This is a genomic window from Burkholderia sp. ABCPW 14, assembly GCF_001523835.1.
Taxonomy (GTDB): Bacteria; Pseudomonadota; Gammaproteobacteria; order Burkholderiales; family Burkholderiaceae; genus Burkholderia; species Burkholderia mayonis.
On sequence record NZ_LOVS01000067.1, the window covers coordinates 1 to 50,068 of the forward strand.

At 65.2% G+C, this 50,068-nt stretch carries 42 protein-coding genes and 9 pseudogenes; 27 read left to right on the forward strand and 24 right to left on the reverse strand.

Going from position 1 to position 50,068, the window contains the following annotated elements:
• The 7 genes and pseudogenes from WS62_RS38005 to WS62_RS33100 all read left to right on the forward strand — a co-directional run.
• Positions 1–320 (forward strand): hypothetical protein (locus WS62_RS38005; RefSeq protein WP_231748244.1); only part of this gene is annotated, 320 nt, incomplete at its 5' end.
• A gap of 517 nt (positions 321–837) precedes the next feature.
• Complete coding sequence (betI, locus tag WS62_RS09500) at positions 838–1,425, forward strand: transcriptional regulator BetI (RefSeq protein ID WP_066570555.1); 588 nt, start codon at positions 838–840, stop codon at positions 1,423–1,425.
• Between the two features lie 36 nt (positions 1,426–1,461).
• Positions 1,462–2,931, forward strand: a complete 1,470-nt coding sequence (gene betB, locus WS62_RS09505; RefSeq protein ID WP_066570556.1) for a betaine-aldehyde dehydrogenase — start codon at positions 1,462–1,464, stop codon at positions 2,929–2,931.
• Between the two features lie 21 nt (positions 2,932–2,952).
• Entirely contained in the window at positions 2,953–4,650 is a 1,698-nt protein-coding gene (gene betA / locus WS62_RS09510; protein WP_066570557.1) for a choline dehydrogenase, read from the forward strand.
• Between the two features lie 337 nt (positions 4,651–4,987).
• Positions 4,988–5,548 (forward strand): hypothetical protein, encoded by a 561-nt coding sequence (locus tag WS62_RS36145; protein WP_156440921.1) that lies wholly within the window; start codon positions 4,988–4,990, stop codon positions 5,546–5,548.
• Positions 5,549–5,854: 306 nt separating this feature from the next.
• On the forward strand, positions 5,855–9,232 hold the full coding sequence (locus WS62_RS09515) for a 3-keto-5-aminohexanoate cleavage protein (RefSeq protein ID WP_066570558.1): 3,378 nt from the start codon (positions 5,855–5,857) through the stop codon (positions 9,230–9,232).
• A gap of 386 nt (positions 9,233–9,618) precedes the next feature.
• Positions 9,619–9,810 (forward strand): annotated as a pseudogene (locus WS62_RS33100) (MFS transporter); the annotation flags it as partial.
• Positions 9,811–9,942: 132 nt separating this feature from the next.
• Here WS62_RS33100 and WS62_RS36150 read toward each other — a convergent pair.
• Together WS62_RS36150 and WS62_RS38010 are read right to left on the reverse strand one after the other, a co-directional pair.
• A complete protein-coding gene (locus WS62_RS36150; protein ID WP_156440922.1) occupies positions 9,943–11,856 on the reverse strand; it encodes a hypothetical protein in 1,914 nt (637 codons plus the stop codon).
• Between the two features lie 59 nt (positions 11,857–11,915).
• Positions 11,916–12,029, reverse strand: a pseudogene (locus WS62_RS38010) (integrase core domain-containing protein); the annotation flags it as partial.
• Positions 12,030–12,150: 121 nt separating this feature from the next.
• Between WS62_RS38010 and WS62_RS09530 the strand changes: the two are divergent.
• Positions 12,151–13,236, forward strand: a pseudogene (locus WS62_RS09530) (IS5 family transposase).
• Between the two features lie 135 nt (positions 13,237–13,371).
• Here the strand turns inward: WS62_RS09530 and WS62_RS09535 are convergent.
• Positions 13,372–13,665, reverse strand: a pseudogene (locus WS62_RS09535) (transposase); the annotation flags it as partial.
• On the opposite strand from WS62_RS09535, the pseudogene WS62_RS09540 reads away from it, so the two are divergent.
• A pseudogene (locus tag WS62_RS09540) lies at positions 13,650–14,464 on the forward strand (MFS transporter); the annotation flags it as partial. The pseudogenes WS62_RS09535 and WS62_RS09540 overlap by 16 nt on opposite strands.
• Before the next feature lie 455 nt (positions 14,465–14,919).
• Here WS62_RS09540 and WS62_RS09545 read toward each other — a convergent pair.
• Positions 14,920–15,408: an OsmC family protein gene (locus WS62_RS09545; RefSeq protein ID WP_066570566.1), complete on the reverse strand. Its 489-nt coding sequence runs from the start codon at positions 15,406–15,408 to the stop codon at positions 14,920–14,922.
• 36 nt (positions 15,409–15,444) lie between these two features.
• Complete coding sequence (locus WS62_RS09550) at positions 15,445–16,377, reverse strand: 2-hydroxyacid dehydrogenase (RefSeq protein WP_066570568.1); 933 nt, start codon at positions 16,375–16,377, stop codon at positions 15,445–15,447.
• Between the two features lie 52 nt (positions 16,378–16,429).
• On the opposite strand from WS62_RS09550, the gene WS62_RS33115 reads away from it, so the two are divergent.
• A complete protein-coding gene (locus tag WS62_RS33115) occupies positions 16,430–16,813 on the forward strand; it encodes a cupin domain-containing protein (protein WP_082720832.1) in 384 nt (127 codons plus the stop codon).
• 28 nt (positions 16,814–16,841) lie between these two features.
• Here WS62_RS33115 and WS62_RS09560 read toward each other — a convergent pair whose 3' ends face one another.
• Positions 16,842–17,102, reverse strand: coding sequence for a hypothetical protein (locus WS62_RS09560; RefSeq protein ID WP_066485692.1), 261 nt, complete (start codon positions 17,100–17,102; stop codon positions 16,842–16,844).
• Between the two features lie 275 nt (positions 17,103–17,377).
• Between WS62_RS09560 and WS62_RS09565 the strand changes: the two genes are divergently transcribed.
• Entirely contained in the window at positions 17,378–17,833 is a 456-nt protein-coding gene (locus WS62_RS09565; RefSeq protein ID WP_066570570.1) for a DUF3761 domain-containing protein, read from the forward strand.
• 238 nt (positions 17,834–18,071) lie between these two features.
• Here WS62_RS09565 and WS62_RS09570 read toward each other — a convergent pair whose 3' ends face one another.
• On the reverse strand, positions 18,072–18,287 hold the full coding sequence (locus tag WS62_RS09570) for a hypothetical protein (protein WP_082720833.1): 216 nt from the start codon (positions 18,285–18,287) through the stop codon (positions 18,072–18,074).
• A gap of 198 nt (positions 18,288–18,485) precedes the next feature.
• Complete coding sequence (locus WS62_RS09575; protein WP_010109315.1) at positions 18,486–18,689, reverse strand: cold-shock protein; 204 nt, start codon at positions 18,687–18,689, stop codon at positions 18,486–18,488.
• Positions 18,690–19,164: 475 nt separating this feature from the next.
• On the opposite strand from WS62_RS09575, the gene WS62_RS36155 reads away from it, so the two are divergent.
• Positions 19,165–19,314, forward strand: a complete 150-nt coding sequence (locus WS62_RS36155; RefSeq protein WP_156440923.1) for a hypothetical protein — start codon at positions 19,165–19,167, stop codon at positions 19,312–19,314.
• Positions 19,315–19,357: 43 nt separating this feature from the next.
• Positions 19,358–19,570, forward strand: a complete 213-nt coding sequence (gene rpsU / locus WS62_RS09580; RefSeq protein WP_010109316.1) for a 30S ribosomal protein S21 — start codon at positions 19,358–19,360, stop codon at positions 19,568–19,570.
• Between the two features lie 337 nt (positions 19,571–19,907).
• Here rpsU and WS62_RS36160 read toward each other — a convergent pair whose 3' ends face one another.
• A complete protein-coding gene (locus WS62_RS36160) occupies positions 19,908–20,276 on the reverse strand; it encodes a hypothetical protein (RefSeq protein ID WP_156440924.1) in 369 nt (122 codons plus the stop codon).
• Positions 20,277–20,549: 273 nt separating this feature from the next.
• Here WS62_RS36160 and WS62_RS09585 point away from each other — a divergent pair, with 273 nt between their 5' ends.
• A complete protein-coding gene (locus WS62_RS09585) occupies positions 20,550–20,732 on the forward strand; it encodes a hypothetical protein (RefSeq protein WP_066570572.1) in 183 nt (60 codons plus the stop codon).
• 114 nt (positions 20,733–20,846) lie between these two features.
• Positions 20,847–21,083: a hypothetical protein gene (locus WS62_RS09590; protein ID WP_066570574.1), complete on the forward strand. Its 237-nt coding sequence runs from the start codon at positions 20,847–20,849 to the stop codon at positions 21,081–21,083.
• 68 nt (positions 21,084–21,151) lie between these two features.
• On the opposite strand, the gene WS62_RS09595 is transcribed toward WS62_RS09590, so the two are convergent.
• The 6 genes from WS62_RS09595 to WS62_RS09620 form a co-directional block, all read right to left on the reverse strand.
• Positions 21,152–21,610: a dihydroneopterin aldolase gene (locus tag WS62_RS09595; RefSeq protein ID WP_066570583.1), complete on the reverse strand. Its 459-nt coding sequence runs from the start codon at positions 21,608–21,610 to the stop codon at positions 21,152–21,154.
• Positions 21,610–22,245, reverse strand: a complete 636-nt coding sequence (locus WS62_RS09600; RefSeq protein WP_066570584.1) for a sarcosine oxidase subunit gamma — start codon at positions 22,243–22,245, stop codon at positions 21,610–21,612. The genes WS62_RS09595 and WS62_RS09600 overlap by 1 nt, the downstream gene beginning before the upstream one ends.
• The gene (locus tag WS62_RS09605) at positions 22,235–25,243 is read right to left on the reverse strand and encodes a sarcosine oxidase subunit alpha family protein (protein WP_066570586.1); all 3,009 of its coding nucleotides are present in this window, start codon (positions 25,241–25,243) and stop codon (positions 22,235–22,237) included. The genes WS62_RS09600 and WS62_RS09605 overlap by 11 nt, the downstream gene beginning before the upstream one ends.
• The gene (locus tag WS62_RS09610) at positions 25,240–25,548 is read right to left on the reverse strand and encodes a sarcosine oxidase subunit delta (RefSeq protein ID WP_066570588.1); all 309 of its coding nucleotides are present in this window, start codon (positions 25,546–25,548) and stop codon (positions 25,240–25,242) included. The genes WS62_RS09605 and WS62_RS09610 overlap by 4 nt, the downstream gene beginning before the upstream one ends.
• 128 nt (positions 25,549–25,676) lie before the next feature.
• On the reverse strand, positions 25,677–26,921 hold the full coding sequence (locus tag WS62_RS09615) for a sarcosine oxidase subunit beta family protein (RefSeq protein WP_066570590.1): 1,245 nt from the start codon (positions 26,919–26,921) through the stop codon (positions 25,677–25,679).
• 16 nt (positions 26,922–26,937) lie between these two features.
• Positions 26,938–28,323: an L-serine ammonia-lyase gene (locus WS62_RS09620; RefSeq protein ID WP_066570592.1), complete on the reverse strand. Its 1,386-nt coding sequence runs from the start codon at positions 28,321–28,323 to the stop codon at positions 26,938–26,940.
• 286 nt (positions 28,324–28,609) lie between these two features.
• On the opposite strand from WS62_RS09620, the gene WS62_RS09625 reads away from it, so the two are divergent.
• Positions 28,610–29,797, forward strand: a complete 1,188-nt coding sequence (locus tag WS62_RS09625) for a GlxA family transcriptional regulator (protein ID WP_066570594.1) — start codon at positions 28,610–28,612, stop codon at positions 29,795–29,797.
• Positions 29,798–30,088: 291 nt separating this feature from the next.
• On the opposite strand, the gene WS62_RS09630 is transcribed toward WS62_RS09625, so the two are convergent.
• The gene (locus WS62_RS09630; protein ID WP_066570595.1) at positions 30,089–30,793 is read right to left on the reverse strand and encodes a YceH family protein; all 705 of its coding nucleotides are present in this window, start codon (positions 30,791–30,793) and stop codon (positions 30,089–30,091) included.
• Between the two features lie 373 nt (positions 30,794–31,166).
• Here WS62_RS09630 and WS62_RS09635 point away from each other — a divergent pair, with 373 nt between their 5' ends.
• Together WS62_RS09635 and WS62_RS09640 are read left to right on the forward strand one after the other, a co-directional pair.
• Positions 31,167–32,339 carry a hypothetical protein gene (locus WS62_RS09635; protein ID WP_082720830.1) on the forward strand — a complete coding sequence of 391 codons (1,173 nt, stop codon included), beginning with the start codon at positions 31,167–31,169 and terminating at the stop codon, positions 32,337–32,339.
• A gap of 534 nt (positions 32,340–32,873) precedes the next feature.
• Complete coding sequence (locus tag WS62_RS09640) at positions 32,874–33,071, forward strand: hypothetical protein (RefSeq protein ID WP_156440925.1); 198 nt, start codon at positions 32,874–32,876, stop codon at positions 33,069–33,071.
• Positions 33,072–33,109: 38 nt separating this feature from the next.
• Here the strand turns inward: WS62_RS09640 and WS62_RS09645 are convergent, their stop codons facing one another.
• From WS62_RS09645 to WS62_RS09655, 3 genes are all read right to left on the reverse strand, one after another.
• Positions 33,110–33,829 carry a glutathione S-transferase gene (locus tag WS62_RS09645; RefSeq protein ID WP_066570627.1) on the reverse strand — a complete coding sequence of 240 codons (720 nt, stop codon included), beginning with the start codon at positions 33,827–33,829 and terminating at the stop codon, positions 33,110–33,112.
• 227 nt (positions 33,830–34,056) lie between these two features.
• A complete protein-coding gene (locus tag WS62_RS09650) occupies positions 34,057–34,527 on the reverse strand; it encodes a cupin domain-containing protein (protein WP_066570599.1) in 471 nt (156 codons plus the stop codon).
• 194 nt (positions 34,528–34,721) lie between these two features.
• Positions 34,722–35,336: an HAD-IA family hydrolase gene (locus WS62_RS09655; RefSeq protein ID WP_066570601.1), complete on the reverse strand. Its 615-nt coding sequence runs from the start codon at positions 35,334–35,336 to the stop codon at positions 34,722–34,724.
• 189 nt (positions 35,337–35,525) lie between these two features.
• Between WS62_RS09655 and WS62_RS09660 the strand changes: the two genes are divergently transcribed.
• The 8 genes and pseudogenes from WS62_RS09660 to WS62_RS09695 all read left to right on the forward strand — a co-directional run bounded on the left by WS62_RS09660 (position 35,526) and on the right by WS62_RS09695 (position 43,897).
• Positions 35,526–36,230 carry a FadR/GntR family transcriptional regulator gene (locus WS62_RS09660; RefSeq protein ID WP_066570628.1) on the forward strand — a complete coding sequence of 235 codons (705 nt, stop codon included), beginning with the start codon at positions 35,526–35,528 and terminating at the stop codon, positions 36,228–36,230.
• A gap of 40 nt (positions 36,231–36,270) precedes the next feature.
• Positions 36,271–37,191, forward strand: a complete 921-nt coding sequence (gene ltnD, locus WS62_RS09665; protein WP_331460070.1) for an L-threonate dehydrogenase — start codon at positions 36,271–36,273, stop codon at positions 37,189–37,191.
• A gap of 22 nt (positions 37,192–37,213) precedes the next feature.
• A complete protein-coding gene (otnK, locus tag WS62_RS09670; RefSeq protein WP_066570608.1) occupies positions 37,214–38,557 on the forward strand; it encodes a 3-oxo-tetronate kinase in 1,344 nt (447 codons plus the stop codon).
• Positions 38,554–39,195 (forward strand): 3-oxo-tetronate 4-phosphate decarboxylase, encoded by a 642-nt coding sequence (gene otnC / locus WS62_RS09675; protein ID WP_066570610.1) that lies wholly within the window; start codon positions 38,554–38,556, stop codon positions 39,193–39,195. Before otnK ends, otnC begins: the two co-directional genes overlap by 4 nt.
• 102 nt (positions 39,196–39,297) lie before the next feature.
• Positions 39,298–40,620 (forward strand): annotated as a pseudogene (locus WS62_RS09680) (MFS transporter).
• 80 nt (positions 40,621–40,700) lie between these two features.
• Positions 40,701–41,477, forward strand: a complete 777-nt coding sequence (gene otnI / locus WS62_RS09685) for a 2-oxo-tetronate isomerase (RefSeq protein WP_066570612.1) — start codon at positions 40,701–40,703, stop codon at positions 41,475–41,477.
• A 27-nt stretch (positions 41,478–41,504) separates the two neighbouring features.
• Positions 41,505–42,476: a D-erythronate dehydrogenase gene (gene denD / locus WS62_RS09690; protein WP_066570629.1), complete on the forward strand. Its 972-nt coding sequence runs from the start codon at positions 41,505–41,507 to the stop codon at positions 42,474–42,476.
• A 728-nt stretch (positions 42,477–43,204) separates the two neighbouring features.
• A complete protein-coding gene (locus WS62_RS09695) occupies positions 43,205–43,897 on the forward strand; it encodes an aspartyl/asparaginyl beta-hydroxylase domain-containing protein (protein WP_066570614.1) in 693 nt (230 codons plus the stop codon).
• 75 nt (positions 43,898–43,972) lie between these two features.
• Here the strand turns inward: WS62_RS09695 and WS62_RS38020 are convergent.
• The 5 genes and pseudogenes from WS62_RS38020 to WS62_RS09715 all read right to left on the reverse strand — a co-directional run.
• A pseudogene (locus WS62_RS38020) lies at positions 43,973–44,306 on the reverse strand (lipid A hydroxylase LpxO); the annotation flags it as partial.
• Positions 44,307–44,547: 241 nt separating this feature from the next.
• Positions 44,548–45,498 carry a choline ABC transporter substrate-binding protein gene (locus WS62_RS09700; RefSeq protein WP_066570616.1) on the reverse strand — a complete coding sequence of 317 codons (951 nt, stop codon included), beginning with the start codon at positions 45,496–45,498 and terminating at the stop codon, positions 44,548–44,550.
• Positions 45,499–45,598: 100 nt separating this feature from the next.
• Positions 45,599–46,597, reverse strand: a complete 999-nt coding sequence (locus WS62_RS09705; protein WP_066570618.1) for a GlxA family transcriptional regulator — start codon at positions 46,595–46,597, stop codon at positions 45,599–45,601.
• 104 nt (positions 46,598–46,701) lie between these two features.
• Complete coding sequence (gene choW, locus WS62_RS09710) at positions 46,702–47,604, reverse strand: choline ABC transporter permease subunit (protein WP_066570620.1); 903 nt, start codon at positions 47,602–47,604, stop codon at positions 46,702–46,704.
• Positions 47,597–48,973: pseudogene (locus WS62_RS09715) on the reverse strand (quaternary amine ABC transporter ATP-binding protein); the annotation flags it as partial. The gene choW and the pseudogene WS62_RS09715, both read right to left, overlap by 8 nt.
• 613 nt (positions 48,974–49,586) lie before the next feature.
• Between WS62_RS09715 and WS62_RS09725 the strand changes: the two are divergent.
• Positions 49,587–50,068, forward strand: a pseudogene (locus WS62_RS09725) (helix-turn-helix domain-containing protein); the annotation flags it as partial.

The following is a 50,068-nucleotide window of genomic DNA, read 5'->3' on the forward strand; positions in this document are numbered from 1 at the left end:
ATCCCACAGGCAATACGCTCCCCCAGGCCCGTCGCGGTCACCCCGCTTCTCTCGGCCCGTGGTCTCCAGCGCCTCTGTCTCGCATGACGCCTCTTGAGGAAATTACCGCTTTCCGTCGTCTTGCCGCATTCATAAAACTATCGTGCGGTGACTTGCGTTTTTGCGGTGTTAATACTAATACGCTGAATACAACCTCCTCAACTACTTTTAATGCTTTTCCTCAAAAAAACTCATCAGTGCGTCCTTGCACACATTTAACAAATCACTCTAAAAACCGCCCTCCGATTAATCCCTTCATCGCAGTGAAATATTTTTTGTGATATAGAACGCATCGTGCGGATATCGATTGAGACGCCTATCCTACAACCTGCCCCAGCCCAATGCAGACCAGCAAAGCCGGGCATTGCATCCACCAATCCAAATACATCACAAAACGAAAACCCCCAATCCAGATCTATCCCGACACCTCAAGCACATCATTCATTCACTATCGCCATACCCAATTTAGGGCAGTCGTGCACCAAAACAGTCCCCCATACCGCCGCCATTACCAACGGCCCATAACACGAATTCACAATACGATAATCACCGATTAAAACGTTTTAAACATTCTTAACTTACTTCCAATTAACTTTCACGACCGCGCAGCTTAACCGCACGTCCGCGCACTGTGCGCAGGCCAGCCACCGACGCCGAACGGCATGGCGGACCAACCACCCCGCCCACATCGCCGCCACCCGACAATCGATCCCTATATATTTTTTATTGATTGATCGATCAATAAAAAACCGCTATCCTTCGGACTTCGCTACCCGCCGCGCACACGAAGGCCCCGCGATGCCCAAACTCGGAATGCGCGAGATCCGCCGCGCCCAATTGATCGACGCGACGCTCCGCACCATCGACGAGGCCGGCCTGCCCGGCACGACGCTCGCGTCCGTCGCGCAACGCGCGAACATTTCGACGGGCATCGTCAGCCATTACTTCGGCGACAAGGACGGCCTGCTCGAAGCGACGATGCGCCACGTGCTGCTCGATCTGTGGACCGCGACCGCGCGCCACCGCGCCGCCGCGCCCGACGAACCCCGTGCACGCCTGCGCGCCGTCGTCGCCGCCAATTTCGACGACACGCAGATCAGCGCGCCCGTGATGAAGACGTGGCTCGCGTTCTGGTCGCAGAGCATGCACGAGCCGACGTTGAGACGCCTGCAGCACATCAACACGCGCCGGCTCTATTCAAATCTGTGTGCGGAGTTTGCAAAAACGTTGCCGCGCGCACGAGCCCGCGAGGCCGCAAGCGGCCTCGCCGCGCTGATCGACGGCCTGTGGCTGCGCGGCGCACTCGCGGGCGAACCGCTCGACACGAAGGCGGCCCTGAAGCTCGCCAACGATTACATCGACCTGCTGCTCGCGCCGCACGCCTGACGCGCAACGCGCCTTCGCCCACCCAAGGAGATCCTTATGTCCGTATACGGTCTGCAACGCCTTTACATCGCCGGCGCCTACGCCGACGCCACGAGCGGCAAAACGTTCGACACGTTCGATCCGGCGACGGGCGAACAGCTCGCGAGCGTCCAGCAAGCGAGCGCCGACGACGTCGAGCGCGCGGTCGCGTCCGCGCACGAAGGTCAGCGCGAATGGGCCGCGATGACCGCGATGCAGCGCTCGCGCATCCTGCGCCGCGCGGTCGAGCTATTGCGCGAGCGCAACGACGAACTCGCCGAGCTCGAAATGCGCGACACAGGCAAGCCGATCGCGGAGACGCGTGCCGTCGACATCGTCACGGGCGCCGACGTGATCGAGTACTACGCGGGCCTCGCGACCGCAATCGAAGGCCTGCAAGTGCCGCTGCGTCCGGACTCGTTCGTCTACACGCGCCGCGAGCCGCTCGGCGTGTGCGCGGGCATCGGCGCATGGAACTATCCGATCCAGATCGCGTGCTGGAAGAGCGCACCCGCGCTCGCCGCCGGCAACGCAATGATCTTCAAGCCGAGCGAAGTCACGCCGCTGTCCGCGCTCAAGCTCGCCGAGACCTATACCGAAGCGGGCGTGCCCGCCGGCGTATTCAACGTCGTGCAGGGCGACGGCTCGGTCGGCGCGCTCCTGAGCGCGCATCCGGGAATCGCGAAGGTGTCGTTCACGGGCGGCGTCGAGACCGGCAAGAAGGTGATGTCGCTCGCGGGCGCGTCATCGCTGAAGGCGGTGACGATGGAGTTGGGCGGCAAGTCGCCCCTCATCGTGTTCGACGACGCCGACCTCGACCGTGCCGCCGACATCGCCGTCACCGCGAACTTCTTCAGCGCCGGCCAGGTGTGCACGAACGGCACGCGCGTGTTCGTCCAGCAAGCGGTGAAGGATGCATTCGTTCAGCGCGTGCTCGAACGCGTCGCGCGGATTCGCATCGGCAAACCTTCGGATTCCGACACGAATTTCGGCCCGCTCGCAAGCGCCGCGCAGCTCGACAAGGTGCTCGGCTACATCGAGAGCGGCAAAACCGAGGGCGCGAAGCTGCTCGCGGGCGGCGAACGCCTCTCGCACGATCACTTCGCGAACGGCCAGTATGTTGCGCCGACCGTGTTCGGCGATTGCCGCGACGACATGAAGATCGTCCGCGAAGAAATCTTCGGCCCGGTGATGAGCATCCTGTCGTTCGAAACGGAAGACGAAGCGATCGCACGCGCGAACGCAACCGAATACGGCCTCGCCGCGGGCGTCGTCACCGAGAACCTGTCGCGCGCGCACCGTGCGATCCATCGTCTCGAAGCCGGCATCTGCTGGATCAACACGTGGGGCGAATCGCCTGCCGAAATGCCGGTTGGCGGCTATAAGCAATCCGGTGTCGGACGCGAGAACGGCATCACGACGCTCGAGCACTACACTCGAATCAAATCGGTGCAGGTCGAACTCGGCCGCTATCAACCGGTGTTCTAAGCATCCAGGAGAACCGCAACGATGACGACACGCGAATTCGATTACATCATCTGCGGCGCAGGCTCCGCGGGCAACGTGCTCGCGACGCGTCTCACCGAGGATCCGGGCGTCACCGTGCTGCTCCTCGAGGCGGGCGGCCCCGACTACCGGTTCGACTTCCGCACGCAGATGCCGGCGGCGCTCGCGTACCCGCTGCAGGGCCGGCGCTATAACTGGGCATACGAAACCGATCCCGAGCCGCACATGAACCATCGCCGAATGGAGTGCGGGCGCGGCAAGGGCCTCGGCGGCTCGTCGCTGATCAACGGGATGTGCTACATCCGCGGCAACGCGCTCGACTACGACAACTGGTCGACCCACAAGGGCCTCGACGACTGGACGTATCTCGACTGCCTGCCGTACTTCAGGAAAGCCGAAACGCGCGACGTCGGCGCGAACGACTATCACGGCGGCGACGGCCCAGTGTCGGTGACGACGAGCAAGCCCGGCGTGAATCCGCTCTTCGAAGCGATGGTCGAGGCCGGCGTGCAGGCGGGCTATCCGCGCACCGACGACCTCAACGGCTATCAGCAGGAAGGCTTCGGGCCGATGGACCGCACGGTTACGCCGCGCGGCCGCCGTGCGTCGACCGCGCGCGGCTATCTCGACCAGGCGCGCACGCGGCCGAATCTCGAGATCGTCACGCATGCGCTCGCCGATCGCATCCTGTTCTCCGGCAAACGCGCGACGGGCGTCACGTTCCTGCACGGCAGCGAGCGCGTCACCGCACACGCGCGCCGCGAAGTGCTCGTATGCAGCGGCGCGATCGCGTCGCCGCAACTGCTTCAACGCTCGGGCGTCGGCCCCGGCGAATGGCTGCGCGAACTCGACATTCCGGTCGTGCTCGATCTGCCCGGCGTCGGCAGCAATCTGCAGGATCACCTGGAGATGTACATCCAGTACGAATGCAAGGAGCCCGTATCATTGTATCCGGCGCTCAAGTGGTGGAACCAGCCGAAGATCGGCCTCGAATGGATGATCAACGGCACGGGCCTCGGCGCGAGCAATCATTTCGAGGCGGGCGGATTCATCCGCACGCGCGATGACGATCTCTGGCCGAACATTCAGTACCACTTCCTGCCCGTCGCGATCAATTACAACGGCTCGAACGCGATCGAGATGCACGGCTTCCAGGCGCACGTCGGCTCGATGCGCTCGCCGAGCCGCGGCCGCGTAAAGCTGCGCTCGCGCGATCCGAATGCGCATCCGAGCATTCTGTTCAACTACATGTCGGCAGCGCTCGACTGGCGCGAGTTCCGCGATGCGATCCGCGCGACGCGCGAGATCATGCGTCAGCCGGCGCTCGACCGCTATCGCGTCCGCGAGTTGAACCCTGGCGTCGACCTGAAGAGCGACGACGATCTCGACACGTTCGTGCGCGCACGCGCGGAAACGGCGTTCCATCCGTCGTGCTCGTGCAAGATGGGCTTCGACGACATGGCCGTCGTCGACAACGAAGGGCGCGTGCACGGGCTCGAGGGGCTGCGGGTCGTCGACGCGTCGATCATGCCGATCATCACGACTGGCAACCTGAACGCGCCGACGATCATGATCGCCGAGAAGATCGCCGACAAGATCCGCAAGCGCCAGCCGCTCGAACGCTCGAACGCGCGATACTACGTCGCGAACGGCGCGCCCGCGCGCGGCAACAAGCCCGCCAGGACGCCCGCCACCGTATAAACGTCGGCAGAAGCCGCGCCGGCGGTCGTCGATGCTTGAGAGCATCCGACAAGACCGTCGGCGCGCCGCGCGCAGCCGGCCACTCGTTCTGCCCGGCCGATGCAAGCGCGCTCGACGCGCGCGAATGACCTCGCAACCGGAACCGCACGCGTTCCGTGCAATCCCTCCCTCTTCTGCAGAGATTCGGCGTCGGCAACGACAACAAGAACAACGGCACGCCACTCCGCGAACACTACGTGCACCTCGTCGCACAATTTCAGTCATCGCGAGCGAAATACGCCAAAGGCTTCCGTGACACGGCGCCCTCAACCGCGGGCCGCCACTCGCGGCAAGTCGATTGCGCGCCACCTGCTCTGCAGACCGTTTGTTTTCGGCTCAACTCTTCAAGACCGCCGAACGACGCGGGATTGCTCGTATTGCTGGCAAGACCGATGACGCGTGCCTTCGTGCAGCGCAGCGCCGGACGATCGTCGTGAGCCCCACCGTAATCACCGAGCATCTCCCCAAACCCCACTCGAACCGCGATTGCAGGCGCCCTCTCGCGTACCACGCTCGAACCCACCCGTTTCTCGCTTGCCCCAATTATCGAGCGCAGCATTTACGCAGCAGTGCATTCGACGCAACATTGAAGTACTGGAAAAGCAACCTGACGGAACATCAATTTCAAAAAACAAGCACCATTCGAATCCAACCCGATAAAACAAATGAATCAGCAAGCATCGAATCAATTAAATATTCCAATCAGATCATTCTTAACCTGATTTTTCTCAAATGTTCTCAAAAAGATCGCACCCCGCTTTATCACGATATCGAAATCAAGATAAGGAATAAGTCCACTAAGCGCATGCTGCCCCTCATGGCAGGCCCCTTCCCCAACTGCACCAACTGCGCCAACTGAATTCGACCCCGCTGAAACAAACGCCCAGAATAAATTAACAATCATTGAAATTACACCTATTTTAATTTCGCCACATTCAACGCAGAATTATTTTTATAAATCTCCGTAATTTTATTGTAAGATGTTTGCAAGGCATCTTGCAGCCGGCCCAATGAGATGCCTCCCGCATTTAGGCGGACGAGCCGTTTTTCGATCCGGTCCCGACGGACTGCAGCCTCCCTCGGCCCGGCGACTCAACGGCACCATGAAATGTTGTATCCGATCTCAGTTATTTAGGATCACTTTCTAACGTAATTCAGGACGATCATGGTCAAGACCTTCTACATCACCGCAGCCCCCGTCGGCGCTGTCCCGAAGTTCCTCGATCCGTTGGAGCCGAAGTTCATCCCGGACGCCCTGCTCGGGCTGCTGCCCGCCGACACGCGCGAAGCGACGACCAACGCGCTCGTGGCGAACGGATGGGAGGCCATACCCGCAGGCGGCATCGTGCGCGAACACGGCTTCGACGCACCGATCGACCTGGCCGAATATGACGGCGCGCGCGAAGCGGCGTCCGTTCAGGATGCGCTGCGTCAGAACGGCTGGACGCCGAACGGCGCCGTATGGCACCGCACGTCGATTTCGCCCTCCCTCGCTCAACCGCCGCTGATCACGCGCACCACGCTCGAGCGCCTGTCGTCGACCGAGTTGGTCCGGCAGATCGTCCTGCAGCTCACGACATTCGGCTGGACCGCGACCGACGACGGGCATCTCACCTGGACCCACAATCGAATCCACACTTATCTGTCGCCGGATTTCGTCGAGCGAATTCGCGCCGACAACGCGGCCGTGCTCGATTCGCTGTTCGAAAATGGCTGGCGGATATGCGGCGCCGGCTATTGGCAACCTGGCAAGGCGCGTTCGCCTTATCTGCCGATCACGGCGGACGGCATCGTCGAGGCTTCGCGCGAAGCCCTCCGCGAAGGCGCGGCGGCGGTCCACTTGCACACGCGCGCGACCGACGACCAGGCGACACTCGCCATTCCCGGGCTGAACGCTCCGATCAGCATCGGCTCGCAGCGCAACCACATCGTGCTCGAAGACTACGACCACATCATGCCCGCGCTGCTCGACCTGGAGCCGTCCGCGATCCTGAATCTGTCGACGAGCGCGCGCGGCGACCGGCGCGCGTCGCAAAGCCCGCTGCGGCGTGCGCACCTGAAGCGCTACGGCCATGCGCAGCTCGCGCCCGACGTCGCGTCGTTCAGCCCCGGCCCCGTCGTATTCCAGGCGGGCGGCGGCTACGACAACCCGAACGCGTTCCTCGCCGATCAGCTCACCCATTTCGCGGACGTCGGCGTGCGGCCCGAGATCGAGGTGTTCAACCACACGATCGTCGAGAATTCGATCACGCTCTATCAATCGCCGCTCGTCAAAGCCGGTGTGCCAGTGCTGTTCATGCTCGTCGCCGCGGTCGATCAGCACCATCGCGACCCCGTCAGCGGCGACACGAGCGACGACTCGCTGATCGACGTGCCCACGCGCAAGGCGATTGCGAAGCTGCTGCAAGCGGGCACCGACGATGCGCACGAGAAGGCCGTCGAACTCGCCTCCACGCAACTGCGCCCGACCGTCGACAAGTTGCGCGACAACTTCCCGTCGTGCAAGATTTCGCTGCTGCTGCCGGGCCCGTTCCAGGCGATGCTCGTCGACGTGGCGATCGCGCTCGACCTCGACGGCATCCGCGTCGGCCTCGAAGACGCGCTGAACGTATTCGACACGCGCGTGCCGGGCGGCGTGCGCAAGGCGTGCGGAACGGGCGATCAGGTCCGTTGGCTACGGCTCGAGCTCGAGCGCCGCGGCATCGGCATCGTCGATGCCGAAACGCTGCGCGACGAGCTAGGCATGTCGCGTCCCGACGTCGCGCTGTTCCGGCAAGCGGAGGCGGCGCTCGCGCACTATCCGGCCGACGAGCGTCTCGTATCGGCGGACACGATCCTAGATGCGCTGCGGCCGATCGTCGACACGTATCGCAAGATCGAAGACCGGCTCGCGACCCACCTCGCGCGCTCGGCGTCGCTGCCGACCGATCCCGCCGCGCTCGCGGAGCACGTGTTCACGGCCGCGCGCAGCTTCGGCGTTACGATTCGTTCGTTCGTCGAAGAACTCGATCGCTATGAAGACCACGAATATCTGGTCGCCCGCTACATCCAGATCCCGCAGGCGTTGAATTTCGCGCGCGAGCTGCTCGTGCCGCGCGGCCATTCGATCGATGCGTACGACCGCGCGATCGAAGACTATGCGCGCCCCGGCAAGACCGTGACGCGCGACAACGCGAGCTACAGCGTGCGCATCGACCAGTTCAAGCCGCTGCCGCTGCGCTGCCTCGAATATCTGGTCGGGATTCCTTGCCGATACAACAGCGACTACAGCAACGTCGTCAATCTCGGCCTGCGCCAGAGCCCGCGCTACAGCGCGACGATGGCGCTGCTCTATCACGCGCTGCGCGAGCTCACGCTCGAACTGCGCGACCGCTCGAACGCATCGCACAAGGCGTGCGGCCCCGTCTGGACCATGCTCGAGACGTCGGCCGCAGCGAACGAGCCGCCCGTGCGTCGCGACATCACGCCGGACGATCTGCCGGCCGCGATCGACAGCGCCGACTGGGTCGTGCTGCCCAGCACGCCGACCACGAACTATCCGCTCGGCCTCAAGCTGTCGAACGGAATGGCACAGCTATTCCACGGCTTCGTCGCACAGATCGCCGCCGATCCCACGCTGCGCCCGCCCAAGCAGGCGCCTCGCGACACGCCGCTGCGCCTGCTCGCGATCACGCATTCGGGACGCCGCGACGACGGTGAAACGGTGATCGAAGCCAGCATGCTGCACAACCGCTTCGCGCTGAATGCGGATCCGGCCGGCAGCTACTTCAGCCAGGAATCGCAGTTGATCTACGAGCGCCTGATGCTGCCACGCCTCGTCGACAAGCCGGCCAAGCTCGCCTACACGGACCGGCAGCTCGTGCGCCGCGACGCGGCCGGATTCCCGCTGTATCAGGACGGCTCGCGCGCGCGGCGCATCAAGCCCGAGCAGATCGAACGGCTGCCGTTCCTCAAGTGCTTCGCGCACAGCTCCGGGATCGCGACCGCGCAGCAACTCGACGTGCAGACGTGTCGCGACGGCGAGCGTCTCGGCCTCACGAGCGACGAACTCCGGACGTTCTTCGATCGCGCGCTCTTCGTGTCGTTCGGCTCCGCTGCGGACATCCATCTGGATTGGCTCGGCACGTCGGTCGTCGACGTGACCGCCTTCAACGACGTGCGCAGCCTCGCCGGCACCACGAGCCGTCATTACGTGATTCAGCCCGGCGAACATGCGGACGTGCTGCAGCATTGCCTCGTGCACACGCAGCCCGCCGACTATCGCTACGATCACGCGACGCCGATCTGGCAGGAAGGCCCGCAGGGCAAAATCGTCGCACGGCTGACGGGCGTGTTCCTGCTCGACGACCACGCGCGACTCGACGACGGCCACTCGATTCGCCGTTACCTGGCCGCGAGCCCGTTGTGGCTTCGTCAGTGGATCGCGCGATTCCACGACGCGCCCGCCGACACCGGCGCGCATGCGATCTTGGGCGAACTGCAGTCGTCGATGATCGACTACCGGGCGAGCGCGAATCAGATGACGCGGCGAGCGCTCGCGTAAGCCGGGACGGCGCGCCGGCGGCGTCGTGCGCCGGCGCGCCGGTTCCCGCTGGCGCGAGGCGATGTCCGATCCCTTCGTCGCGGGACGAACGCAATTGCCAGCGAGGCGCGACGACGTTCGAATGACGAAGCGCGACGGCGACGATCCGCCTCGCGCGTCGAACGGGTGCGCGACGGGCGTCGCGCCTCATCTGCAACGCCCGCCACCCGCGGGCTCCTCGCTACCACGCCGCATCGGCAGGAGCGCGCGGGCGCCCTGCCTATGGCGCGCCCGTTCCAGCCGCATGTCGCTTTCCTTCTATGGCGGCGAATAATGATCAAGTCTACTGAAGGAGCCGCGCATCCCGCGCCGCGCCGGGCCGGGCCGCCTTCCGACCAGAGACGGCCATGCCAGCCCCCCGCGCCGCCCCTTCGAGCGCCGCGCGCGCCAGCGCCGCCGCCCGCCTCGAACGATTGCCGTTTTCCGGCTATCACAAGCTCATCTTCGTGATCATCGCGATTGCGTTCTTCTTCGATTCGGTCGACCTCGGCACGATGACCTTCGTGCTCGGCTCGATCAAGAAGGAATTCAGCCTGTCGATCGACGTCACGAATTTCACACCACATCCCTATCAAAATTTTACATTCAATGGCATAACGTTTTCCGCACCATCGTGATGCCAAATAAATGCTAATTTAGTCGAATTGATTTGCGCACCGATTGCCTCCTGATTAATCAAGGCCAAAGATGAACTTATAATCATTTTTGTTCACTTCGGGTGGCATACGATACCAATCGATTTCTGCGGGAATTTCCCAATGCCCATCGACTGACTTGCGTTCAAGCCGGTTGTATGTAACCTTCTTGGTCTTCGCATCAATTTCGAGACGTTGGCTCGCAAAGCCTTCACCGTACATGATGCTGATGTCCATTGGATGCCCATAAAATGCCTCGAATGCTGGTGCAAGCACACGCTCGTCAGAAGTATAGGCATTCACCCAAACGTCATTGCTTTTTTGCACGACGAGCGGAGTCGCCGATGTGCTCGACGGCAAATCAATTGACAGACTAACCTTGCATTCGCTGCATGCGCGGACCTGATTCACATCGTCGCGAACGAACAGCGTGCCCGGCACGCCAACGAACTCGACCTCTCCATTGATGTTCGGTGATTGGTCGAGTCGACCAAAATTAGCGGCAAGCGGATCGCCCGTGGTTGAGGCAAGCGGATCGAACACCATAATGTAATGCGTGTCCATGCGCTGCATGAGCCATTTCGATACGTCTGTTGACTTCTGCGAGGATGCATCAATAATGTAGGGATATTTGTCAAGCAATTCCGGAGTGATCTCGGCCGGCACGCGCACATCAGACTGTGGAGCGAACCGTCTCATTGAATAATGAAGCATTTCACGCAGGATCGTGAGGTGCCAGTCGCCTTTTCGCGTCGACCAATTATCCGCAAGATCATCGACGATTAATAGCGTTCTCGGCATAGATGCCTCCGTGCTAGACCGTAAACGTTGGATAAATTCTTTGGCCAGTCTCGCTTTCGTGTCGTCCCAATGCTCGGTTGGAATCAGCATTGATCCTTCGAACGGTTCGTTCCAGCCATAGATGAAAACCAGAGAAGGATCGGTGGCCTTCGACAGCCAGCCCATTTCCTCGACATACCGCTTGTCGAGACGCACGACACGTTGCAACCCGTCTCGCTTCTGGACGCCGAGATTGTCGAATCCGAAGTTCCACGTCACCGAGTCATGTCCGTATTGGCTTTGTGGAGTATCGAGCACGAACTGGAACGGAACAAAGGAATCGCGATGATGCTGGAACAGATGTTGCTCAAAAATTGAATTTGCGGAGGTCCAATAAAAAGTTGTGTGCACCCCCGCCATTTTAGATGTGGATGCCTCAAGCCGATTCGCAAATCCATCCCATGCCTCTGGGTTGGGATTTGAATCATCAAACCCGTAGCCAAAAACAAAAATTACTTGCCGCCCCTTCTTGTCATGCGCCAGCAAGTCGCTAGGAACATGATCAAAGAAAGACCTAAGATCTCCTGACATGAGATCTGCAGTGGTTATATCAGGCTTAATTGAATTAGCATTTGAGAGAATCGGCAATGCTGGTCGCTGCGCGATGTCTCGCGCCTTAGCGCAGATCTCCCAATCATAGAAGGGCGCAATCTTGAGGCCACTACGGCGTAGCGCGCGAATCGCCTCTTGACCGGGATATGTTGGCTCCCCGGCGGCTTGAATATTATATTCCCATGCGATTGCATCGATGCCAAGCGAGCGGATGTATTGGAATTGCTTGTAGTAAAAATCCTCAGATGATCGATCGGACTCGTTGATATCAATCTTTGACCAATCGATATGATCGACAAAATTTGATTCGTTCCATACATCTGATTTGAACCAATCGAAAAAATGTACAAATACGGGTAAAAATGATAGCTCAGGGCCGGGAGGAAGGATTGTCAGCGCCGGCAGACTCGGTTGGGGTATAGATGGTGCTGTGGTGACGGTAGTGACATATGCGGGTGGAGATGAGTCAGAACTATCGCCGCCACCGCAGCCGCTACATGACATCACAAACATTCCGATGAATGATGTAATTAGACCCTTTGCCATGAGTTCGCCCAATTTATTTTTATTCCAGCGCGAAATGATGTGGATTTGTCCCCATGCATCCGGACTCCACCTCACACTTGAGTTGATGATTCGGTCCTGCGCCGGAACTCGCGTGGCGAGCGATATTTCAGCGCGCTATGAGGATGCTGCTCGTTGTAATGCTCGAAGGCGATGGCGAAATTGCGGAGGTATCCGGAATTCCGTGTGTGAGGCGGGTTAAGAGGTTGCTGAAGTACCGCCTGCCCAGTCCTCGGTCGAGGCCCCCGAGGTATTGATATAAGGACCTCATCCAGATTCCTGGAGATCATGCGCGGTGCCGACACGTTCACCGAAAGCCTGTTCACGGTTCGCAAGCTGGACGATTTCGTTCCGGCCTCGCACCCGTTGCGTGCAATCCGCACGATGGCCAACGAAGCACTGGCGAAGATAGATCGACTGTTCGCCGGGATGTACGAGGCTGAGATCAAAGGCGGCCGAGCATCGCGCCGGAGAAACTGCCGCGAGCGCAGCTAATCCAGGTGCTCTACAGCATCCGCTCGGAGCGCCAGTTCATGGAGCAGGTGCAGCACAACCCACTGTTTCTCTGGTTCATCGGCTTGGCGACGCACGACGCGGTATGGGTACCCACGGTGTTCACGAAGAATCGCGAGCGGCTGATCAAGCACGACGCGGCGGTCGCATTCTTCAACGAGGTGCCGGCCGTTGCCCAGCAGAAGGACCTGCTCTCGGGCGAGCATTTCAGCGTAGACGGCACGCTCGTCCAGGCGTGGGCGGGGCCCCACAAGAGCTTTGTGCGCAAGGATGGTGGCGATGATGACGGCCGCAGCGGGGGGCGACTTCAAAGGCCAGAAGCGCAGCAACGAAACGCGCAAGTCCAAGATCGATCCCGATGCGCGGCTGTACCGCAAGGGCAATACCGCGAACGAGCTGCGCTACCTGGGCCATGCGTTGAGCGACAACCGCCACGGACTGGTAGTCAATGCGCGGGTCAGTCGTGCCGACGGCTATGCCGAGCGGGACGCGGCCGAAATGATGATCAGCGATGCGCGCCAGGCAGCAGACGACGAGCAAGCCGCAATCACCCGCTACGACGCCCAGGAGTTCATCGAGGCCTGTGAGCGAATGAAAGTCGTGCCGCATGTCGCGCAAAACAAGTCGAACCGGCGCTCGGCGGTGGCCGATGCGATTGCGGGCAGCATCGGCTACGCGATCTCGCAGCAAAAGCGCAAGCTGATCGAACAAAGCTCCGGCTGGATCAAGACGGTCGGACGCATGCGCCAAGTGATAGTGCTAGGACTGAAGAGAGTCGACCAGATGTTCGTCTTGAACATTGCCGCCTATGACCTCGTGCGCATACGCTCGCTGGGAGCAGTCCGTCCAACGCCGGCGTAACCGGCGGCAATCGACCGGGAAGCGGGCCTGAAGCGGTGAAAAACCGCTCGAAAGGCGAAAAAATCCCGCATGTCGATAAGCTTGCCGCCCGGGCGCCGCATTGACGGGGTGGCTTGATCGCGGACGGGCGGTACTTCAGCAACCTGTTAAGACGCAGAGTCCGATGTTGAATTGCTCCGGGTAAAACAGCGCGAACTGGGTCATCGCGCTCTTCCAATCGTGCCGTGAGCCGGTCCATTTGGCAACGACGTTGCGCAGCGCCAGCCAGGTCAGCTTGAGCGCAGCCTCATCCGACGGGAAGTGGCCGCCCGCCTTGATGATCTTGCGCAGTTGCATGTGCCGCAACTCGATGGCGTTGGTCGTATATGCAATTTTTCGGATATCCGGCGCGAAGGCGAAGAACGGAATGACCTGCTCCCAGGCCCGTCGAGCATCACGGCCGGCTCGCCGAGGCCGAGCGCGTGCTCGCGCACGTCGAGACGAAAGTGATGCAGTCCGCGCGCGTCTCGAGCCTGCCGGCACCATCGCGACTCGCGGAGCCTGTCGCCGTGCACGGCCGAGGTGCATTCCGTGAAATCTGGAGCGCCGCTTACCGTCGCCGCACGACGATGGTGTCGCTGCTGTGGTTCTTCGCGCTGCTCGGATTCTACGGCCTCACGTCGTGGCTCGGCGCACTGCTGCAGCAGGCCGGCTTCGCCGTCACGCAATCGGTGTTCTATACGGCGCTGATCTCGCTCGGCGGCATCCCCGGCGTCTTGTGCGCCGCTTGGCTCGTCGAGCGCTGGGGACGCAAGCCGACGTGCATCGCTTCGCTCGTCGGCGGCGGCGCAATGGCTTGCGCATACGGCCAAGCGCGCTGTTCGGCGGCAGCGTGACGCTACTCGTCCGCACAGGGCTCGCAATGCAGTTCTTCCTGTTCGGGATGTGGGCGGTGCTCTATACGTACACGCCGGAGCTGTACGGCACGGGTGCGCACGCGACGGGCTCGGGTTTCGCATCGGCGATCGGGCGGGTCGGCTCGCTGATCGGACCGTATGTGGTCGGCATCGTGCTGCCGATCTTCGGGCAAGGCGGCGTGTTCACGCTCGGTGCGCTGTCGTTCGTCGTCGCGGCGCTTACGGTCGGCACGCTGGGGATCGAGACGAAAGGCATGGCGCTCGAGGCGCTCGCATCGACAGATGGCGCAAGCGACACCACACGCGATCCCGCCCGCGCGGCGGCGAACTGATCGGCAGACGCAGTCGCGGCGAACGGCGCGAACGTGACCGCAGGCCGCTACGGCGTGGCGCGCGCCGAACGGGTTCCATCCGCGTATCGCTTCCGATATTCGGCCGGCGTGACGCCCACGTGCTCGACGAATGCGCGTCGCAGCGAGATTCGGTTCGCAGCAACGCCCGCCAGCGACACGGACGGCGGAGCGCCACGCTACAGCGTTCAGCCACGCCGCGTCTCAAGGACCGTTTCAATCTCGCGTTCCGTCGGCAAACGCTCGGCGAGATCGCGCGGGAAGCGCGCTAGCAGCCCCGCGTCCATTTGCCCCGGCAATTGCGACTCACCTCTCGCTCATTGTGCGGCGAGCCGGCTGTCGTCGGAAAACGTCGGCATGCCAACTTGCATGACCGACGTGCACGGCGCGCTTCGCTCGACATGCGCCTGCCGCGCATCGTACGTTCACGGCTTTCGTCAGTCGGGCGCGCGCTCGTGCGCCCAGCGCCCTTCGATGCCGATCTCGGTCTTGACCGAGTTCGCGAGATAGCACGCGTCGTGTGCCGCGTGATGCAGCGCGTCGACGTCTTCGTGCGTCGGCACGCGCTCGCCGCCGAACGTGACGTGCGGCTTCAGCACGACGCGCGTCATCACTTCCTTGCCTTCGGCGTTCTTTTCCATCGTGGCTTCGGCCACGTCGCGATAGCCCGTCACCACGAACTTCTTCTGCGCGGTGAGCGACAGGAACCACAGCATGTGGCAGCTCGACAATGCCGCGACGAACGCCTCCTCCGGATCGACCGCCGCCGGATCGGAAAACGGCACGCGCACCACGTGCGGTGAGCTCGACGCAGGCACGCGGACACCGCCGTCGAAACGCCACTCGTGCTTCCTGCTGTAGCGATTGTCCGTGAACGCCTCGCCTTCCTGCTTCTGCCACGCCACTTCGGCCGTGTAGGTCGACATCACTTCTCCTTGAGTCAGCGCTGGGATTCCCGTTCGTCAGATCGGCGTCAACACCGGCTGCCCCGCGAAGTGACACGCCGCGTTGTCGAGGAACTGCCGCACCGAGCGGTCGAACGCCTCCGGCGACCAGCCGCCCAAGTGCGGCGTCAGCACGACGTTGTCGAGACCGATCAGCGCGCTCGGCGGCTCAGGCTCGCCTTCATAGACGTCGAGCCCTGCGCCGGCAATGCGGCCCGCACACAATGCGTCGGCAAGCGCCGCCGTGTCGACGACGCTGCCGCGCGACACGTTGACGAGAAAACCGTGCTCGCCGAGCGCACCGAGAATGCGCGCGTCGATCAGATGCCGCGTCGCCGCGCCGCCCGGCGTCGCGACGACGAGAAAATCCGCCCAGCGCGCGAGCGCTTCGAGGTCGGCGAAATAGCGGTACGCGACGCCTTCGCGCGGCGCGCGGTTGTGATAGCCGATCTCGAGATCGAAGCCCGCCGCGCGGCGCGCGACTTTCTGGCCGATGTTGCCGAGGCCGACAACCCCGAGCTTCTTGCCGGAAACGTTCGGTTGCATCGGCAGCGCGTCGCGCCACACGCCCGCACGGCATGCCGCATCGAGCTTCACGACGCCGCGCACCGCCGCGAGCAGCAGCGCGAATGCGTGATCGGCGACACAGTCGTCGTTGGTGCCTGCGCCGTTGACGACGACGATCCCGCGCGAGCGCGCGTCGGCGACCGCGACGTTCTCGTAGCCGGCGCCGAGCGCACCGACGAACTCGAGGTTCGGCAGGCGCGCGATCTCGTCGGCGAGCAGACCGGTAGTGCCGTTCGTCAGCACGGCGCGCACGGCGGTGCCGCGTTCCGTTATCGCGTGGCTGCGCTCGCCGGGGTCGGGCGCGTAGATGACGGCGAATGCGTCGGCAAGTTGCGCGTGCGCATGATCGCGCAGCGGGATCAGCACGAGTAGCTGGGGCTTCATGGCGGGCTTCGGCGGAGGGAAAGTTGAAGCAAGTGTAACAATGGAACGCGCGATGCCGACGGGAAGCCCTGTTCGGAGAGAGGGCTCGGCGGGATCGTATGAATGCGCCGGCTGCACGCAGCGTGGCGCGGCTTGGTGCAACGCGGTCGCTCGCCCGCTCGGCGCGACCTTCGCGCACACCCGCTGTCTCGACGTTCCGCTCGAAGGCGCGGGCGACAATCAGACCGGGCTGTGGGAATGCTCGCCGGGACGCTTCGAGCGGCAACTCGCGAACGCCGAAGCGATGCACATCCTGTCGGGCGCGTGCACGCTCACGCCTGCAGGCGGCCAGCCGATCGAGAACCGTGCGGGCGACACGCTGTTCTTCCCCGCCGATACCGTCGGCGTATGGCAGATCCGCGAGACGCTACGCATGGTCTACGTCGCGATGGCGTGACCGGCTCGGCCCGTGGACGAGCGCAGCGTCACGCGTCCTCGGGCGGATGCGCTTCGAGCCACGCGACGATTTGCTGCTCGGCTTGCAGCGGCGTCACGGTTTCGCCCACCGCGAGCACTTCATATTTGTAAGGATCGGAGCCGTCGAGGTTATCCGGCTCCGGCTGCGAAATCGTCCAGCGCCAGTCGATCCGATCGGCGATCGGCGACGGCGCGCCCTCGATGCTGCAGCGGCATCCGTCGATTTCCGCGACAAACCCGGTGGCGGTCGGTTCAAAACTCGCAAACACGGCGACTCCCGTCGATGTACGCCGCAACGCGGCAGGGTGGCGAGTATCTCACGACCGCGCCGCCCGCCCTGACGCGTCAGGCCCGTTACACATTGTCACGCATCGTTGCAACGACACGAGGCTATCCGCGATTCGCCGGTCAACCGGTTGCCCGGCCCGGGAGTTATTGACAGTACTGGCGCATGCTTCCGCGTCAGAACTGCCCGCGTGTCGCAACGCGAGCACGCACGGTCACGCAAGCGCATACGCGCCAACCCGGATAGTCAGGAGTAGCAATGAAAAAGACCGCCATTCTCTCGGCACTCGCCGCCGGCTTGTGCATCTCGATCAGCAGCTTTGCACAAGCGCCGGCAAGCGCGCCCGCCGGCACGACCGGTCTTTGCAAAGACGGCTCGTTCTATTCCGGCGCATCGAAGAAAGGAGCATGCTCGGGCCACAAGGGCTTGAAGTCCTGGTACGGCGCATCGAAGGCCGCGGCAGCAAGCGGCACGCCGATGGCTGCCGCGCCCGTCGCGACGGCATCGGGCGCGGTTGCCGCGTCGGGTGTGGCGGCAGCGAAAAGTTCGGCGCCGGCCGGCGCTCCGGGCCAAGTGTGGGTGAATACCGGGACAAAGGTCTATCACTGCCCGAGCGACACGCACTACGGCAAGACCAAGCAAGGAGCCTACATGTCGGAATCCGAGGCGAAGGCGAAGGGCTTCCGCCCGTCGCACGGCAAGACCTGCTCGTAACGTCGCCCGGCATCATCGCGCGACGAAATCCAGCGTGGTCTTTTATGCGCCCGCCCGGGTGTCAGCGGGAGCCTTTCCGCGGGCGCCCGGCGCGCGGCGTTGGATTCGACGCATCGTGAATCGACGCGGATCGCGCAAGTCGATGTGCGTCGCCAGGCAACATCGCGATGCAAACCGTATCGCATTCCGCCGGTCCGCTCGCCCGCGCGTCGCGCACTCTTGCGCGACGCGTCAGCATTCAGCCCCGCGTATCGATCCAGTTGCGCGCCCAGCGGCTCGAGTAACGAACCGCTTCTTCCTCGGTGGAAAAATAGTCGAGCGCATAGAAGCGATAAAGCGTCTCGTCAGCGTGTGCCTGCGATTTTTCGAGCAACAGGTTGGATGAAAAATAGCCGTCGGACAGACGGTGCGCGAAAGATTGAACCGCGTAACCGCGGTAAGTCATGGAAGTCATTTGCATTTGTAATTTTCGTAGTCGAACGCGAATTCCGCCGATCTCTGGCGGTACGATTTCGTTCGCGGAGAAGTGCGCACGCAGGCAAGTGAGCGAGCGTCGCCTTGAGAGGGGAGATCGATGCGCGACCGGCTTCGTGAAATCCGGCCCATAGGCCCGATGCGCGTTTGCGGCATCGGGCGTATAAAGCGTTACAGCTTACAGCGCCTTGATGTTGGCTGCCTGAAGGCCCTTCGGGCCTCGCTTCGTCTCGAAGCTCACCTTCTGGTTCTCGGCCAGCGTCTTGAACCCTTCGCCCCTGATTTCGGAGAAGTGCGCGAACAGGTCGTCGCCCCCCGAATCCGGCGAAATGAAGCCAAAACCCTTGCTGTCGTTGAACCACTTGACGGTACCGGTATCCATAAGAATCCCTAAAAAAAGTTGATACGTCCCTGCCCCACTGCAGGTATGGGGAAGCATCAAGGAGGGAGAGGACAACGAATTCCGCGCGAGTGGCGGCAAAGTGATGAACAGCAATCGGACTTCTTGAGGGCTTCTGCCGCGACAATACGCGGTACGATGCACTCGGTCAAGCCATTTCTGAAAATAATCGGAACGCGCGCTTTCGATGCATCCCCGCGCCGCCCGCTAACGCGCGGCGCTCGCGTCGAGCGCGTCGAGCGCATCAAGGCATCGCCGCGCGATTCGGCCCGTCGCCAAAAATGAATCGTGCGTCACGTTGATTCACGTGTATAGTGGCACCGTCGTATCTTCGGGCTTCCGTGCTCCAGATACGCCACACCTGACTGCATCGCGTGCGTTCGGCTTCGATGCCATCGCGCGCCCGCGGTCGCCGCGTCGCTCCGCGACGCGTGCCAATGCACACGCTGCACTCGACATGCAGCAGCCCGTGTCGGCCGACATCGCCGCCACGCTGCGTTCCACGCGTCAACCAGCCGACGACTTCGCCGACGGAAGGAAGCAAGCGCATCCGTCGTTGCCCCTCCCCAAGGCCTACGCGCTACCGGCGAGCCGCGAATGCGCGTGATCGCGCCGACGTCCCATCGCCCAGGCCCCAACCAAGGACCAATTTGACCACGATCATCCTCAATCCCAACGAACCGGTAGAAGTCGCCCTGCGGCGCTTCCGTCGCACGATCGAAAGAACCGGCCTGATCAAGGAGCTTCGCGCGCGGACGAGCTATGAAAAGCCCACCACCGAGCGCAAGCGGAAGAAGGCTTCCGCCGTCGCGAGATTGCGCAAGCAAATTCGCCGATCGATGCCGCCGAAAAAGATGTATTGAACATCGGCGTCCGGGCCAGGCCGGCGCGGGCGCGCCGCCAGGCGCGTCACGTTCGAAGTGCGTCCATTTCGCGCGCGGGCCGGGCTACCGACGTCGCCGCGACGCCATCTCGCAACGGCCTCGGACCCTGGCGATATCGTTCGCATACCTGCGATCGCGTCACGCCACTCATGCGCTGTTCGATGCGACGGTCCGACCGTCTCCCGATCGCCGCTGGCGACACCTCGCCATTGCCGCAACAGACGAGCGGCGCGAGATGACTTCCGCCACGCTCCGCACGCGCTCAGATGCTCAGATGGTCGATGAGCAAACTGCCGACCGCTCATCGCCCCACCGGTCATGCACGACGGCGCGCATCGCATGCCGCATTCGACGTGCGCGCCCAATGCGCCTCCACCATCTGCAATGCTCGACGCGCACACGTGTCGGCGCCGCTGCCTCGATTTCCGCCAAGACCACGCGCTGGCGCCACATTGGTCATTAGCCGCGCTCGCGCCATCCCGCGGCACAACCGCGTGAATGCCGCCAGTCCCGAGCGGCGCCACTCATCATGCGCCCCCGCATTCCGACGATGCCATCCGGTGGTCAGTCGAATCCGCTCGCACGAGCGGCAATTCGAGGAGATCGCGCCCGGATCGGGCACGAACAGGACCGCGCGCGACGGTTGCAAATAATTGGTCGACATTTCCGCCAGAGAGCGGATCATGGTTGAATCGTATAGGGCGCGCACCCACACCCTGCGCATCATGACTGCTTCGGCGCGGCAATCCGAATTTGCCCAAGCGGCACCGACACCGCGCTCACCCGATCCAAGCCTTCGAGCTGACCGATGAGTCCCCCCTTTACGATCGACGGCGATGCGTAGCGCATCAGCCGCAGACGACGTTGCGTTCACGCCCAGCCGCTCGAACGACCGACTCAAAGAGGGCCGAGCGATGTCTCGGCAGTTGTGATGAATTGAGATGACGTACTGAATCTGGTGTACCAGAATGAAATCGGTCAAGCCGACAGCAAGCGCCTGGACGATACCGACATCAATCTGGCATGCAACCAGCGCGAATTTCTGATGTTCGCTGCGCTGCGCGAGCTATTGCGTGCGAACGGGTACTCGGAATTCGAGGCGGACGAGATGGCGAGCGATGTGATGTGCCAACTCAGATGAGCGCATGCGCGTTCCCCGAAACCCACGGCTCGCGCGCCATGTGCCGACGCGATCGACGCCGCGCTCGAAACCGCTTTCGGGATCGAGGCCAATTGAAAACCACGCCGCGCCCGGGTGGCGATCCTGAGCCGGATCGCCACCCGGGCGCCTCCGACAAACGCCGACCACCCGACCGCCATCATGAAGAATCGACTCGATAAAACGTTCGAACGCACGCCCAGCCGCTTCGAAACGTCGCAACACGATCGTTTGCGCACGCTGAAACTTGCAGACGAAGCACGCGCGCTGCAACGGGACAAAGAGTATCGCCTGATCGATCCGTCGGCGGATAAATGGCGCTACAAGCCGTGAGCCGCGCGTTCCTTCAAACGGAATATCCGTCGGATGCCTGAAGAAATTCCGGCTTGCGAGACGATGCGTCAAGCCGCCCGCACGCCGTGGTGTCGCGCGACCGTGTCGCCCCACGTCAGATAATCCACCCTCGTCCAATCCAGCTCGACGCCCACCCGCTTCGTTCCCGGCCGAATCTTCGGCTTGTGCGCGGCGATCGTCAGCGTCTCCAGCGCCGGCCATTCCCGAAACGACAGCACCGCAATCTCCGCGACAAGGGTTTCCAGCAACCTCGTATGCGGCTTCGCCGCGAGGTACGCCGCGATTGTCGCGCAGTATCCGTCGTAATCGATCCAACCGCCTTCCTCGCTAGGCTCGCATCGGTAGCCGAGCCGCGCATCGATCACGATCGGCTGCGGCGCGTCATGCTCGTGCGGATGAATGCCGATGCGCGCCGGCACCTCCAGTCCGTCGACGAAAATGCTCCAGCCGCGCCCGCTCAGGCGCGCCGCATCGAGCGAGACGAACGGTTCGTCGACGGGCTTCATCAGACGAGCGGCGCCGCCGCGTCGAGCATGATGCGGCTGAAGTAATCGGCGAAGCTGCGGCGCACGACGATGTCGAACGTATCGCCGCCCATCGGCACGAGCGCGATCGACGCCTTGAAGTAATGGCTCTGCGCGCACTGTCCGACGCCGAACATACGCGGATGCAGATCGAGCGGGCAGCCGCGCGCGAGCACGTCGCGCGCGCGTTCGCCGCTCACTTCGACGACCGTGTAGCCGCTGCCGACGTCGACGGCCGCCGCATACATCCCCTGCACCGCCTCCGCGAGCTTCGCTTGGAGCGCGCCCGCCGCGACCGCGCCGTTCGAGCGCACGAGCCATTCGTCGGGGCCGAGCCACAGCACGTCGCAGTCCGCGCTGCGCGCGACCGTGTTCGGCTTCACGGGAGGCCGGCAGCCGACCGCCTGCTCGAATGCGCGCACGAACGCGGGATCGTTCGGCTCGCCGCGCACGTTCACGAGATCGAGGAACGGCCGCTCGCGAAACCGGAATTTCTTCGATGCGCGCGCGTCGTGCGCCTTCAACGCGTCGCCCGCGCCGACGAGTGGCGATTCGAGCCGTGCGCCGTCCTGTGCGTGCGCCGCCACCGAGGCTTCATTTCTCGTTTCATTCCACATGCTGACGTACCCCTTCGGTGTCGTAGAAAACCGGGCTCGAAATCGTCGCGACCACGCGCCGGCCGTTTGCGAGCGAGATCGCGACGCGCTCGCCCATCCGGGACAATCCGCCCTTCACGACCGCGAGTGCGATCGAGCGCTTCAGGATCGGGCTGTAATAGCTCGATGTCACGTGGCCGAGCATCGCGGTCGTGCCGTCCGTGCGCGCGGCCGCATCGGCCTCGACGATCTGGCCGCCTTCTGGCAGCACGTATTGCGCGTCTTCGGTCAGCAAGCCGACGAACTGCTTGCGCCCGCTCTTCGCGGTATCGGAGCGCGTGAGCGACCGGCGGCCTAGGAAGTCCTTCGACTTCGCGACGAGCCCGCCCATCCCGAGATCGAACGGCGTGATCGATCCGTCGGTATCCTGACCGACGATGATGTAGCCCTTCTCCGCGCGCAGCACGTGCATCGTCTCGGTGCCGTACGGCGTGATGGCGAACTCCGCGCCCGCTTCCATCAGCGCCTCCCATACCGCGCGGCCCGCGTTCGCCGGCACGTTCACTTCATACGCGAGTTCGCCCGAGAAGCTGATCCGCATTACGCGCGCCTTCACGCCGGCGACCGTTCCGTCGCGATAGCTCATGAACGGGAACGCGTCGTTCGCGAAGTCGATGTCCTTGCATACCTTCTGCACGACCTTGCGGCTCTTCGGGCCGACCACCGCGAACGTCGCCCAGTGATCGGTGACGGACGCAAGGCGCACCTTCATGTCGGGCCACTCGGTCTGCAGCCAGCGCTCGAGCCACGTCAGCACGCGCGCGGCGCCGCCCGTCGTCGTCGTCATCATGAAGTGCTGGTCGCCGAGGCGCACGGTCACACCGTCGTCGAACACCATCCCGTTCTCGTCGAGCATCAGCCCGTAGCGGCATTTGCCGACTTCGAGCTTGTTCCACGGATTCGTGTAGACCCAGTTCAGCAGCTTCACCGCATCCGGGCCCTGGATGTCGATCTTGCCGAGCGTCGATGCATCGAGCATGCCGACGCCGCTTCGCACCGCGAGGCACTCGCGCGCAACAGCCGCGTGCAGGTCCTCGCCCTTCTTCGGGAAATACCACGGCCGCTTCCAGTTGCCGACGTCCTCGAACATCGCGCCGTGCTCGACGTGCCATTCGTGGACGCAGGTCTTGCGGACCGGATCGAGAAAGTCGCCGAGCTCGCGGCCCGCGAACGCGCCGAACGATACGGGCGTGTAGTTCGGGCGGAACGTCGTCGTGCCCGTCTCGGGGATCGACTTGCCGAGCGCCTGCGCGAGGATCGCCATCCCGTTGATGTTGCCGAGCTTGCCCTGGTCGGTGCCGAACCCCATCGCCGTATAGCGCTTCACGTGCTCGACCGACTCGAAGCCCTCGCGCGCGGCAAGCAGGATGTCGGCCGCGCCGACGTCGTTCTGGAAATCGACGAACTGCTTCGGACCGCGAACCGCCGCGTCGGCGCCGCTCGCGAGCCACAACGGCAGCAGCGCGTCCTCGACCGCCTCGGCGACCTTCGGCACCGGCGGCCGTTCGGCCGCGTGGCCCGACGACTTCGCTGCGGCGACGCCCGCGTCGACGGCGAGCCGCAGCGCGCGCGACAGGTCGAACTCGCCCGCCGCCGCGCCGACGCTCGCTTCCGGCTGTACCGGCTTGCCCGGCACGAAACACACCTTGTCGTCGTTCCAGTGCGCCTTGCCGCCCGATTGCGCGAACAGGTGCAGCACCGGGCTGAAGCCGCCCGACATCGCGACGAGATCGCACGGCAGCGTCGCGATCTTGCCGCCTGCCTTGCCGTTTGCATACGACGCGACGTCGACCGATGCGACGCGCAGCTTGCCCGTCGCGGCCGACACGACCGCGCCGCTCATCACCGCGATGCCGTTGCGCTTCGCGACCGCGGGCAGCGCGCCGCGCGTCGACGCGCGCGCGTCGACGACCGTCACCTTTGCGCCGCATGCCTTCAGATCGAGCGCGCATTGATAGCCGCGATCGTTGTTCGTCGCGACGACCGCGACGCGCCCCGGCAGCACGCCATAGCGATGGACATAGGTCGACACGGCCGACGCGGTCATCACGCCGGGCAGGTCGTTGTTGCCGAAAACGAGCGGACGCTCGTGCGCGCCCGTCGCGAGGATCACGCGCTTCGCGCGGACCTTCCACATCAGCTCGCGCGTACCCTTGCGCATCGACACCGGCAGATGATCGGTCAGCCGCTGCACGACGGTCACGAGGTTGTGATCCTGATAGCCGAACGCGGTGCTGCGCGTGAGGATCTTCACGTCGGGCAGCTTCGCGAGCTCGGCTTCGATCTTCTCGACCCATTGCAGCGCGGGCTTGCCGTCGATCTCCGCGCGGCACGCGAGCAGGCTGCCGCCGAGCTCGCGCTGATCGTCGACGAGGATCACGCGCGCGCCGTTCACGGCCGCCGCATGCGCGGCCGCGAGCCCCGTCGGGCCGCCGCCGACGACGAGCACGTCGCAGTGCGCGTAGCACTTGTCGTAGCGGTCGGCGTCGAGCGTGTCGGGCGCCTTGCCGAGGCCTGCCGCGTCACGAATCTTCTCTTCGTATGTCGGCCACATCTTGCGCGGCCACATGAACGTCTTGTAGTAGAAGCCCGCGGGCAGAAAGCGCGAGAACTTCTGCATGACCGCCATCCGGTCGTGCTCGAGCGACGGCTGCGCGTTCACGCTCGTCGCGATGAGTCCCTGATACAGCTCGATCTCCGTCGCGCGCGCGTTCGGCACCGTGTACGCGCCGGTTTCGAGCTGCACGACGGCGTTCGGCTCGTCGACGCTCGCCGTCACGATCCCGCGCGGCCGGTGATACTTGAAGCTGCGCGCGACGAAGTGCACGCCGTTCGCGAGCAGCGCCGACGCCAGCGTGTCGCCCTGGAAGCCCTGATACGTGCGGCCGTTGAACGTGAAGGTCAGCGGCTGTGCGCGGTTGATGCGCCCGCCTGCGCCGAGTCGGTCTTTCTGGCTCATTTGCTCGTGTCCTCTGCTGCGGTGGCGGCCGGCTTGCCGTCGGCGGCACCGCCGAACGTGCCGTAGCCCTGGATTTCGTAAGTGACGGTATCGCGCTGCGCCATGAACCAGCGGCGGCAGCCCTGCGTGTGCAGCCATTGCTCGCGATGCGCGCCGCGCGGGTTCTTGCGCATGAACAGGTAATCGCCCCATTCGCGGTCGGACAGCGTGTCCGTATCGAGCGGGCGCGCGATGTCGGCTTCGCCGCCGCAGCTGAATTCGGATTCGGCGCGCGGACCGCACCATGGACATTCGATCAGCAACATGTTTCGTTCTCCTCTGTCGACCAGAGTTAGCGCTTTAGCGCTTACTCTGGTCCCATGCCTTGCGGTCGACCAGAGTTAGCGCTTTAGCGCTTACTCGGGTCCATGCACGTCAGTGCGCGGTGGTTCGGTCAGTGCGCGACGGCGGCCGCGCCGTGCTCGTCGATCAGGTGACCGCTGTAGAAGCGATCGAGCGCGAACGGTGCGTTCAGCGGATGCGGCTCGTCGCGCGCGATCGTGTGCGCGAACACCCAGCCCGAGCCCGGCGTCGCCTTGAAACCGCCCGTGCCCCAGCCGCAGTTGAAATACAGGCCCTTCACGTCGGTCTTGCTGATGATCGGGCACGCGTCCGGCGACACGTCGACGATCCCGCCCCACTGGCGGTTCATCCGCACGCGCGAGAACACCGGGAACATCTCGACGATCGCCTCGAGCGTGCCTTCGATGATCTGGAAGCTGCCGCGCTGGCCGAAGCCCGTGTACTGATCGATGCCCGCGCCGATCACGAGGTCGCCCTTGTCGGACTGGCTGATGTACGCGTGCACCGCGTTCGACATCACGACCGTGTTGACAACGGGCTTGATCGGCTCCGACACGAGCGCCTGCAGCGGGTGGCTTTCGAGCGGCAGCCGCACGCCCGCCATGTCGGCAAGCGTCGTCGTGTTGCCCGCGGCGACGACAGCGACCTTCTTCGCCTTGATGAAGCCCTTCACCGTGTCGACGCCGACCACCGCGCCGCCTTCGCGGCGAATGCCCGTCACTTGGCAGTTCTGGACGATGTCGACGCCCGCGCGGTCCGCGCCGCGCGCGAAGCCCCAGGCCACCGCATCGTGGCGCGCGACGCCGCCGCGCCGCTGGATCGACGCGCCCAGCACCGGATAGCGGCTGTTCAGGTTGATCGTCGGCTCGATCTCCTTGATCTGCGCGGGCGTCAAGAACTCGGCGTCGACGCCGTTCAGGCGGTTCGCGTTCACGCGCCGCTCGGTGTCGCGCACGTCCTGCAGCGTATGCGCAAGGTTCATCACGCCGCGCTGGCTGAACATCACGTTGTAGTTCAGGTCCTGCGACAGGCCCTCCCACAGCTTCATCGCCTTTTCGTAGAGCGCGGCGGATTCGTCCCACAGGTAATTCGAGCGGACGATCGTCGTGTTGCGCGCGGTGTTGCCGCCGCCGATCCAGCCCTTCTCGAGCACCGCGACGTTCGTCACGCCGTGCTCCTTCGCGAGGTAATACGCGGTGGCGAGGCCGTGCCCGCCGCCGCCGACGATCACGACGTCGTACTCGCGCTTCGGCTCCGGGCTCTTCCACTGCTTTTCCCAGTTCTCGTGATACGACAGGCCGTTGCGGAACAGGCTGAATATCGAGTAGCGGCTCATGTTGATGGACCCTTCGTTAGCATTCGATAACGTTCACGGCGAGTCCGCCGCGCGACGTTTCCTTATATTTCGTCTTCATGTCAGCGCCCGTCTCGCGCATCGTCTTGATGACGGAATCGAGCGACACGTAGTGCTGGCCGTCGCCCTTCAACGCGATCCGCGACGCGTTGAGCGCCTTGATCGCGCCCATCGCGTTGCGCTCGATGCACGGGATCTGCACGAGGCCGCCGACGGGATCGCACGTCATCCCGAGGTTGTGCTCCATGCCGATCTCGGCTGCGTTCTCGACCTGGCCGGGCGTGCCGCCCATCACCGCCGCGAGCGCGGCCGCGGCCATCGAGCACGCGACGCCGACCTCGCCCTGACAGCCGACTTCCGCGCCGGAGATCGACGCGGTTTCCTTGTAGATGATCCCGATCGCGGCGGCCGTCAGCAGGAAATCGACGATCCCCTGCTCGTTCGAGCCGGGCACGAACTTCACGTAGTAATGGAGGATGGCCGGAATCACGCCCGCCGCGCCGTTCGTCGGCGCGGTGACGACGCGCCCGCCCGCCGCGTTCTCCTCGTTGACCGCCATCGCGTACAGGTTCACCCAGTCGAGCATCGACAGCGGATCGCGCAGCGACTCCTCCGAGCGGTTACGCAACCGCGCATTGAGCTCGGCCGCGCGGCGCTTCACGCGCATCGGGCCCGGCAGCTCGCCGTCGACCTTGCAGCCGCGCTCGACGCAGGCGGCCATCGTCCGCCAGATCGCGAGCAGGCCCGCGCGCACCTCTTCGGCCGGGCGCAGCGCGCATTCGTTGCGCAACGTGAGCTCGGCGATCGACAGGCCGCTGTCGCGGCACGCGCGCATCAGGTCGTCGCCGGTGCGGAACGGATGCGGCACCTCGGCCGCCGCGCGCACGCCGTTCACGCGATCGCCGTCGCGATTGACGACGAAGCCGCCGCCGACCGAGTAATACTCTTTCTCGACGAGCAACTGGCCGTGCTCGTCGAACGCCTGGAAGCGCATCCCGTTCGGATGGACGATGCTCGTGCCGCCCATCAGCTTCCGGTAGAAGCCGAGATCGTCCTTCTCGTCGAAGCGGATGCCGCGCTTGCCGAGCACCGAAAGCGACTTCTCGGCGCGGATCGCCTTCAGCCGGGGTTCGATCAGGTCCGGATCGATCAGATCCGGCAGATGGCCTTCGAGACCGAGCAACACCGCCTTGTCGGTGCCGTGGCCCTTGCCCGTCGCGCCGAGCGAGCCGTACAGCTCGACCCGCACGCGGCGCACGAAGCCGAGCAGGTTCGCATCCTCGACGTGCGACGCGAACCGGCACGCGGCGATCATCGGCCCCACCGTGTGCGAGCTCGACGGCCCGATGCCGATCTTGAACAGATCGAAAACGCTGACGTTCATCTGGCTGCCCTTGCGTAGCGAAGCTTGGTTGACATTGGACGTCAGTACATCAAAGCGTAAAATCCGCCGATAGAACAAAAACGGCATCGGCGTGGGACGCCGCCGCCAACCGCCGTGCGCGACGGGCGCTCCATGCGTTTCGGCGATGGTTCGCGGCGAAAAAACACAAGTCCCGCACGGCCCGATCGGCGACGCTCGCAGTACAGACTGCGCGGCGTCCGGCCTTCGGGCGCCCCGCAGACTGGAGACACGCCGGGCTGGGCCCGGCCAACCGACGATTGCAGCCATGACCGCCGACGTACCCGCTTCCCCCCTCGCCGCCGATTCCTCGCAGCCGCGCCTGCGCTTCGGAATCGTGCTGCTGCCGAACTTCACGCTGACCGCGTTCTCGGGGTTCGTCGACATGCTGCGGCTGTCCGCCGACGACGGCGACTACAGCAAGCCGGTGCGCTGCTCGTGGACCGTGATCGGCGACACGCTCGCGCCCGTGCGCGCGAGTTGCGGAATCCAGGTGACGCCGTGGCAGACGTTCGACGACGCCGACGACGCCGACGCGTTCGACTACGTCGTCGTCGTGGGCGGGCTGCTGCATTCGGGGCCGCAAGCGGGGCCGGAGACGCTGCAGTTCGTCCGCCGCGCGGCGGCGGCGGGCGCGAACCTCGTCGGGATCTGCACGGGCGCGTTCGCACTGATGCGCGCGGGCGTACTCGACGGGCACCGCGTCTGCGTCAGCTGGTTCCATTATTGGGATTTCATCGAGCGCTTCCCGAGCGTCGATCCGGATCTGCTGATCGCCGATCGCCTGTTCGTGATCGACCGGCGGCGGATCACCTGCTCGGGCGGGCGCGCGTCGATCGACGTCGCCGCCGCGATCCTGTTGCGCCACTTCGATCACGCGACCGTGCAGAAGGCGCTGCGGATCCTGCTCGTCGGCGAGATGCAGAAAGGCAACGCGCCGCAGCCGCATCCGCCCGGCCTGGAGCCGGCGACGCATCCGAAGGTCAAGCGCGCGATTCTGCTGATGGAACAGCACGTCGGGCGCGCGCTGCCGCTCGACGTGCTCGCGTGCAAGCTCGATCTGTCGACGCGGCAGCTCGAGCGGCTCTTCAAGGCGGAAACGGGCAAGAGCCCGCAGGCGTTCGCGAAGCAGGTGCGGCTGCGCACCGCCGCGTGGCTGCTGACAAGCTCGGACCGGACCGTCGCCGACATCGCGTCGAGCTGCGGGTTCGCCGACGCGTCGCACCTCGGGCGCGAATTCCGCAAGCAGTTCGGCGCGCCGCCCGCGGCATACCGGGAGAAAGGCGGCGCGGACGGCGACGGGGACGCGTCGGCGATGGCGTGCGCGCTCGACAATGCGGATGCGGACGTCGATGCGGGTACGGATGCGGGTACGGATTCGGATTCGGATTCGGATTCGGGTGCGGGTGCGGGTGCGGGTGCGGATGCGCGTCGGGACGGCGTGGGCGCCGCCTGAGCGCGCAGCGGTCAGCGGCGCCGTCGTGCGGCGCCGAGCGCCCGGCAAGCGCCGCCGTGCGCAGGCGCGTCAGTTCTCCGCACGCCGCTCAATGCGCGTCGACGAACGCCCTGAACCACGCATCCCGAATTTCCAGCATGTCGAAGAACCCGAGCGCACGCAGCGACGGCAGCGCGTCGAGACATTCAGGCTCGCCGGCCGTCTCACCGCCGGGCCCCGGCGAGACGGATCATCGCGCGCGGCGGCCCTCGCGGCGGCTCTTGCGGCGGCCCTCGCCGCGGCCTTCGGCGCTTACGACTCGCGCGTGAACTTGTCGGCGTCGATGCCCAGTTCGGCGGCCATGTGCTCGACGAACGCCCTGAGACGGGCCAGCTCCGCCGCCAATTGCTTCTGCTCGGCTTTCAGCGCTTCGAACTCCGACGGCGGAACCGCATCGTCGTGAGCGCCGCACTCAGGCACCTCATCCGGAATCACGTCGCCGCACAACAGATGCATCCACCGGCTTTCCCGCTCGCCCGGCGCGCGGTGCAGCTTCACCACGAGCCGCGGCGTGCGCGCGGCGAGTTCGTCCAGGAACGCCTCGACCGACGAGATGTCGGCGAAGCCGTGCAAGCGCGCGCTGTTCAGGCGCAGCTCCGCGCCCGTCTGCGGGCCGCGCAACAGCAGCATCGTCAGCAACGCGGCCGCCTGGCTCGGAATGCCGAGCACGCGATTCATGTTGTGCTCGAAGCGCGGCACGCGGCTGCTGCTTCCTTCCGACGCGAGGCTGAGTCGCTTCAAGCCGTCGATGGCCGTGAGCACCTCGGCTTCCGTGACGTTCATCACAGGCGATCGAGCGGTTTTCTGGTTGCATCCGGCCGCCAATGCATTGAGCGACAACGGATACGTGTCCGGAACCGTGTGCTGCTTCTCGATCAATACGCCGAGCACGCGCGCCTCGAGGGGTGTCAGCGCGCGAATGGCCGGGCGTTGGAAAGCGTCGGGAGTGGAGTTCATAGGTGACGTCGCTACGTGCTGCTCGTGTGTTGGAATCGGTTCGCGGACCCGCCGGGAAATTCGGCGGACGAATCAAATGATAGCCGGGCTCGGCGCTTCAGGTAATACCGCCTGCGCGGTCGACGCAAGCGGGCGGCGCCCATCGGCGAACGCGTCAACCGGATGCGCGGCTTCGCCGGCCGCGAAGCATCGGCGCAGCGACGGCACGCACGCATCGATTTGCACATCGGGATGGAATAAGGAGGAGGCGCTGTTCGTTTACGCCGAGCGACCATGCGCGCGGCGTTTCGCCGCGGGCAGTCGTTGCTCCCGTCAATTGCGCTGTCAGGCAATCGGGCTGATCTCTCCACGTCTCGAAAAATGGAGTCACGCCATGAAAGCTCTGCGTCATGTTTCCTCCCCCGACCCGCCCTCCCGCATCGCAGGCCCGCCGACGTTCGCGCGCGCGTACCGCGCCGTCGCACGCGGCCTGCGCAACGCCGCATGCGGGGCCGGCATCGTCGCGCTCTCGTCCGCTCTCGCTTGGGCGGGCGGCAACGAAACGATTCTCCCGCCGTCTTCGATGACGACATCGACAGTCCCCGCGAACGGCGACGTCAATCCATACGGCATCGCCTTCGTGCCGAGCGGCGTGCCGTCGTGGAGCACGCTGAAGCCGGGCGACGTCGTCGTCTCGAACTTCAACAACAAATCGAATCTGCAAGGCACCGGCACGACGATCGTGAAGCTCGTTCCCAACGCCGATCCGGTGACCTTCTTCCAGGGCAGCAACCTGGGCCTCACCACCGCGCTCGCGGTGGTGAGGAGCGGCTTCGTGCTCGTCGGCAACCTGCCGACGACGGACGGCTCGACGATCGCGTCAACCGGCTCGCTCCTCGTCATCAATCCGCAAGGCAGGCTCATCAAGGCGCTGACGAATCCCACGCTGCTGGACGGGCCGTGGGATCTCGCGGTGATCGACCGGGGGCAACGGATCACCGCGTTCGTGTCGAACGTGCTGAACGGCACGGTGACGCGGCTCGACATGACGATCGGCGACAACGGCGTCATGGTGATGCCGAGCTCGCTCGTCATCGCGTCGGGCTATCTGCATCGAACCGATCCCGCGGCGCTCGTCGTCGGCCCGACGGGCTTGGCATACGATTCGACCCGCGACGTGCTGTACATCGCGTCGACGGGCGACAACGCGGTGTTCGCGATTCACGGCGCCGCGTCGACGACGCGCAACGACGGCGTCGGACGGATGATCTATTTCGACAACGTGCATTTGCACGGACCGCTCGCGCTGGCGCTCGCGCCGAACGGTCATCTGGTCGTATCGAACGGCGATGCCGTCAATCCCGATCCGAATCAACCGAGCGAAATCGTCGAGTTCACGCCGGAGGGACGATTCATCGCACAGATGCAGGTCGATTCGGTGCCGGGGGCTGCGTTCGGTCTCGCGTTCGGAATGAGCAGCAGCGGGCAGCCGCAGTTCGCGGCGGTCGACGACAACACGAATACGGCAACCGTCTGGACGTTGCGCAGCAAAGACAATGGCAACTGAAGGTCCGGTCGCAGCGGGCCGCCGATCGCGAGGTTTCGTGTCGGCGGCTCGGACATGCGTCACGCACGTGCGCATCGATCGCCGACGTCGCAAACGATCACGGCCGGCAGCCGCGCGACAGCCGGGCCGCCATTCATCGTTGAATCGCGCGAACTGCTTCCGTGAACCGCAGATCCATGCCGTGGATGCCGGCGATTCGGCAAGGCGCGGAAAAGCGCATCATCGATATCGCCGGCAGCAACCCGACAGCGACCGGCCACTCAATACGAACGCTGCTTTCTGCCCTAGCGCCCTGCTTCTTCGGTAACGATCCGGAGATTCTCGTGCATCGTGACGACGGCGTCGTCGGCGCGATTGCGCGAGTACCGAACGCGTACGTGGACCTTGCGAGCGCTCACGAGCACCACCCGCTTTTCGTGATGGCGGCTTCGTCCAACCCGTGTGCGCCGCGAGGTCGCCGAAAAAGCGCTCCGGCAAGCTGCCGGGCTGCTCCCAGATGACGAGCGGTTCGTCCGACAGAATGACGCGCGGGACATGCAGCTGCGCGTCCATGCCGCGCAGATCGCGCCAATTGAACGCCAACTGAACGCCACGATGAATGCGTTGATGCACGCGATTGCGTGTCGTGCCATCGCGACCGAATCGGCGGCATCGGATCGCGGGAGAAACAGCGATGCGGGATTCGTCATGGCGCGCGCCGGCGAGTCGGGAATGGGCCGATTATCAACGTAGGAAGCGTGCCGACCGAGGCGCTGCCTTTTCGGCATCGCTCATCGATCCAGTTCGGCGTAGTGCCGGAATATCCCTTCTTCGTTGAACGGAATGCGCCGATCGGACGCCAGATAGCGCGCGATCGGCGGATGCTCCGCCACCCTGCGGTGCAGCTCGATCAGCCCGGCGTGCTTTCGTTCGATGCGGGCCATCGCGTTCGGGAACGCGTAGCGCAGGCCCTCGATCAACTGGAATATCGACAGATCCGCGTAGGTCAGATCGCTGCCGGCCATGTAACCGCTCTTGTGCGGGTTGTGGGCGAGCACCTTGCCGAAATAGCCGACGAACTTGGGCAGGCGATGCTCGATGAAATCCTCCGCCCGCATCGCCGCTGCCGCCTTCTGATCCTCGTAATACAGGCCGCTCGCGATCGGATGATGGGTGTCGTGGATCTCGACGACGAAATCGGACACCGTCAACTGCAACTGGTGCACCCACAGCCGCCCGGCCTCGTCCCGCGGCGCGAGGCGATGCCGTGCGCCGAGGAACAACAGGATGTTGGCGGTCTGTCCGACGATCTGGTCGCCGGCCTTGAGAAACGGCGGTGCAAACGGCAGGCATTCAGCCGATGTGCTCTCCATCAGGCGCATCATCGCCGACACACCTCGCGACGATTCGCGCGCCACATCCACGTATTCGGCTTCGGCCGCTTCGAGCGCCAGCCGCACGAATTCGCCGCGGCCCTGGATTTCTGGCCAGTAGTAAAGCTCGTAGCGCATGCTGCCCTCCATGAGGCATTCATCCATTTACTTACGCGTGGGATCGGCACCGGGATTCGCCCCGAAAGCGGCATCCCGCTCGCCTTGAACACGGAAATTCTGACACCCCCGCAGTCATATGTTCGAGAAACCGGAAAGCAATCATTCGTCACTCATGCGGCAAAGGCACACGAACACCCGTCAAGTCCGAAAACCAGCCCATTGCCGCGCGACGCCCTCCTGACATTTCACACCGCCCCGCCACCCTCCAACTCGACATACCCCTCCACTTCCCCCGCCACAAAAAGCCGCTTCCCGACCCGCGGATAATCACAGACGTCATGCTCCAACCGCTGCCCGGCGGCGATGAACACAAGCGGCACGTCCCCCGAATTCTTCAGCACATGCGCGGGCCCGCATCGTGCAAATCCCAGAAAATCCCCCGGCCCGACCGGATACACCCGTTCATCGATCGTCGCCTCCCCATATCCGGACAAGACGTACACGCACTCCTCTTCGTAAAGATGCCGGTGATACTCGGACGATTCATGCCCCGGCATGATCGTGATGATGAGAAACCCGAACTGCGTGATTCCGGTCTTGTCGCTCAATGGCTTCTTCAAACGGACCGCGTTTTCGTTCAGCGAATGAACTGAGCGCATCGCATCCATTGCATCGATATCGGCTGCTTTCAGCAATTCCGGAGGGTTGTTCGACATGATTTATCTCGCTCGAATGGGGATAAGATTGATCTGAATGAAACAATCGCGCTCGACAAGCCGCGCCATAAAACGCAAACCAACGCAAGCCGACGCAAGCCGACGCAACTCAACACAGTTCAACGCAGTACAAGCACACGCACAAACGCCGCCCAGGGCCACGCAAGTACGCGCGCCCGCCGACCACCGCACATCTAAACCAGCCGCCGCTTCTCCAGCTCTTCCGCCAGCGCATCCGTACTCACGAACTTGCATCCCAGCAGCCCCGCGTTCACCGCGCCTTCGACGTTCACATCGGCGTCATCGATGAAGAGCGTCTCGTCCGCCGACGCACCGAGCCACCCGACACATCCCAGATAAGCCCGCGCATCCGGCTTCGCCGCGCCGAACGTCGCCGACGGATAGACGTCCGCCCCGAAGACCCGCGCGACAGAAGGATTCAGATAATCGATGTAATCGGTGACGAGCCGGCAGTTGTTCGTCAGCACCGCAATCCGGCTGCGTTGCGCGACCCGCTCGGCAAGCGCGATCGCATCCAGGTTCGGCGTGATCGATGCCCTGCGCGCGATCAGCCAATCGTCGCGGCTCACCGGCGCGCCAAGCAGTTCGCCCAGTTCGGTCAAATATTGGTCGACGCCGATGAGCCCCGCGTCGGCGCGCGCCTCGAGGCCCGAGCCCCAGATCGCGTGGCGCACTGCGTCGGGCGGGCGGCCCGTCAGGTCGGCAAGGCGCACGGTGCGCGCGGCGCGATCGTAGATCGACAGCACGCCCTCCATATCGAACAGGACCAGCTTGATCGGCTGCGTCATGCGGTCGGCCTCCCGTAGAGCGCCCGGAAGCGCCGATCCGCCTGCGGGCGGCGGGTTCCGGACGGCGGAAAGTCTCTATTCTGCTAGCCCGGTGCCATTTCGCCAAAACCCGCTTCCCGAGGGTTATCCCGAATGCCCACCCAACATCAAAGTTGTATGATGACCACATAACCTTACAAAATGAGCGCCATGTTCGAGAAAATCCCGACCCGGGCGATGAGCGACACGGTCGCCCAGCAGCTTCTGAAGCAGATCGAGATCGGCAGCTTTGCCGGCACCGGCAAGCTGCCGACCGAAGCCGTGCTCGCGCAGGAGTTCGGCGTGAGCCGCACTGTGATCCGCGAGGCGATCTCGCGTCTCAAGAACGAAGGCGTCGTCGAGCCGCGTCAGGGCAGCGGCGTCTACATCGCGCAGCACGCGGCGATCCGGCCGCTGCGGATCGATTACGCGGAGGCTGTCGAAGCGACTTCGCTGCCGCATCTGCTCGCGGTGCGCCGCGCGATCGAGGCCGAAGTCGCTGCCGAAGCCGCGCTCTGGCGCACGGACGAGGACATGGAAGACATCGACGCCGCGCTCGCGAAGATCGACGACGCGGTTGCCGAAGGCCGCGACGGCGTCGCGGAGGATGTCGCGTTCCATCGGACGATCGCGAGCGTCACGGGCAATCCGTACTTCCTGAAGACCCTCAGTTTCCTGAACCAGTACCTCGAGGCGGGCGTCACGGTCACGCGCCGCAACGAGGCGACCCGCGAGGACTTCTCGCGGCAGGTGCGCGAGGAGCACGCGGCGATCGCCGACGCGATCCGCGCGCGCGATCCGTCGGCTGCCGGCAACGCGGCCCGCGCGCACATGTACAACGCGGCCCGCCGTCTCGCGGAAGCCGGCATTTGCTGATCCGCGATCCGCGAACGGCCGCACGCCGCGCGCGGATCGCATCCCGAACGAATCGAGAAGAAGGTTGACCATGTCACGGAATGTTGGAGTCATCGGACTGGGCGCAATGGGCCTGGGCGTCGCCCGTTCGCTGTTGCACGCGGGCTTTCGCGTGCATGCGTGCGACGTGCGCGAGACCGTGCTCGCCGCGTTCGCCGCCGAAGGCGGCGCGCGCTGCGCGACGCCCGCCGAGCTCGGCGCGCGGTGCGACGTCGTGATCACGCTCGTCGTCAACGCCGAGCAAACGGATGCGGTGCTGTTCGGCGAGCATGGCGCTGTGACCGCGATGAAGCCCGGCAGCGTCGTGATCTCGAGCGCGACGGTCGCGCCGGAGTTCGCGGTGCAGCTCGGCGCGCGGCTCGCGGCGGCCGGCGTGCTGATGCTCGACGCGCCCGTGTCGGGCGGCGCGGCGCGCGCGGCGTCGGGCGGCATGACGATGATGACGTCGGGCCCCGCCGCCGCGTACGAAGCGTGCGACGACGTGCTCGCCGCGATCGCGGGCAAGGTCTACAGGCTCGGCGACGCGCACGGCGCGGGCTCGAAGGTGAAGATCATCAATCAGTTGCTCGCGGGCGTGCACATCGCGGCGGCGGCCGAGGCGATGGCGCTCGGCCTGCGCGAAGGCGTCGATCCCGACGCGCTCTACGACGTGATCACGCACAGCGCCGGCAACTCATGGATGTTCGAGAACCGCGTGCCGCACATCCTGAACGGCGACTACACGCCGCTGTCGGCGGTCGACATCTTCGTGAAGGATCTCGGCCTCGTGCTCGACACGGCGCGCCGCAGCAAATTCCCGCTGCCGCTTTCCGCGGCCGCGCACCAGATGTTCATGAGCGCGTCGAGCGCGGGTCATGGCGGCGAGGACGACTCGGCCGTCATCAAGACCTTCCCCGGCATCACGCTGCCGGCGCGCCCCTGATTCTCCGGAGGTTTCTGTCGCCATGAACACCGATCAAGTCTCTCGCCCCCTGCTCGGCTGCATCGCCGACGATTTCACCGGCGCGACCGATCTCGCGAACATGCTCGTCAAGAGCGGCATGCGCACCGTGCAGACAATCGGCGTGCCGGCTGCCGGCGCGTCGGTCGAAGCCGATGCGATCGTCGTCGCGCTGAAGTCGCGCACGATCCCCGCCGCCGACGCGGTCGCGCAATCGCTCGCCGCGCTCGAATGGCTGCGCGCGCAGGGCTGCCGCCAGTTCTTCTTCAAATACTGCTCGACGTTCGATTCGACCGGCGCGGGCAACATCGGCCCCGTCGCCGATGCGCTGCTCGACGCGCTCGGCGGCGAAGACGCGTTCACGATCGCGTGCCCCGCGTTCCCCGAGAACGGCCGCACCGTCTATCGCGGCCACCTGTTCGTCGGCGATGCGCTGCTGAACGAATCGGGCATGGAGAACCATCCGCTCACGCCGATGAAGGATGCGAACCTTGTACACGTGCTGCAGCGGCAAACGCCGTCGAAGGTCGGCCTGATCCGCTACGACGTGATCGCGCTCGGCACGTCCGCCGTGCGCGAGACGATCGACACGCTGCGCCGCGAAGGCGTGCGGTTTGCGATCGCCGACGCGCTGACCGACCACGATCTGTACGTGCTCGGCGAAGCGTGCGCGGACCTGCCGCTGATCACGGGCGGCTCGGGCGTCGCGCTCGGCCTGCCGTCGAACTTCCGGCTCGGCGAATTGCTGCCCGAGCGCGGCGACGCGGCCGCGCTGCCGAAGATTGACGGCGCGTCGGCGGTGCTCGCCGGCAGCGCGTCGAAGGCGACCAACGCGCAAGTCGCCGCGTGGCGCGTCGAGCGCCCCGCGTTCCGGATCGATCCGCTCGCGGCCGCGCGCGGCGAGCCCGTCGTCGAGCAGGCGCTCGCGTTCGCACGCGCGCATCTGCCGCAGCCGGTGCTGATCTATGCGACCGCCACGCCCGACGAGGTGAAGCTGGTGCAGCAGGCGCTCGGCGTCGAGGCCGCCGGCCATCTCGTCGAAACGACGCTCGCCGCGATCGCGCGCGGGCTGCGCGCACTCGGCGTGCGCAAGTTCGTCGTCGCGGGCGGCGAGACGTCGGGCGCGGTCGTGCAGGCGCTCGACGTGAAATTGCTGCGGATCGGCGAGCAGATCGACCCCGGCGTGCCCGCGACCGCGACGACCGAAGGAAGTCCCTGTGGGACGACCGAAGGAAGTCCCCGTGGGACGCTCGACGCCGAGCCGCTCGGCCTCGCGCTGAAGTCGGGCAATTTCGGCGCGACCGATTTCTTCGAGAAGGCATTGCGCACGCTGGAGGGCGCCGCATGAGCCCCGCCGAAGCGACACTGCGCGAACAGATCTGCGAGATCGGCGCGAGCCTCCATGCGCGCGGCCACGCGCTCGGCAGCGCGGGCAACATCAGCGCGAAGCTCGACGACGGCTGGCTCATCACGCCGACCGACGCGTGCCTCGGCCGGCTCGACCCGGCCAGCATCGCGAAGGTCGACCTGAACGGCAACGCCGTGTCCGGCGGCAAGCCGTCGAAGACGCTCGCGCTGCATCGCGGCATCTACGCGCGCAACGCCGACGCGCGCGGGATCGTCCACACGCATTCGACGCACCTCGTCGCGCTCACGCTCGCGGGCGTCTGGAGCGAAGCCGACGTGCTGCCGCCGATCACGCCGTACTACGTGATGAAGGTCGGCCACATTCCGCTCATCCGCTATCGCCGTCCGGGCGATCCCGCCGTCGCCGCCGAGGTCGCGGCGCTCGCCGATCGCGTGCGCGGCGTGCTGCTCGAACGGCTCGGCCCGGTCGTCTGGGGCCCGTCGGTCGCGCACGCGTCGTACGCGCTCGAAGAGCTCGAGGAGACCGCGCGCCTGTGGCTGATGACGCATCCCAAACCCGAGCCGCTCGACGACGCCGCGCTGAAGGAGTTGCGCGATGCGTTCGGCGCGCGCTGGTAACGCAATCCCGCCCGCCGTGTGCGCGGGCCAACCCGCCAGCACACGACGAAACGCACCGGCCGCGCGCGCGGCCGGCGTCGATAACTCATGGAGACACCGGAAATGATTCCCAGCCCAGCAGCCGCGGCCCGGCCGATCGACACGGCCGGACAGGCCGAGCTCGACCTGACCTACAAGAAAGTGTTCTGGCGCATCGTGCCGTTCCTGATGCTTTGCTACGTGGTCGCGTATCTCGACCGCGTCAACGTCGGGTTCGCGAAGCTGCAGATGTCGCAGGATCTCGCGTTCAGCGAAACCGTGTTCGGCCTCGGCGCGGGGATCTTCTTCCTCGGCTACTTCCTGTTCGAGCTGCCGAGCAACATGCTGATGCACCGGATCGGCGCGCGCATCTGGATCGCGCGGATCATGATCACGTGGGGCCTGCTGTCCGCGCTCTTCGCGTTCGTGAAAACGCCGACGCAGTTCTACGTGCTGCGCTTTTTGCTCGGCCTCGCGGAAGCCGGCTTCTATCCGGGCGTGATCCTGTATCTCACGTACTGGTTCCCGACGCACCGCCGCGCGAAGATCATCGCGGTGTTCATGTCGGCGATTCCGGTATCGGGCATCTTCGGCAATCCGCTGTCCGGCTGGATCATGGAGCGGTTCCACGGCGGCGTCGGGTTCCACGGCTGGCAATGGATGTTCGTGATCGAGGCGGTGCCCGCGATCGCGATCGGCATCGCGACGATCCTCTATCTCGACAACAGCATCCGCAGCGCGAAATGGCTGACCGAGCGCGAGAAGAAGCTGCTGACCGACGAGATCGAAGCGCAGCCGCACGAGCGCGACAAGCACGCGCATTCGCTCAAGACGGTGCTGCGCGATCCGCGGATGTGGTGGATGTCGCTGATCTACTTCACGTTCGTCACCGGCCAGTACGGGCTCACGTTCTGGATGCCGACGCTCGTCAAGTCGACGGGCATCACCGACACGCTGCAGATCGGCCTCCTGAGCGCGATCCCGTTCGCGGTGGCCATCGTCGTGATGAACCTGTTCGGCCACAGCGCCGACAAGCGCCGCGAGCGCCGCTGGCATCTGATCGTGCCCGCGCTGATGGGCACCGTCGGCTTCGCGGTCGCCGCGTCGTACTCGCACAACACCGCCGTGTCGATCCTGTTCCTGTCGATCGCCGCCGGCGGCGTGCTGACCTGCGCCCCGCTCTTCTGGTCGCTGCCGACCGCGTTCCTCGCGGGCAGCGGCGCCGCGGCCGGCATCGCGATCATCAATTCGATCGGCAACCTCGCCGGCTTCGCGAGCCCCTATCTGATCGGCTATCTGAAGGACGCGACGAGCAGCACCGCATCGGGCATGTAGGTGCTCGCCGCGATGCTCGTGATCGGCTCGATCGCCGTGTGGCTCACGCCGGCGAAACTCGTCAACCGATAATCGATCGTCGGCGGGGCGGCGCACGCGTTGCGATGCGCCGCCCCGCCGCCCACTCAACCTCCGGACCTGGAACCGACGCCATGCCACGCTTCGCCGCCAACCTCACGATGATGTACAACGAGCACGCGTTCCTCGACCGCTTCGCCGCCGCGGCACGCGACGGCTTCAAGGCGGTCGAGTACCTGTTCCCGTACGATTTCCCCGCCGCCGAGCTGAAAGCGCGCCTCGACGCGCACGGCCTCGTGCAGGCGCTCTTCAACGCGCCGCCCGGCGACTGGGCGGCGGGCGAGCGCGGGATCGCGTCGCTGCCGGGCCGCGAGGACGCGTTCAGGCGCGCGATCGACACCGCGCTCGACTACGCGCGCGTGATCGGCAACGACAAGATCCACGTGATGGCGGGCCTGATCGCGCCGACGCAGGATCGCGCGAAGCATCGCGACACGTACCTGCGCAACCTCGCGCACGCAGCCGACGCGGCGCGCGCGGAGAACGTCACGATCGTCATCGAGCCGATCAATCCGCGCGACATGCCGGGCTTCTTCCTGAACCGCCAGGGCGACGCGCAGGCGATCTGCCGCGAGGTCGGCGCGCCGAACCTGAAGGTTCAGTTCGACTGCTATCACTGCCAGATCGTCGAAGGCGATCTGGCGACGAAGCTCGAGCGCGACATCGCGGGCATCGGCCACATCCAGATCGCCGGCGTGCCGGAGCGCCACGAGCCGGACATCGGCGAGATCAACTATCCGTATCTGTTCGAGCTGATCGACGCGCTCGGCTACGACGGCTGGATCGGCTGCGAGTATCGGCCGAGGGCCGGCACGTCCGAGGGCCTCGGCTGGCTCGCGCCCTACCTGTAATCCCGCATGCTCACGAGGCACACTTCGATGAAAGTTCTGATCACTGGCGGCGCCGGCTTCCTCGGCCAGCGTCTCGCGAAACAGCTGCTTGCGCGCGGCGAACTGGCCGGCCCGAACGGCGCGCCGGAACGGATCGACGAGCTCGTGCTGCTCGACGTCGTCAAGGGCAACGACTTCGGCGATCCGCGCGTGACGACGATCGTCGGCGACATCGCCGAACGCGTCGTGCTCGACAGCGCGATCGACGCGCACACGCACGCGGTCTTCCATCTCGCCGCGATCGTCAGCGGCCAGGCGGAAGCCGACTTCGATCTCGGGATGCGGATCAATCTCGACGCATCGCGCCTGCTGCTCGACGTGTGCCGCGCGCGCGGACACCGGCCGCGCGTCGTGTTCACGAGCTCGGTCGCGGTCTACGGCGGCGCGCTGCCCGACGTCGTGCAGGACGACACCGCGCTCGATCCGCAGTCGTCGTATGGCGCGCAGAAGGCGATCGCCGAGCGGCTGCTGTCCGACTACGCGCGGCGCGGCTTCGTCGACGGCCGCGTGCTGCGGCTGCCGACGATCAGCGTGCGGCCGGGCCGGCCGAACGCGGCGGCTTCGTCGTTCGCGAGCGGGATCATCCGCGAGCCGCTGAACGGCGAGGAAGCCGTGTGCCCGGTGCCGGGCGACACGCGGCTGTGGCTGCTGTCGCCGCGCCGCGCGATCGAGGCGCTGATCGCCGGCTGCGAGCTGGACGGCGCGACGCTCGGCAACCGGCGCGTGATCAATTTGCCGGGGATCTCGGTGACGGTCGACGAAATGATCGATGCGCTGCGCGAAGTCGCCGGCGCCGATGCGGTGAAGCGGATCCGCCGCGCCGAGGACGAGCGCGTCGTCAAGATCGTCGGAAGCTGGCCGGGACGGTGGGACACGTCGCGCGCCGAGGCGCTCGGCCTGAAGGGCGATGCGAGTTTCGTCGACGTGATCCGCGGCTACATCGACGACGATCGGCGTTGAGTCCTGCTGCGCCCGTCCGAGCGGCGCCGTGGACGGGCGTATCGAATCGGTTCCAATCGCTCGCCCTCGTCCGGCATGCGCGATGCGGCGGCGGGCATGCGGCGGCGGGCGGACGGACGCTCGCGCGCGGCACGCCGATGACGCTCGCCGATAACGCTTTCCGTGTCGCGCACGACCCGTCGGCACCGGCGCTTTCGCAATCAGCCCGCCGACACCTTGCTCGGCCCGCCCCTCACCGCCGCGCTCGCATCCGGCCCGCTTGACTTGTCCCGAACCGAACCGGCCAGGATCGACGCGCGGCGCTCCCCGCCTTTACGCGACGCTGCATTACGCCGCGCCGCGCCGCGCTGCGTTGCGTTGCGTTGCGCCGCGCCTGTGCCCGCGCCCGCGCCTACGCCTACGCCTACGCCCGTGCCCGTGCCCGTGCCTGCGCCTGCGCCTGCGCCCGCGCCCGCGAGCTTACGTTTCGCCCATCGCTCGCTTCCATGCGGCAAACGCACACACGATGCACGCGCCCGGCGTCACGCTTCGAAGGCCGACGCGACAGCGGCGCATGGCCCACCCGCCGCGCCGCGTCAAGCCCCGCGCCTGCGACACCGCCGGCATCCGCGCAGCAAGCCGCGTTTCGGACTATCGTTATAAGAATCCGGTCCTTGATTTCGCGCCGGTGTGCCACCGGACGACTGGACGAGCCGCGCCCGACGCGCCGGCTCGACGAACGCTTGCATATGGCTGCCCTCTACGATTTCAGCGCGCGCAAGCTGCGCAACCTCTACGATCGACGGCTCCGCTGCGGCGCGGTGCTGGATACGGCCGCGCTATTCCCGGACGCCGCGCGCTTCACGCCTGCGTGGCACGCGATCCGCGACGAGGCGCTCGCGGTGGCGCGCGACCTGAGCCGGATTCCGCGCTTCCACGAGATCATGCGCGAGCAGGCGGCGATCTCCGCGAACGACGCGCGCGACTGGCGGATGTTCATCATGCAGGCATACGGCGTGCGCTTCCCGCAGAACCTGGGGCGCTGCCCGACGCTCGCGTCGATCGTCGCGGCGTCGCCCGACGTGCTGTCCGCAGCGTTCTCGTTTCTTGCGCCGGGCAAGCACATCCCGCCGCATCGCGGTCCGTTTCGCGGCATCCTGCGCGGCTATCTGGTGCTGTCGATGCCGACGCGCGCGGACGGCACGCCCGCCGCCGTCCTGAAGATCGACGGCCGCGACTTCCGGCTCCACGACGGCCAGTTCCTGCTATGGGACGACACGTTCGAGCACGAGGTCTGGAACGAGAGCGACGCAGTGCGGATCGTGCTGCTGCTCGACATCCGCCGCCGCGATCTGCCGCCCGCGCTCGCGCTGCTGTCGGGCGCGCTGATCCGGCTGGTGCGCGTCGCGATCAGGCTGCGCGGCGGCGCGATTCCGGTCTAGCTCGCGCGCGCGCCGTGACGAATGCGCGCCGCTCACTGCCCGCGCCCAACGGTATTTCATCGGCCGCATTCCATTCAGGTAGAAGCGCTTCCAGCCATTGCGAAAGAACGAATTGAAGCCGATGTCGTCGTACTCGCCCGCCGCCTTGGTCCGGCGCTCGTCGCGCAGCGCGAGCGCCTCGTCGCGGACCGTGCGCCACTCGCGCTTCAGGATCGCGAACGCCGGAAAAATGCCCCTTGTCGATGTGCGACGTATTCGGCACGGTCGCGAACGCATACGCGAAACAATTGATCGGAGCGGTGAATGCGGAGTGAACGGACAACTGCCCGAAGCACCTGTGGCGCATCTTGCCGCGCCGGTGCGCAAATACCGCGCATGCGACGAAGATGAACGGAACGGCCCAACGCATCGGTTTGTAGCGCCCCGTTACCGCATTTACGGGCACATACGAGCGCATACAGGCGAATCCAAGAAAAACATTCGGTTTTCTGCTTGATCCGCGTGAACAGGGAGCGGGCGCGCGATTGGCGCCGACAGGAGGGATGGGCCGGCGGAACGAACGACAACCCGCTCGACGGCTGGATCAATGAAAAACCCGGCCGACAAGCGCGCGCTGCGCGGGCCGCATGCCCGCGCAGCGCCTGCCGCGCTTACTGAATGCCGAGATAGTGCTTGACGGCCGGCAGGCCCGGCTTGCCGTCGAACGTCGTCACGCCCGCGAGCCACTTGTCGAGCGCCTGCGGATTCGCCTTCAGCCACTCGCTCGCCGCCTTGTTCGGATCTTCCTTGTTCATGATCGGCAGCATCACGTGGTTCTCGATCGACGTCGTGAACTGCAGGTTCGACACGAACTTCGCGACGTTCGGGCAGCGCGCCGAATAATCGGGCGGCGTCGCGGTCAGCACCTTCGCTTCGCCGTAGTTCGGGCCGAACACCTCGTCGCCGCCGCTCAGGTAATCGATCTTCATCTGCACGTTCATCGGATGCGGCTCCCAGCCGAGGAACACGATCCACTGCTTGTCGCGGATCGCGCGGTTCACCTCGACCAGCATCCCCGCCTCGCTCGATTCGACGAGCTTGAACTTGCCGAGGCCGAACTGGTTGCCGTCGATCATCTTCTTGATGAGCGCGTTGCCGTCGTTGCCGGGCTCGATCCCGTAGACCTTGCCGTTCAGCTTGTCCGCGAACTTCTGGATGTCGGCGAACGACTTCAGGCCGCCCTGGTACACGTAATCCGGCACCGCGAGCGTGTACTTCGCGCCCGTCAGGTTCGGCACCGCCAGCACCTTGATCGTGCCCGCCTTCGTGAACGGCGCGATCATCGGATCCATCGTCGGCGACCAGTAGCCGAGGAACACGTCGATCTGCTTGCTCTTGATTCCGGCGAACGTGATCGGCACCGACGCGATCGTCTTCGCCGGCGTGTAGCCGAGTCCGGCGAGCATCGTGGACGCGAGCCCCGTCGTCGCGGCGATGTCGGTCCAGCCGACGTCCGCAAAGCGCACTGCCTTGCAGGTCGACGGATCGCCCGCCCAGGCGCTCGCGAGCGGCGCAGCCGCAATGGCGAGCCCGCAGGCCGCCGCGATCAGATTTCGCTTCATCGTGCTTCTCCTCATCAACAAAGATGTCGTCAACATGGGATCGATTCGTTGCTTGAACGCGCACCGCGATCCCGGCGGCCACGCGTTTCGTTCGATGCGCTCAGCGCGCCGGCACGCGCCGCTCGTGGCTCGGCGCATGGCCGAACTGCGCGCGGTACGCCTTGCTGAAATGGCACGGCGAATGAAAGCCGCAAATCGTCGTCACGCGCGCGATCGACGCGTCGGTCGTGCGCAGCAGATCGCGCGCGCGCTTCAGGCGCAGCGTCAGGTAGTAATGCGTCGGCGACACGTTCAGATAGACCTTGAACATGCGCTGCAGATGCCGCTGCGACAGCCGCACGAGCCGCGCGAGCTCCTCGAGCGACAGCGGCTCCTCGATGTTCGCCTCCATCAGCCGCACGACCTCGATCAGCTCCGCGCGCGAGAAGCCGACGCGCGCGTCGACCGGAATCGGCTGCGGATCGGTCGCGCCGCGAATGCGTTCGAGAATGAACTGCTCGGATACCTGCGCGGCGAGCGGCGGCCCGAGCCGCGCGCCGACGAGGTTCAGCATCAGGTCGAGCGGCGCGGTGCCGCCCGTGCAGGTCAGCCGGTCGCGGTCGACGACGAACAGCTCGTCGGCGAAGCGCACTTGCGGAAACTCCGCGTGCAGCGCCGACAGGTTCTCCCAGTGCACCGCGCACCGGTAGCCGTCGAGCAGGCCGCACGCCATCAGCGCGTATGCGCCCGTGCAGATGCCGCCGAGCGGCACGTCGCGCGCGGCGAGCGCCGCGAGCGCGTCGCGCACCGGGGCGTCGACCGCCTCGCGAATCCGGATCCCGCCGCAGACGATCATCACGTCGGGCGGATCGTCGACGTCGAGCCTCTGCGTCGGCCGCACCGCGATCCCGTTGCTCGCGTGCACGGGCGCGCCGTCGAGCGAGAAGATCGACCAGCGGTAATGCTCGGCGCGCGCGACATAGTTCGCCATGCGCAGCACCTCGACCGCGCTCGTGAACGCGATCATCGAGAAATGCGGCAACGTCAGGAACCCGAAATGCGCGACCGGGGAAACCGGCTCGGCGCAGGCGGCGGGTGCGGCAGCGGCGGCGGACGTCACATCGTTCTCCGGCGAACGGGTGGCACGAAGCCGCTCCGGCGGCGCAACGCCCGCCGGAGACGACTCGATGGATCGATTGGCGAAACGAAGGAAGAGGGAAAGCGTCAGGCCTGCGCGACCGACGAGCGCGAGCGCGGACCGAACAACTGCCTGAAGCCGGAGAAGAGCGGCGCTTTCACGGCGCCCGGCGCGCGGCCGAAGCTTTCGGTGATGCGGTCGAGGATGATCGCGAGCAGCACGACCGACAGGCCGCTTTCGAAGCCGAGGCCGATGTCGAGACGCTGGATGCTCGCGAGCACGTCGTTGCCGAGGCCGCCCGCGCCGACCATCGACGCGATGATCACCATCGACAGCGCCATCATGATCGTCTGGTTCACGCCCTGCATGATCGACGGCAGCGCGTTCGGGAACTGCACCTTGTAGAGCAACTGCCACGGCGTGCAGCCGAACGCCTGCCCCGCCTCGACGATCTCGCGGTTCACGTGGCGGATGCCGAGGCTCGTCAGGCGCACCGCCGGCGGCATCGCGAAGATCACCGTCGACAGGATGCCCGGCACGCGGCCGAGGCCGAACAGCATCGCGGCCGGAATCAGGTAGACGAACGCGGGCATCGTCTGCATCAGGTCGAGGATCGGACGCACGATCGCCGCGACCCACTTGCTCTTCGCAGCCCAGATGCCGAGCGGAATGCCGAGCACGAGGCTCACGATCGTCGACGACAGCGTGAGCCCGAGCGTGACGATCATCTGATCCCAGAAGCCCGTCGCGAAGATCAGGAACAGCGCAAGCGCGGTGAAGATCGCGAAGCGCCAGCCGACGCGCCAGAGCCCGACGCCGATGAAGAGCGCCATCATCGCCCACATCGGCACGGCCTGCAGCCCGTGCTCGACGAGCGCGGCGAGTCCTTCGATCGCGCGGCCGATCGCATCGAACGTCTTCGCATCGTGGTCGAGCAGATAGTGAACCGACTGGTCGACCCAGCTGCCGAGCGGAATGAGTTCAGACATGGGAACCTCGCGAACGCGTAATGGCCTTCAGAAGCACGGCCCGATCGACCGAGCCGCAATAACAGCCGTCGTCGTCGACGACGGGCAGCGCATGCGGATGCGCGACGACGCGCTCGACGACGTGGTCGAGCGTCGCATCGCGCCGGATGCTCTCGACCTGGCGGACGTTCGGCGTCGCGCTGTTCAACGCGTCGCGCGTGACGAAGCCGCGAATCTTGCGCGCCTCGTCGAGTACGAATGCGTACTCGGCGCTGCCGTTCAGCGAGGCGGCGACGTTCGTCGCGTCGAGCTTCGACACGAGCGGCACGGCGCCCGTCAGCATCAGGTCGCCCGCCGTCAGATAGCGGCTCGTGTCGATGCCTTCGAAGAACGCGCGCACGTAATCGTCGGCGGGGTTCGCGATGATCTCCTGCGGCGTGCCGACCTGCACGAGCCGGCCGCCTTCCATGATCGCGATCCGGCTGCCGATGCGCAGCGCCTCTTCGAGATCGTGCGACACGAACATGATCGTGCGGCGCTGCTCCTTCTGCAGTTGCAGCAGCACGTTCTGCATTTCCTTGCGCTTCAGCGGATCGAGCGCGGAGAACGCCTCGTCCATGATCATCAGCGACGGGTTGACGGCGAGCGCGCGCGCGAGGCCGACGCGCTGCTGCATGCCGCCCGACAGCTCGGCGGGCAGCTTGTGCGCGAACTGCGCGAGGCCGACCTGCTCGAGCACGTCCATCGCGCGCCGCTCGCGATCCTTGCGGCTCATGCCGCCGACCTCGAGGCCGAACGCGGCGTTCGACAGCACCGAGCGCTGCGGCATCAGCGCGAACGACTGGAACACCATGCTCATGTCCGTGCGGCGCAGCGCGGTCAGCTCGCAGCGGCGCACCGCGGAGACGTCGCGCCCGTCGATCAGCACCTTGCCGGCGCTCGGCTCGACGAGCCGGTTGACGAGCCGGATCAGCGTCGACTTGCCGGAGCCGGACAGGCCCATCAGCACGAAAATCTCGCCTTCCCGCACGTCGAACGATACGTTGTGCACGCCGACCACCTGGCCCGTGCGCGCGAACACGTCGTCCTTCGTCGCGCCCGCGGCGAGCATGTCCAGCGCTTGCCGCGGATTGCTTCCAAATACCTTGCACAGACCTTCGACTACAACCTTCGGGGCATCCATTGCAACGTCTCCTCGTGTAGCGGGGAAATACGCCGTCACAGCGTGCCTACATGGTTGCCAGAAAAAACCCCGTGCAGCCGACGAATTACGACAAACGCTTGCGCAAATACGACACGCCCGGCGCACCGCAACAATGGTGCGGCGCACCGAGCGCGCGAAGCCGCCGCGCCGTCGCTCCCGGCCCGCGCGCAGCGTCGGCGGGCCGGGCCCGGTTCAACGCCGGTATCGCGGCAACGCCATTTCGAGCGTACCGTCGGCCGATATCGTCGCGGTGCCCGATGCGAGCTGGCTTCGATACTTGTCCATCGCGAACACGAACGCATCGAAAACGCCGCCGGCCGGATGAGCGCCTTGGTGTTCAACAGGGTCGGGTGGTAGAACTTCAGATCGCCTGATTGCAGCCAGATGAACGAGCACGGCAGCGCGGGCGGCGGCGTGAACGCCATCGTCGAACCGTCCGGCGTGCCGAAGCGCAGATACAGCCCGCGCGCCGACTCGGGCGGCCACCGCGTTGCCGATGCTTTCGGCGGCGGAAACCGCGCCTGATAGTCGACATAGCGCGTGTTGCCGTCGCGAGCAAGAGCGCGTGCGATGTCCTGATCATCGTTGCGCGCAGACGCCTTCGGTTGGATATGCCAAACGATCGACATCCGGCTGCATCCGGGATCAAGCGGGGTAAACCACCCATCGCCGACGCCCGAACTTTTTTGTTGCGCGCGCTCGCGCAGCCACAAAAAAAGGTTCATCGCAGTAAACCGTGGAGGGTTTGATGGCGATTGCGTAACCTGACGCCTGATTCTATAGAGGTCAGGAGGAAGAATTGCACGATCGCAAGGCACTTCAGGCACTGGGCGGCTGGACCGGCTATCGGTTGGAGCGGGTGGAATGGCCGGAAGGAGGCGGCGGTACGCTGTCGCTGTATCTGAAGCCGGTCAGCAAGGTCATGCACTGCGAACAGTGCGGAGCGCGCTGCCAGCAAATCCACGAGACGACGGTTCGGCGAGTGCGCGATCTGCCGCTGTTCGAGTACCGAGTCGTGCTGCATGTCCGCCGCCGTCGGGTCTGATGCGAACACTGCGGCGGCCCGCGACTGGAGAAGCTGGCGTGGCTGGGCCGCTACCAGCGGGTGACGGAGCGGTTCGCCAAGGCCTGCGAGAAGCTGCTGCAAGCGGCCAGCGTGCAGGCAGTCGCAGCCTTCTACGATCTGGGATGGCACACGGTCAAATCGATCGACAAGATGCGCTTGCGAGCGCGTGTGGCCGAGCCGGACTGGTCGACGATCCGCTATCTGGCAATGGACGA

Coding starts and splice junctions, on each gene's coding strand:
- WS62_RS33115 (WP_082720832.1), top strand. CDS start 16,430: ATGCCGACGGGAAGCCCTGTTCGGAGAGAGGGCTCGGCGGGATCGTAT.
- WS62_RS09515 (WP_066570558.1), top strand. CDS start 5,855: ATGGTCAAGACCTTCTACATCACCGCAGCCCCCGTCGGCGCTGTCCCG.
- WS62_RS09595 (WP_066570583.1), bottom strand. CDS start 21,610: ATGAAGCCCGTCGACGAACCGTTCGTCTCGCTCGATGCGGCGCGCCTG.
- WS62_RS36155 (WP_156440923.1), top strand. CDS start 19,165: ATGCAGCAGCCCGTGTCGGCCGACATCGCCGCCACGCTGCGTTCCACG.
- WS62_RS09570 (WP_082720833.1), bottom strand. CDS start 18,287: ATGACTTCCATGACTTACCGCGGTTACGCGGTTCAATCTTTCGCGCAC.
- WS62_RS09620 (WP_066570592.1), bottom strand. CDS start 28,323: ATGAACGTCAGCGTTTTCGATCTGTTCAAGATCGGCATCGGGCCGTCG.
- WS62_RS09700 (WP_066570616.1), bottom strand. CDS start 45,498: ATGAAGCGAAATCTGATCGCGGCGGCCTGCGGGCTCGCCATTGCGGCT.
- otnK (WP_066570608.1), top strand. CDS start 37,214: ATGAACACCGATCAAGTCTCTCGCCCCCTGCTCGGCTGCATCGCCGAC.
- otnC (WP_066570610.1), top strand. CDS start 38,554: ATGAGCCCCGCCGAAGCGACACTGCGCGAACAGATCTGCGAGATCGGC.
- betB (WP_066570556.1), top strand. CDS start 1,462: ATGTCCGTATACGGTCTGCAACGCCTTTACATCGCCGGCGCCTACGCC.
- WS62_RS09635 (WP_082720830.1), top strand. CDS start 31,167: ATGAAAGCTCTGCGTCATGTTTCCTCCCCCGACCCGCCCTCCCGCATC.
- WS62_RS09575 (WP_010109315.1), bottom strand. CDS start 18,689: ATGGATACCGGTACCGTCAAGTGGTTCAACGACAGCAAGGGTTTTGGC.
- WS62_RS09615 (WP_066570590.1), bottom strand. CDS start 26,921: ATGAGCCGCTACTCGATATTCAGCCTGTTCCGCAACGGCCTGTCGTAT.
- WS62_RS09640 (WP_156440925.1), top strand. CDS start 32,874: ATGCAGCTGCGCGTCCATGCCGCGCAGATCGCGCCAATTGAACGCCAA.
- choW (WP_066570620.1), bottom strand. CDS start 47,604: ATGTCTGAACTCATTCCGCTCGGCAGCTGGGTCGACCAGTCGGTTCAC.
- WS62_RS09565 (WP_066570570.1), top strand. CDS start 17,378: ATGAAAAAGACCGCCATTCTCTCGGCACTCGCCGCCGGCTTGTGCATC.
- WS62_RS09600 (WP_066570584.1), bottom strand. CDS start 22,245: ATGTGGAATGAAACGAGAAATGAAGCCTCGGTGGCGGCGCACGCACAG.
- otnI (WP_066570612.1), top strand. CDS start 40,701: ATGCCACGCTTCGCCGCCAACCTCACGATGATGTACAACGAGCACGCG.
- denD (WP_066570629.1), top strand. CDS start 41,505: ATGAAAGTTCTGATCACTGGCGGCGCCGGCTTCCTCGGCCAGCGTCTC.
- WS62_RS36160 (WP_156440924.1), bottom strand. CDS start 20,276: ATGATCCGCTCTCTGGCGGAAATGTCGACCAATTATTTGCAACCGTCG.
- betA (WP_066570557.1), top strand. CDS start 2,953: ATGACGACACGCGAATTCGATTACATCATCTGCGGCGCAGGCTCCGCG.
- WS62_RS09655 (WP_066570601.1), bottom strand. CDS start 35,336: ATGACGCAGCCGATCAAGCTGGTCCTGTTCGATATGGAGGGCGTGCTG.
- WS62_RS09695 (WP_066570614.1), top strand. CDS start 43,205: ATGGCTGCCCTCTACGATTTCAGCGCGCGCAAGCTGCGCAACCTCTAC.
- WS62_RS09605 (WP_066570586.1), bottom strand. CDS start 25,243: ATGAGCCAGAAAGACCGACTCGGCGCAGGCGGGCGCATCAACCGCGCA.
- WS62_RS09650 (WP_066570599.1), bottom strand. CDS start 34,527: ATGTCGAACAACCCTCCGGAATTGCTGAAAGCAGCCGATATCGATGCA.
- WS62_RS09645 (WP_066570627.1), bottom strand. CDS start 33,829: ATGCGCTACGAGCTTTACTACTGGCCAGAAATCCAGGGCCGCGGCGAA.
- WS62_RS09545 (WP_066570566.1), bottom strand. CDS start 15,408: ATGTCGACCTACACGGCCGAAGTGGCGTGGCAGAAGCAGGAAGGCGAG.
- WS62_RS09610 (WP_066570588.1), bottom strand. CDS start 25,548: ATGTTGCTGATCGAATGTCCATGGTGCGGTCCGCGCGCCGAATCCGAA.
- betI (WP_066570555.1), top strand. CDS start 838: ATGCCCAAACTCGGAATGCGCGAGATCCGCCGCGCCCAATTGATCGAC.
- WS62_RS09660 (WP_066570628.1), top strand. CDS start 35,526: ATGTTCGAGAAAATCCCGACCCGGGCGATGAGCGACACGGTCGCCCAG.
- WS62_RS09550 (WP_066570568.1), bottom strand. CDS start 16,377: ATGAAGCCCCAGCTACTCGTGCTGATCCCGCTGCGCGATCATGCGCAC.
- WS62_RS09625 (WP_066570594.1), top strand. CDS start 28,610: ATGACCGCCGACGTACCCGCTTCCCCCCTCGCCGCCGATTCCTCGCAG.
- WS62_RS09630 (WP_066570595.1), bottom strand. CDS start 30,793: ATGAACTCCACTCCCGACGCTTTCCAACGCCCGGCCATTCGCGCGCTG.